At 58.8% G+C, this 44,909-nt stretch carries 44 protein-coding genes (1 of these 44 running past the window's edge); 30 read left to right on the top strand and 14 right to left on the bottom strand.

Annotated features, from left to right (window positions below; translation table 11 throughout):
* Positions 1–85 precede the first annotated feature (85 nt).
* The 4 genes from edd to ABFT80_RS21785 all read right to left on the bottom strand — a co-directional run bounded on the left by edd (position 86) and on the right by ABFT80_RS21785 (position 4,851).
* Entirely contained in the window at positions 86–1,912 is a 1,827-nt protein-coding gene (gene edd / locus ABFT80_RS21800) for a phosphogluconate dehydratase (protein ID WP_347974058.1), read from the bottom strand.
* 69 nt (positions 1,913–1,981) lie between these two features.
* Entirely contained in the window at positions 1,982–2,683 is a 702-nt protein-coding gene (gene pgl / locus ABFT80_RS21795; RefSeq protein ID WP_347974057.1) for a 6-phosphogluconolactonase, read from the bottom strand.
* A gap of 4 nt (positions 2,684–2,687) precedes the next feature.
* Positions 2,688–4,157 (bottom strand): glucose-6-phosphate dehydrogenase, encoded by a 1,470-nt coding sequence (gene zwf / locus ABFT80_RS21790; RefSeq protein ID WP_347974056.1) that lies wholly within the window; start codon positions 4,155–4,157, stop codon positions 2,688–2,690.
* Between the two features lie 190 nt (positions 4,158–4,347).
* Positions 4,348–4,851, bottom strand: a complete 504-nt coding sequence (locus ABFT80_RS21785; RefSeq protein ID WP_347974055.1) for a winged helix-turn-helix transcriptional regulator — start codon at positions 4,849–4,851, stop codon at positions 4,348–4,350.
* 93 nt (positions 4,852–4,944) lie between these two features.
* Between ABFT80_RS21785 and ABFT80_RS21780 the strand changes: the two genes are divergently transcribed.
* Both ABFT80_RS21780 and ABFT80_RS21775 read left to right on the top strand, forming a co-directional pair.
* Entirely contained in the window at positions 4,945–5,307 is a 363-nt protein-coding gene (locus ABFT80_RS21780; protein WP_347974054.1) for a nuclear transport factor 2 family protein, read from the top strand.
* Between the two features lie 2 nt (positions 5,308–5,309).
* Positions 5,310–5,954, top strand: a complete 645-nt coding sequence (locus ABFT80_RS21775; RefSeq protein ID WP_347974053.1) for a glutathione S-transferase family protein — start codon at positions 5,310–5,312, stop codon at positions 5,952–5,954.
* A gap of 46 nt (positions 5,955–6,000) precedes the next feature.
* Here the strand turns inward: ABFT80_RS21775 and ABFT80_RS21770 are convergent, their stop codons facing one another.
* The 5 genes from ABFT80_RS21770 to aceA form a co-directional block, all read right to left on the bottom strand.
* Entirely contained in the window at positions 6,001–7,287 is a 1,287-nt protein-coding gene (locus ABFT80_RS21770; RefSeq protein ID WP_347974052.1) for an NAD(P)/FAD-dependent oxidoreductase, read from the bottom strand.
* 106 nt (positions 7,288–7,393) lie between these two features.
* Positions 7,394–8,827: a glutamine synthetase family protein gene (locus ABFT80_RS21765; RefSeq protein WP_347974051.1), complete on the bottom strand. Its 1,434-nt coding sequence runs from the start codon at positions 8,825–8,827 to the stop codon at positions 7,394–7,396.
* A 72-nt stretch (positions 8,828–8,899) separates the two neighbouring features.
* Positions 8,900–9,271 (bottom strand): response regulator, encoded by a 372-nt coding sequence (locus ABFT80_RS21760; protein ID WP_347974050.1) that lies wholly within the window; start codon positions 9,269–9,271, stop codon positions 8,900–8,902.
* Positions 9,272–9,584: 313 nt separating this feature from the next.
* Positions 9,585–9,827: an SMc00767 family acetate metabolism repressor gene (locus ABFT80_RS21755; protein WP_347974069.1), complete on the bottom strand. Its 243-nt coding sequence runs from the start codon at positions 9,825–9,827 to the stop codon at positions 9,585–9,587.
* A gap of 47 nt (positions 9,828–9,874) precedes the next feature.
* A complete protein-coding gene (gene aceA / locus ABFT80_RS21750) occupies positions 9,875–11,164 on the bottom strand; it encodes an isocitrate lyase (RefSeq protein ID WP_347974049.1) in 1,290 nt (429 codons plus the stop codon).
* A 248-nt stretch (positions 11,165–11,412) separates the two neighbouring features.
* Between aceA and ABFT80_RS21745 the strand changes: the two genes are divergently transcribed.
* The 9 genes from ABFT80_RS21745 to guaA all read left to right on the top strand — a co-directional run bounded on the left by ABFT80_RS21745 (position 11,413) and on the right by guaA (position 20,981).
* Complete coding sequence (locus ABFT80_RS21745; RefSeq protein ID WP_347974048.1) at positions 11,413–12,837, top strand: helix-turn-helix domain-containing protein; 1,425 nt, start codon at positions 11,413–11,415, stop codon at positions 12,835–12,837.
* A gap of 113 nt (positions 12,838–12,950) precedes the next feature.
* Positions 12,951–13,910, top strand: coding sequence for a DMT family transporter (locus ABFT80_RS21740; RefSeq protein ID WP_347974047.1), 960 nt, complete (start codon positions 12,951–12,953; stop codon positions 13,908–13,910).
* 138 nt (positions 13,911–14,048) lie between these two features.
* Complete coding sequence (locus tag ABFT80_RS21735; RefSeq protein ID WP_347974046.1) at positions 14,049–15,149, top strand: polyamine ABC transporter substrate-binding protein; 1,101 nt, start codon at positions 14,049–14,051, stop codon at positions 15,147–15,149.
* Positions 15,150–15,218: 69 nt separating this feature from the next.
* A complete protein-coding gene (locus ABFT80_RS21730; RefSeq protein ID WP_347974045.1) occupies positions 15,219–16,361 on the top strand; it encodes an ABC transporter ATP-binding protein in 1,143 nt (380 codons plus the stop codon).
* Positions 16,362–16,373: 12 nt separating this feature from the next.
* Entirely contained in the window at positions 16,374–17,333 is a 960-nt protein-coding gene (locus tag ABFT80_RS21725) for an ABC transporter permease subunit (protein WP_347974044.1), read from the top strand.
* A 7-nt stretch (positions 17,334–17,340) separates the two neighbouring features.
* Positions 17,341–18,159 (top strand): ABC transporter permease, encoded by an 819-nt coding sequence (locus tag ABFT80_RS21720; protein WP_347974043.1) that lies wholly within the window; start codon positions 17,341–17,343, stop codon positions 18,157–18,159.
* Positions 18,160–18,267: 108 nt separating this feature from the next.
* Entirely contained in the window at positions 18,268–18,726 is a 459-nt protein-coding gene (locus ABFT80_RS21715) for a PaaI family thioesterase (protein ID WP_347974042.1), read from the top strand.
* Between the two features lies 1 nt (position 18,727).
* Positions 18,728–19,363, top strand: coding sequence for a 5'-methylthioadenosine/S-adenosylhomocysteine nucleosidase (locus ABFT80_RS21710; protein WP_347974041.1), 636 nt, complete (start codon positions 18,728–18,730; stop codon positions 19,361–19,363).
* Between the two features lie 55 nt (positions 19,364–19,418).
* On the top strand, positions 19,419–20,981 hold the full coding sequence (gene guaA, locus ABFT80_RS21705) for a glutamine-hydrolyzing GMP synthase (protein ID WP_347974040.1): 1,563 nt from the start codon (positions 19,419–19,421) through the stop codon (positions 20,979–20,981).
* A gap of 20 nt (positions 20,982–21,001) precedes the next feature.
* On the opposite strand, the gene ABFT80_RS21700 is transcribed toward guaA, so the two are convergent.
* Together ABFT80_RS21700 and ABFT80_RS21695 are read right to left on the bottom strand one after the other, a co-directional pair.
* The gene (locus tag ABFT80_RS21700) at positions 21,002–21,880 is read right to left on the bottom strand and encodes an SDR family oxidoreductase (RefSeq protein WP_347974039.1); all 879 of its coding nucleotides are present in this window, start codon (positions 21,878–21,880) and stop codon (positions 21,002–21,004) included.
* Between the two features lie 29 nt (positions 21,881–21,909).
* Entirely contained in the window at positions 21,910–22,257 is a 348-nt protein-coding gene (locus ABFT80_RS21695) for a hypothetical protein (protein WP_347974038.1), read from the bottom strand.
* A gap of 89 nt (positions 22,258–22,346) precedes the next feature.
* Between ABFT80_RS21695 and ABFT80_RS21690 the strand changes: the two genes are divergently transcribed.
* The 8 genes from ABFT80_RS21690 (at position 22,347) to ABFT80_RS21655 (ending at position 32,424) form a co-directional block, all read left to right on the top strand.
* Entirely contained in the window at positions 22,347–23,252 is a 906-nt protein-coding gene (locus ABFT80_RS21690) for a LysR family transcriptional regulator (RefSeq protein ID WP_347974037.1), read from the top strand.
* Between the two features lie 531 nt (positions 23,253–23,783).
* Positions 23,784–24,251 (top strand): hypothetical protein, encoded by a 468-nt coding sequence (locus ABFT80_RS21685; protein ID WP_347974036.1) that lies wholly within the window; start codon positions 23,784–23,786, stop codon positions 24,249–24,251.
* Complete coding sequence (locus ABFT80_RS21680) at positions 24,236–29,038, top strand: YadA-like family protein (protein ID WP_347974035.1); 4,803 nt, start codon at positions 24,236–24,238, stop codon at positions 29,036–29,038. The genes ABFT80_RS21685 and ABFT80_RS21680 overlap by 16 nt, the downstream gene beginning before the upstream one ends.
* Before the next feature lie 7 nt (positions 29,039–29,045).
* Entirely contained in the window at positions 29,046–29,630 is a 585-nt protein-coding gene (locus tag ABFT80_RS21675; RefSeq protein ID WP_347974034.1) for an invasion associated locus B family protein, read from the top strand.
* A 16-nt stretch (positions 29,631–29,646) separates the two neighbouring features.
* A complete protein-coding gene (locus tag ABFT80_RS21670; RefSeq protein ID WP_347974033.1) occupies positions 29,647–30,324 on the top strand; it encodes a hypothetical protein in 678 nt (225 codons plus the stop codon).
* 83 nt (positions 30,325–30,407) lie between these two features.
* Positions 30,408–31,364 (top strand): bifunctional helix-turn-helix transcriptional regulator/GNAT family N-acetyltransferase, encoded by a 957-nt coding sequence (locus ABFT80_RS21665; RefSeq protein WP_347974032.1) that lies wholly within the window; start codon positions 30,408–30,410, stop codon positions 31,362–31,364.
* A 106-nt stretch (positions 31,365–31,470) separates the two neighbouring features.
* On the top strand, positions 31,471–32,043 hold the full coding sequence (locus ABFT80_RS21660; RefSeq protein WP_347974031.1) for a 2'-5' RNA ligase family protein: 573 nt from the start codon (positions 31,471–31,473) through the stop codon (positions 32,041–32,043).
* A gap of 30 nt (positions 32,044–32,073) precedes the next feature.
* Positions 32,074–32,424 (top strand): ArsC family reductase, encoded by a 351-nt coding sequence (locus tag ABFT80_RS21655; RefSeq protein ID WP_347974030.1) that lies wholly within the window; start codon positions 32,074–32,076, stop codon positions 32,422–32,424.
* Between the two features lie 11 nt (positions 32,425–32,435).
* Here the strand turns inward: ABFT80_RS21655 and ABFT80_RS21650 are convergent, their stop codons facing one another.
* Both ABFT80_RS21650 and ABFT80_RS21645 read right to left on the bottom strand, forming a co-directional pair.
* A complete protein-coding gene (locus ABFT80_RS21650; RefSeq protein WP_347974029.1) occupies positions 32,436–33,692 on the bottom strand; it encodes an aminopeptidase in 1,257 nt (418 codons plus the stop codon).
* 67 nt (positions 33,693–33,759) lie between these two features.
* Complete coding sequence (locus ABFT80_RS21645; protein WP_347974028.1) at positions 33,760–34,665, bottom strand: LysR substrate-binding domain-containing protein; 906 nt, start codon at positions 34,663–34,665, stop codon at positions 33,760–33,762.
* Between ABFT80_RS21645 and ABFT80_RS21640 the strand changes: the two genes are divergently transcribed.
* The 3 genes from ABFT80_RS21640 (at position 34,642) to sbmA (ending at position 37,546) form a co-directional block, all read left to right on the top strand.
* Positions 34,642–34,950, top strand: a complete 309-nt coding sequence (locus ABFT80_RS21640) for a hypothetical protein (RefSeq protein WP_347974027.1) — start codon at positions 34,642–34,644, stop codon at positions 34,948–34,950. The two genes, ABFT80_RS21645 and ABFT80_RS21640, sit on opposite strands and share 24 nt — an antisense overlap.
* Before the next feature lie 58 nt (positions 34,951–35,008).
* On the top strand, positions 35,009–36,184 hold the full coding sequence (locus tag ABFT80_RS21635; protein WP_455189983.1) for a YbfB/YjiJ family MFS transporter: 1,176 nt from the start codon (positions 35,009–35,011) through the stop codon (positions 36,182–36,184).
* A gap of 99 nt (positions 36,185–36,283) precedes the next feature.
* Positions 36,284–37,546, top strand: coding sequence for a peptide antibiotic transporter SbmA (sbmA, locus tag ABFT80_RS21630; protein WP_347974026.1), 1,263 nt, complete (start codon positions 36,284–36,286; stop codon positions 37,544–37,546).
* Here the strand turns inward: sbmA and ABFT80_RS21625 are convergent.
* On the bottom strand, positions 37,537–38,499 hold the full coding sequence (locus ABFT80_RS21625; protein ID WP_347974025.1) for a polysaccharide deacetylase family protein: 963 nt from the start codon (positions 38,497–38,499) through the stop codon (positions 37,537–37,539). The two genes, sbmA and ABFT80_RS21625, sit on opposite strands and share 10 nt — an antisense overlap.
* A 205-nt stretch (positions 38,500–38,704) precedes the next feature.
* Between ABFT80_RS21625 and ABFT80_RS21620 the strand changes: the two genes are divergently transcribed.
* The 8 genes from ABFT80_RS21620 to ABFT80_RS21585 all read left to right on the top strand — a co-directional run.
* Positions 38,705–39,370: a tetratricopeptide repeat protein gene (locus ABFT80_RS21620; RefSeq protein WP_347974024.1), complete on the top strand. Its 666-nt coding sequence runs from the start codon at positions 38,705–38,707 to the stop codon at positions 39,368–39,370.
* A 10-nt stretch (positions 39,371–39,380) separates the two neighbouring features.
* Positions 39,381–40,820, top strand: coding sequence for a ribosome biogenesis GTPase Der (der, locus tag ABFT80_RS21615; protein WP_347974023.1), 1,440 nt, complete (start codon positions 39,381–39,383; stop codon positions 40,818–40,820).
* An 86-nt stretch (positions 40,821–40,906) separates the two neighbouring features.
* Positions 40,907–42,109, top strand: a complete 1,203-nt coding sequence (locus ABFT80_RS21610) for a cell wall hydrolase (protein ID WP_347974022.1) — start codon at positions 40,907–40,909, stop codon at positions 42,107–42,109.
* A 229-nt stretch (positions 42,110–42,338) separates the two neighbouring features.
* Positions 42,339–42,749, top strand: coding sequence for an AtpZ/AtpI family protein (locus tag ABFT80_RS21605; RefSeq protein WP_347974021.1), 411 nt, complete (start codon positions 42,339–42,341; stop codon positions 42,747–42,749).
* Positions 42,750–42,790: 41 nt separating this feature from the next.
* A complete protein-coding gene (locus ABFT80_RS21600; RefSeq protein WP_347974020.1) occupies positions 42,791–43,540 on the top strand; it encodes a F0F1 ATP synthase subunit A in 750 nt (249 codons plus the stop codon).
* Positions 43,541–43,608: 68 nt separating this feature from the next.
* Entirely contained in the window at positions 43,609–43,836 is a 228-nt protein-coding gene (locus ABFT80_RS21595; protein ID WP_347974019.1) for a F0F1 ATP synthase subunit C, read from the top strand.
* 64 nt (positions 43,837–43,900) lie between these two features.
* On the top strand, positions 43,901–44,482 hold the full coding sequence (locus ABFT80_RS21590; RefSeq protein WP_347974018.1) for a F0F1 ATP synthase subunit B: 582 nt from the start codon (positions 43,901–43,903) through the stop codon (positions 44,480–44,482).
* Between the two features lie 7 nt (positions 44,483–44,489).
* On the top strand, positions 44,490–44,909 hold the 5' portion of the coding sequence (locus ABFT80_RS21585) for a F0F1 ATP synthase subunit B (RefSeq protein WP_347974017.1). 60 nt of this gene lie beyond the right edge of the window; the window shows 420 of its 480 coding nt (coding positions 1–420); the start codon lies at positions 44,490–44,492; its stop codon lies beyond the right edge, outside the window.

The raw sequence follows: 44,909 nt of genomic DNA, 5'->3' as shown, positions 1-44,909 counted from the left end.
GCCAGCGTAATGAAGGGTGCGGCACGGCATGCATCCCGGATCTTCGCCGGGATGACGCAGAGGTGTAATGTCGTGGTCGGTGGTACTAAGCCGCAGTCCCAAACGCACTCGCGCCTTGGTCAGCGCGTGCCGCGAGCTGGCGGAAGCCTTCGAAAAGCTCGCGTCCGAAGCCGTGGCTGTTTTCCGACAGATCCATCACCGGCACGGTGCGCGAAGCGAAATCGCCAGCCGGAACCAGCACTTCCAGCGTGCCTGCATCGGCATCGAGCCGCACGATGTCGCCATCGCGAACCTTGCCGATAGGGCCGCCTTCGAGAGCCTCTGGCGTGACATGGATTGCGGCGGGAACCTTACCCGACGCGCCGGACATGCGGCCATCCGTGACCAGCGCCACCTTGCGCCCGCGATCCTGCAGAATGCCGAGGATCGTCGTCAGCTTGTGCAGTTCGGGCATGCCGTTTGCCTTCGGCCCCTGAAAACGGATGACGGCGACGAAATCGCGGTCGAGCGTGCCTGCCTTGAAGGCGTCGTTCAGCGCCTGCTGGCTGTCGAGTACCAGCGCCGGAGCCTCGACGACGCGGCGTTCCGGCTTGACGGCGGATGTCTTGATAATCGCGTGACCCATATTGCCGGACAGGACCTTCAATCCGCCCGTCGCCTGGAAGGGCTCTGCTGCGGTGGAAATCACTTTCGGATCGCCGCTCTGCGCAGGTGCGGGCGTGCGCACCACGCTGCCGTCAGGCGCGAGCTTTGCCTCTATCGCATAGGGCCGCAGACCTTCGCCCCAGATGGTCTGCACATCTTCATGCAGATAGCCGTGATCCAGCAATTCACGGATCAGGAAGCCGAGCCCGCCCGCCGCATGGAAATGGTTCACATCTGCCAATCCGTTCGGATAGACGCGGGCCAGCAGCGGCACGGCGTCGGAAATGTCGGAAATATCCTGCCAAGTAATCTTGATGCCGGCTGCCGCAGCCATCGCGATCAGATGGATCGTGTGGTTGGTAGAGCCACCGGTGGCATGAAGCCCGACAATGCCGTTGACGATGGAGCGCTCGTCGATCATGCGCCCGACCGGCGTGTAGGCATTGCCCATCGCGGTAATCGCCAGCGCGCGCTTCGTCGCCTCGCGCGTCAGCGCGTCGCGCAAGGGCGTACCCGGATTGACGAAGGATGCGCCCGGCGTATGCAGGCCCATGATTTCCATCAGCATCTGGTTGGAATTGGCTGTACCGTAGAAGGTGCAGGTGCCGGGGCCGTGATAGGATTTCGATTCCGCCTCCAGCAATTCGGGACGACCGACCTTGCCTTCCGCATAAAGCTGGCGAACCCGTGCCTTTTCGTCATTCGGCAGGCCGGTCGTCATCGGCCCGGCTGGAATGAAGACCGCAGGCAGATGGCCGAAGGTGAGGGCGGCAATCGCCAGACCCGGCACGATCTTGTCGCAGACGCCGAGGAACACCGCCGCATCGAACATATTGTGACTGAGGCCGACTGCGGCTGCCATGGCGATGACATCGCGCGAGAACAGCGAAAGCTCCATGCCCGGCTGGCCCTGGGTAACGCCGTCGCACATGGCTGGAACGCCTCCCGCGACCTGCGCGATGCCGCCTGCTTCACGCGCCGCTTCCTTGATCAGTTGCGGATACGTCTCGAAGGGCTGATGTGCCGAAAGCATGTCATTGTAGGAGGTGATGATGCCGATATTCGGCACGCGATCTTCGCCGAGTGCGATCTTTTCCGAAGGGCTGCATACGGCAAAACCGTGGGCAAGGTTGCCGCAGGAAAGCACTGCGCGGTTTGCCCCGCGGGTCGAGGCTGCCGCGATGCGCTCGAGATAGATGCCGCGCGAAAGCTTCGATCTTTCGCGAATACGATCCGTGATGGCTTGAATGTCACTTCTGGCGGTCATGACGATCGGTCCTTTCGGGACATGTCCGAAAACCGCGACTGTCAGTTTCCTTGGGCGACATGTCTGTTTTTACTCTGCCCAGAACACCTGAACGGGCAGTTTGGCATGGTCGAAAACGGAGCGGACGGGCAGATGCTTGTCCGGCCCCAATGCTGCTTCCAGAACGCGCCTTTTCGCGGCACCTTCGATGTGAAGCGCGATAAATCCTGCCTCGACGATACGCGGCAATGTCAGCGTCAATCTTGGCTCACCGCCGCTTGGTGCATGAACCGGCAGGACGTTTGATGCCGCATTCGGATCAAGCAAGGCGTCGAGATTGTCGGCGTCGGGGAAGAACGATGCGGTGTGCCCGTCCGTTCCCATGCCGAGGATCGCCGCATCGAGCGGCAATGCTCTGTCCGCGAAAACCGTATCGGCCAGCCGCGCCGCAGTCTCGACATCGGTCTGAGGCGAATAGAGCGCCACGAACCGGGCGTTCGCCGCTTCGTTCTGCAACAGATTGGATGCGACCAGACCGGCATTCGAACGCGGCGAATCTTCTGGCACGAAACGCTCGTCGATCAGTGTCACGACGACCTTTTCCCAATCCAGCTTCTGCCGCGAAAGAGTGCGGAAGAAGAGGCCGGGCGTAGAGCCGCCCGACAGGGCGATCCGCGCGGTGCCGCGCGCTTCGATCGCTTGGGAAAGCACGTCTGCGACGCGCTCCGCAAAGCCAATGGCGAGCGCTTCGGACGATGAATATTCGTGCCAGTTGGCGGCGGGTGCACTCATCGGATCAGGTCTCGTGCCACGTTCTGCCATCGCGCTCGATCAGCGCGATGGATGAGGACGGACCCCAGGTTCCGGCCGTGTAACCCTGCGCTTCCTGACGGCTGTCGCGCCACGCATTCTGGATCGGATCGATCCATTTCCACGCAGCCTCGACCTCGTCGCGGCGCATGAACAGCGTCTGGTTGCCGCGCACCACATCCATGATCAGGCGCTCATAGGCGTCCGGATTGCGTTCATGGAAGCTTTCGGCAAAGCTCATATCGAGAGGCACGTTGCGCAGGCGCATGCCGCCCGGGCCCGGATCCTTGATCATGATCCACTGCTTGACGCCCTCGTCGGGCTGCAAGCGGATGACGAGCTGGTTCGCGGTGATGTTGCCCGCACCTTCCTCGAAGATCGAATGCGGGATCGGCTTGAACTCGATGACGATTTCCGAAACGCGCGAAGCCAGCCGCTTGCCGGTGCGCAAATAGAAAGGCACGCCCGTCCAGCGCCAGTTCGCGATTTCGGCCTTGATCGCCACGAAAGTCTCGGTGTCGCTCTGCGCATTGCCGAGTTCTTCGATGTAGCCCTTGACCGGACCGTTGCCCGAAGCGCCTGCGCGATATTGTCCGCGCACGGTCGATTTCGGCGCTTCCTGTCCGTTGATGCGCTTGAGTGAACGCAGCACCTTCAGCTTTTCGTCGCGCACGGCATCGGCTTCCATCGAAGCAGGTGCTTCCATCGCGACGAGGCAGAGAAGTTGCAGCATGTGGTTCTGCACCATGTCGCGCAGCGCACCGGCCTTGTCGTAATAGGTCACGCGGTCTTCGAGGCCGACCGTTTCGGCAACGGTGATCTGCACATGATCGATATGGGCGGAGTTCCAGAGCGGCTCATAGAGCGCATTGGCAAACCGAAGCGCCATCAGATTCTGCACCGTCTCCTTGCCGAGATAATGGTCGATGCGGAAGATCTGCTGCTCGGAAAAGACCGTGCCGATCTGGTCGTTCAATTCGCGTGCGGAAGCCAGATCGCGGCCGATCGGCTTTTCCATGACGATGCGCGACGTCGGGGTAACCAGATCGCTTTTTTTGAGATTGGCCGAGATATTGCCGAACAGGGAGGGCGAAACTGCGAGGTAGAAAACCCTGATCTGGTCGCTGTTGCCGAGGGCCTTCTTCAAATCATCGAAACCGTCGCCGGACATCGCGTCGATAGCGATGTAGGACAGCCGCTTGAGGAAGCGCTCGACCTCCTTCTTGTCGATTTCGTCGGCCTTCACATGCTCGGAAATCGCCTTGCGCGCGAAGGACTGATACTCGGCGTCGCTCATTTTGGAGCGCGATGCGCCGATGATGTTCGTATCGTCTGAAAACTGGCCCGCCTTCATGCGCTGATAGAGCGCCGGCAGGAGTTTGCGTTCGGCAAGATCGCCGGTTCCGCCGAAAATGATGAAGTCGAATGGGTCGACGGGAATTATCTGACTGGTCATGTTTCGTCCATTTAGCCCGAAAGTCTGTGTGGGCCTGTATGAGTCGCGATATAATCTAATCGATTTAAAATTCCAAGTGTCACACTGTCACATATTCGAGATCGACACCGGTCCAGTCCGCTTTTCTGGCTGGTGCAGTGTTGACCGCAAATCTGTTCGCAATGCAGCATAGAGCTGTGAAGGCCCGATGTCAGGGTAGGGATTTTTGCCGGGCGACAGTTTCTTCATAAGCCGCCTGAAGCTGCGCGCGTACGGAGTGGCCTGAATCCGTCCGGGGTTCGGCCAGATGTTCGGCGCGCAATTCGCGCATGAATGCGTCCCACATGTCCGGTCCGCCCTTTTCGAGAAGCTCGGCTCGGATGCTTAATTCGGGGCTGACATTGAGCCAGCGACGCCCCCACGATCCAAGATGCGCCATGATGGGAACCAACGAAATCGCCATTTCGGTCAGGCTGTAGATCGCCTTCTGCTTATGGCTCGGATCGTCCGTCTTGGTCAGCATTCCCTGCTCGACAAGCATCTTCATGCGGTCGGCCAAGATGTTGCTCGAAATGCCTTCTTCGGAGCGCAGAAGCTCGCGAAAATGCCGTTTTCCGCCGAAAATCATGTCGCGGATTATGAGCAGGCTCCATTTGTCGCCGAACACTTCGAGTGACAGATTGATCGGGCAGCCGGAGCGCTTTTCTTCTTTCATTTTTGCCTTCCATTGAGACCGGTTGCAATATCGCATCAATGGTCATACAGTGCAACTGGTTGTTAAAAGCAATCAGTATGGGAGGAAATCGAAATGCGCGCGAAAGCCGACATTGTTCGAGACTGCTTCAAAGCCTACAACACAAAGAACCGGACCATGATCGAAAGCCTGCTTGCCGACGATTTGCGCTTCACGAGCCCTTACGACGACGCGATCGACCGTGTGGTATATTTCGAACGTTGCTGGCCGAATGCGGGACGCATCCGCGAGCATGTGGTGGAAGAAATTATGGAGGAGGGAGACCGCGCATTCGTGACGTACAAATGCGTGACCAATGAAGGCAAGACATTCCGCAACACGGAGTTTTTCACCTTCGAAGGCGACAAGGTCAAAACCATTCACGTATTTTTCGGCGAGACTTATATCGACGGAAAATTCGTCGCGCAGGAGAGTTGAGCATGTCTCTTACACTCTATTTTCACCCGCTTTCGTCCTTTTGTCACAAGGTTCTGATCGCGTTTTACGAAAACGATGTGCCGTTCGAGACGAAGCTGCTTGAACTGGGCGCGGAAGCCGAAGCCGAATTCCTGGCGTTGTGGCCGATCGGAAAAATGCCGGTTCTTCGCGACGAGAAAGCGGATCGAACGATACCGGAATCGACGATCATCATCGAATATCTGGCGCAGCATTATCCGGGGCCGGTCGAACTCGTGCCATCCGATCCCGATCTGGCATTAAAGGCGCGGCTGGCCGACCGGATATTTGACAATTATCTGCAATTGCCGATGCAGAAGATCGTGACCGACAGACTTCGCCCTGAGGGCGAGTGCGATCCGCATGGCGTGGCCGATGCGAAAGAATGCCTCAAGACGAGATATGGCGTTGTCGACAAGAGCCTTGAAGGCAATATCTGGGCAACCGGCGACCACTTCACCATGGCCGATTGCGCGGCGGCACCTGCATTGTTCTATGCGCAGAAGGTGGTGCCTTTCGACCCGCAGCACCAAAACCTTCAACCCTATCTGGACCGGCTGATGAAACGGGATTCATTTGCGAGGGTTTTGAGGGAGGCACAGCCTTATTTTGATATGTTTCCGGGGTGAATTCCTTCCCTCATGCTGAGCTTGTCGAAGCACGCACAAAGCGACCCTAAATTCGGTCCCTCAACGCGAACCAGTTGAGTGCCAGGAACAGCAGCGGGGCGCGGAAGGTGCGCCCGCCTGGGAAGGCTGGAACCTTCAAATCCTCGAAAAGCTTGAGCCGGTCGCGGTTGCCGCTGACTGTTTCGGCGTAAAGCTTGCCGACGTAATTGGCCAGCATGACGCCGTGGCCGGAATAGCCGCCTGCCGAAATGACGTTCGGCATGACCTCGCGAACGAAGGGTTTTCGCGGCATCGTGATGCCCACATAACCGCCCCAGCCATGGGTGATTTCGACATCCTTCAAGGACGGATAGAGCTCCGCGATCTGCGCGCGAATGGAAGATGCGATGTCGCTGGGGTCCGCGGTCGTATAGGCTTCGCGACCGCCGAACAGCAGCCGTCCATCCTTCGATTTACGGAAATAGCGCACCACGAAACGTGAATCCGCAACCGCCTCGCCGCCCGGAATAACCGGACTGTCTGCGCCGAGAGGTACGGTCGCGCCGATGAAGGAGCCGATCGGCATGATATGGGAAGCGCTGACCGGTTCGAGGTTCCCGCCATAGGCATTGACGGCGATCAGGCATTTGTCCGCGGTGATCGTGCCGGAAGGCGTTGTGACGATGACCTTGCCGTTTTGCGCCACAACGCTGCTGGCTTTCGTATTTTCGAAAAGATGCGCACCGGCTTCCGCCGCAACGCGGGCGGTGCCGATAACGAGTTTCAACGGATGTATATGGCCGGTTCCCGTATCGCGTACGCCACCGAAATAACGCGATGAACCCAGCCTTTCGGCTGTTTCGGCCTCGTCCATGAAGGAAATATGCGAATAGCCGAAACGCGTCGCCATATTTTCGGCATGGGCTTTGTAATCGTCCACATAGCGCTTTTTGTGCGCGACCGAGAGTTGGCCGGGCATGTAGTCGATTTCGATGCCGTTAGCGGTCGTAAATTCGAACAGATGGGCCTTCGCCTCTTCCGCTAAATCGAACAGCGCTTTTGCGCGGGTCAGCCCGAATTCGGCTTCGAGTTCTTCGGCCCATGAACGCTGGCCGGTGCCGAGCTGGCCGCCATTGCGCCCGGACGCTGCATCGCCAAAACGCGCGCCATCGACAAGCACGACATTAGTGCCGGATTTCGCAAGATGCGCGGCCGCCGAAAGACCCGTAAACCCGCCGCCGATAATGGCGACATCGGCTTTCCGGTCGCCGTCGAGCGCCGGGTAGGCGGGCCGCTCGCCCGCCGTGTCTTCATACCAGGAGCGACCGGGGGATATGGGGGAGGTGTAGGTCATGGAAATGAGCGAATAGCGAATAGCGAATAGCGAATAGGGAAAAGTGACAAAATCGTCGGCTCCACTGGCGGCATTTTCTATTCGCTACTCACTATTCGCTACTCACTCAAACATTGAGCAGCAGAAACTCGCGCTCCCACGGGCTGATCACTTCCATGAACGTCTCGAATTCGGCACGTTTGATTGCCGCATAGGTCGCGACGAACGAACCGCCCAGCGCGTCGCGCAGTGCTTCATCGCCCTCGAAAAGATCGACGGCCTCGAGCAGCCCGCGCGGCAGATCGATCTCGTCCGCATTCGCAGTCTTGACCATTGGCGCGTCAGGCACGATGCGCTTTTCCATGCCGATCAGCCCGCAAGCCAGCGAGGCAGCGAGAGCGAGATATGGGTTCGCATCTGATGACGGAATGCGGTTTTCGACGCGGCGTGCGGCCGGGTCCGAACGCGGAACGCGGAACGCGACGGTGCGATTGTCGTAACCCCATTTGTTGTTGACCGGCGCGGACGCCGACTGTGTCAAGCGACGATACGAGTTCACGTAAGGCGCCAGCATGACCAGCGCGTTCGGCACATGGCGCTGCATGCCGCCGATGAAATGCGCGAACGCTTCGGTTTCGCCACCATCTTCGGAAGAGAAGATGTTCTTGCCGGTCTTTTTGTTGATGATCGACTGGTGAACATGCATCGCCGACCCCGGCTGACCCTGAATGGGCTTGGCCATGAAGGTCGCATACGTGTCGTGCTTCAGGGCAGCTTCGCGGATCGTGCGCTTGAACAGGAACACCTGATCGGCAAGCTCGATCGGGTCGCCATGGCGCAGATTGATTTCTAGCTGACCGGCACCTTCTTCGTGGATCAGCGTGTCGATCTCGAGACCCTGGCTTTCCGAGAAATGATAGATGTCGTCGATGAGTTCGTCGAATTCATTGACGCCCGCGATGGAGTAACCTGCACCGCCGCCGATGGGGCGGCCGGAGCGGCCGACCGGCGGGGTCAGCGGATAATCCGGGTCCGGGTTTTTGCGGACGAGGTAGAATTCGATTTCGGGTGCGACGACCGGGCGAAGGCCGAGCTTGTCGTAAGCGGCCACAACGCGCTTCAGCACGTTGCGCGGCGTGAACTCGACGGAGCGCCCGTCCTGATGCACCAGATCGCAGATGACCTGCGCAGTTGCATCGGATTCCCACGGCACGACGGAAAGCGTCGAAAGGTCGGGAACGAGCTTCAGATCGCCATCGTCTTCCGGGTAGGCGAAGCCATTGCCGTCTTCGGGGTAGCCGCCGGTAATCGTCGTCATGAAGACTGCGGAAGGCAGCGCCAGAGAGGTGTTTGACGTGAATTTTTTCGACGGCATCATTTTGCCGCGGGCAACACCGGCCTGGTCGGGCGTGATGCATTCAATGTCTTCGATGCCGCGCCATTCGAGCCAGGCGCTGACCTCTTTCCAGTTCTTGACGCCTCGAAGATTTTTGACGAACTCAGGAGTACGAACGCGCGTCCCTGCTTTGGACGTACGGGCTTCCTTCTTTGCGACGGGCATCAATCACCAGAGTATGTTTCAGATGATCGAGTATAGCCGGGGCAAATTCGGAAAGGAAAGGGGGCTCGGTTTTTATTGGCCTGAATCAGATGCTTGACGTTTCGAAAGCCGGTCCAGGATAGGCAGCAGGCCTTCGGTCGTGATCGGCTTTGCAATCACTTCGTCGATGATACCGGCGATCGGTGCGTTTTCATCCAGCCGCGTTTCGGTGGACAGCAGGATGACCATGGGCTGCTGCCCCTCCGATGCGGTTCGCAACGATGTCAGGTGCGTGAGTATTTCGTCAAAGCCCTTGGCCTTATGTGCATCGTCGAGAATGATCGTGCCGGGGCATTGCGGCCACATCGAGCCGATTGCGACATCCGGCAGATTTTTCGTTGCCTTCAGACCGCACAAGGTGACGATCCGCGATACAACTACCGAATTGATCGGCGATGCGCTCACTATGAGCACTCTCTGCAGATCGAATGTTACAGCTTCTTTTCGACTATCCACGCATCATCCAGACCGGGTTAATCGATTGAAATGGCCAACCGATTGATTGAGACTACAAAACGATTGTATCTCAATTTGAGGTTGAGGGGCGATAGATTTGATGAGTGATTTTGTCAACACTACGAAAGTTCAATGCGGGGAATAATCGTCAAGATTCCGCAATAATGAAGTTTTGATTGGCAAGTTTCCAAACGCAGATAATCCGCGATGGCAAGCATCGCGGATTATCTGTTGTTGGAGCGGGATTGTCGGCGCCGAAAAGTCAGCTTGCCGAAGATTGCGTGACGACCACCGGAATGAGCAGATCGCCCCAGTTTCCTGCGCCGCCGTGATGGCGGGCCGAGCGGACGAGCTCAACCGAGACACCGGCCTCCACCGCTTTCATCACGGACTGGTTGAGGCGATGCAGGTCGTTGGCGAGCATACGGATCGCCGTCTGCTGGTCCGCACTCATGCTCGAAGACTGTTCCTCGGCGCGTTCCTTGACCCTGGTCTTGGGGGCTATGGTGGTTTCCGTGTGCATCTGTTCCTCCTTCGGGTTTGATGCTGGGATTATTCGGCTGCCGGCCTGAACTGTTCGTGTTCGGTCGAGCCGTGCATTGCAGTGGTTGAAGATTTGCCGCCGGTGATCACAACCGAAACGGCATCGAAATAGCCGGTGCCGACTTCGCGCTGGTGCTTGGTGGCGGTGTAGCCGTTTACCTCGGCTGCGAACTCGGCTTCCTGAAGCTCCGAATAGGCCGCCATCTGGCGATCCTTGTAGCCGCGCGCCAGTTCGAACATGCCGAAATTGAGCTGATGGAAACCGGCCAGCGTGATGAACTGGAACTTGTAACCCATCGCGCCCAGCTCACGCTGGAATTTGGCGATCGTCGCGTCGTCGAGGTTCTTCTTCCAGTTGAACGATGGCGAGCAATTGTATGCGAGCAGCTTGCCCGGATGTGCCTTGTGCACGCCCTCGGCAAATTTGCGTGCCTGCTCCAGATCGGGCTTCGACGTCTCGCACCAGATCAGGTCGCAATGCGGGGCATAGGCGACTGCGCGCGCAATGCAGGGCTCGATGCCGTTCTTCACATTGTAGAAGCCCTCGACAGTGCGGCCCGCGTCGTAATCGACGAAGGGCTGGTCGCGCTCATCGATGTCGGATGTCAAAAGCTTTGCGGCCTCGGCATCGGTGCGGGCAATGACCAGCGTCGGCGTGCCCATGACGTCGGCGGCGAGACGCGCCGCGGTCAGATTGCGGATGTGTGCCGCAGTCGGGATCAACACCTTGCCGCCCAGATGGCCGCACTTCTTTTCTGACGCGAGCTGGTCTTCATAGTGGACGCCAGCAGCACCCGCCTCGATGAAGGCCTTCATGATTTCGAACGCGTTCAGCGGGCCGCCGAAGCCTGCTTCGGCATCGGCAACGATGGGTGCGAACCAGGTATCGACCGACAGGCCATTGCCTTCCGACGTCTCGATCTGATCGGCGCGCTGCAGCGTCTTGTTGATGCGCTTTGCGAGTTCGGGGGCGGCATTGGCCGGATAGAGCGACTGGTCCGGGTACATGGAAGACGCGGTGTTGGCGTCTGCTGCAACCTGCCAGCCCGAAAGGTAGATCGCCTTCAATCCGGCACGCACCATCTGCATCGCCTGATTGCCCGACAGCGCGCCGAGCGCGTTGACGAAATCTTCCTGGTGAATGAGCTTCCAGAGACGGTTCGCACCCATTTCGGCCAGGCTATGCTTGATCTGAACCGAGCCGCGCAGTCGCTTTACATCCTCGGCGGTATAGGAGCGTTCGATGCCGTCGAAGCGGCCCTTCGGTGCGGATGGGACAAGGTTGTAAAAATCAGTCATTATAATCTCCGAGCAATCTGCGATGTGACATGATCCGGCGGCCTGTTGACCGAAAGCTTGTGACGAGATTTACATTTCAGTGTGATGAAGGCTATAAAAACTGCAGAATACCGGGATATAATCGGGAAAATCTGTGTTGGGATTTACAAGAGTGATTTGTAAATTTGTCAAAATTGTAAATCGAAACATCGTGTAAAATATTTGTAAATCAAAGCGTCGCTCGGAATAAGGAGGGGAGGTGGTGTCTGATGGCTGAACAGAAAATCTTTGCCGGGCCGCGCATACGGCGCATCCGCAATGCCAAGGGGCTGACCCAGACTGCGATGGCGGAAGGGCTGGGCATCTCGCCGTCCTATCTCAATCTGATCGAGCGCAACCAGAGGCCGCTGACCGTACAGCTCATTCTACGGCTGGCTTCCGTCTACAAGATCGAGCCGGAGGAGTTGCAGGGCGAGGCGGGCGGCTCGATTGCGGCGTTGCGCGAGGTGTTCGCTGATCCACTGCTTTCAGGCGAGCTGCCCGGCGATCAGGAGCTTGTCGAGATCGCCGAGGGTGCGCCAAATGCGGCAGCGGCAGTGATCAAGCTTTTCCGCGCCTATAAGGAGCAGGCCGGACGCCTTTCCGATCTGTCGGAGCTTCTGGCGCATGAAGGCCATTCGACCGCCCTTTCCTCCGCGCGGTTGCCGATCGACGAGGTGCACGAGGTTTTCGAGCGGCGTCAGAACTATTTTCAGTCAATAGAGGAAGAGGCGGACGCGTTCACGCAGCTTCTGAAGCCCGGTGACGATTTGATCGGTGCTTTGAAGGAGTGGCTGCGGCGCGAATACGGCATCGTCGTCAAAATCCTGCCGGTCGCGACCATGCCGAACTGGCGTCGCCGCTATGACAAGCATTCGCAGCGGCTGTTCATATCGGAGCGGCTTTCGCCTTTCGACCAGTTGCGCGAAGTGGCGATGGAAGCCTGTCTCATCCGCATGCAGGTGGCGATTGCCGCGGAAGTACAGGCGCTGAAATTGTCGTCAGACGAAGCGCGGCGTCTCGCCCGGTTCGAACTGGCGCGGTATGCGGCACATGCGCTGATGATGCCTTATCAGGCGTTTCAGTCTGCCGCCGGGCGCGGGCGTTACGATGTCGATCTGCTGCGGTCGCGTTTCGGCGTTTCATTCGAACAGGCGGCAAACCGGCTGACGACATTGCAGCGGGCTGGCGCTTCCGGCGTGCCTTTCTTCATGATGGAAATCGACAATGCCGGGCATCGTTTCAGGCGGGCAGGTGCGCAAGGCTATCCGCACAGCCGTTTTGGTGGCGCATGCCCGAAACTGCCGGTGCACGCCGCGTTCAGCCAACCGGGGCAGATTCTGGTCGAAGCGGTGGAAATGCCGGACGGCGCGGAATTTTTGACGATTGCGCGCACGCTGGAAGGGCCGCAGGGCACATTTACCGAACGTCCGCGCCGCACCGCAATCCTGCTTGGTTGCGACATCGCGTATCGCGACGAGATCGTTTATGCGACGGCACTTCCCGCTATGCTGAACGGCGGCGTCACGGCGGTTGGCCCAGCATGCAGACTTTGCGAAAGGCCGGGCTGCCTGTCGCGTGCCGAACCGCCGATCACGCGACCGCTTGGGTTGGACGAAATGGTGACGGGATTGAGCGCTTTCGATTTTCAATAGAGCGCTACACCGGGTGCCATAATGGTTGAGCTTTCCTTGGGCCACGCGGCCAGGTCTTGGCTGCGATAAGCGGAATAACCGCTTTTGCTGCGGGTTATCGAGATGGTTGTGCGATGAGTGATTCCGCTGTTGTTCCGGCCGCTCGCGGCCAACTCGCACCTGTCTCGCCGCAGGAAGAGAAGATCGGGCTTTTGCTTGTCTTCCTGTCCGCGCTTTGCTGGAGTTTCGGTGGCGCAATCGCCCGCTTCATCGATACTGGCGATAGCTGGACTGTCGTGTTCTGGCGCTCCGTCTGGGCCGCGGTATTTCTTCTCGGTTTCATGATCTGGCGCGATGGCGGACGCGGCACGCTAAAACTTTTCCGCGATATGGGCCTGCCGGGATTTGCTGTCGCGCTTTGCTTTGCAATAGCCTCATCGAGTTTCGTCGTGGCACTCTCCTATACGACGGTCGCCAATGTCCTTTTGATGCAGGCCGGCGTGCCGCTGCTGGCGGCGCTGTTCGCATGGGTGCTTTTCCGCGAGCGGGTGGCGACCGCGACATGGATCGCCATTGCCGCCGTGATTTGCGGTGTCGCGATCATGGTGTCGGAATCTTTCAACGGTCAGGTTTCGCCCATCGGCGATGGTCTGGCTGTGCTGATCGCGACCGTTTTTGCAATCGCAACCGTCATCACCAGACGGTTTTCGCATGTGCGGATGACGCCCGCGACGTGCCTCGGCACGATCTTTGCCGCAGGCTTTTCCGCCATTCATGCAGAAACGCTGCTGGTCTCGTCGCGCGACATGGCGTTTCTGTTTGCCTTCGGCGCGCTCAATCTTGGGCTTGGGCTTGCCTTCTTCGCAACCGGCGCTCGGCTGGTGCCTGCGGCCTTTGCCGCGCTGCTTGGAACATTCGAAACTTTGCTTGGCCCGGTCTGGGTGTGGCTGATCCACGCCGAAGTGCCATCCACGCGCACCATAATTGGCGGTGCGGTCGTGTTTACGGCGCTTCTGGTGCATATTTCGCTGGAATTCCGGCGCCAATCGCGTCCGCAACGACCCGGCACGACCGGAATGCCTGCGCCGAATTGACCTTGCGTCGTTCAAGTCTTGCCGCAATCTGCCATTTCGCGCTTGTCGCCTTGCAAAAAGGCCAATAGGCTGACTGCAAAATCCGGTCACGCTGCACTGCGAAGGCCGGGAAGGGGCTTGAATCAATAGGAGATTTTAATGATCCGTAATGCGCTTTGGCTGTCGGCGGCCTCGGCTTTGCTGGCTATGTCCAGCTTTGCCGCACAGGCTCAGGAACGTGTTGTCAACGTTTACAACTGGTCCGACTATATCGACGATTCCGTCATCTCCGAATTCACCAAGGAAACCGGCATCAAAGTCGTCTACGACGTCTTCGATTCCAACGAAATCCTTGAAACGAAGCTGCTGGCTGGCGGCAGTGGCTATGACGTAGTCGTGCCGACCGCAAGCCCGTTCCTCGTTCGCCAGATTCAGGCGGGCGTCTACCAGAAGCTTGATAAGTCGAAGCTGCCGAACCTTTCCAATATGTGGGATGTCGTGACCACGCGCATGGCGAAATACGACCCCGGCAACGAATATTCGATCAACTATATGTGGGGCACTGTCGGCCTCGGCTACAATGAAACCAAGGTGAAGGAAGCGCTCGGTATCGATGAAGTCGATACGTGGGACATTTTCTACAACCCGGAAAAGCTGGCCAAGCTTGCCGATTGCGGCGTCTATGTTCTGGATTCGCCGACCGACATCATCCCGACCACCTTGCATTATCTTGGCCTGAACCCTGAGAGCAAGGAGCCGGAAGATCTGGCCAAGGCTGAAGAAGCGCTGCTCAAGATCCGCCCTTACATCCGCAAATTCCACTCTTCCGAATACATCAACGCGCTGGCAAATGGCGACATCTGCCTGGCTGTCGGCTGGTCGGGCGACGTGTTCCAGGCGCGCGACCGCGCTGCGGAAGCCGATCAGGGTGTCGTTGTCGGCTATTCGATCCCGAAGGAAGGCGCGGAAATGTGGTTCGATCAGATGGCGATCCCGGCCGATGCCAAGAATGTCGAGGAAGCGCATGAATTCCTGAACTACATCATGAAGCCGGAAGTCGCGGCGAAAGCCACGAACTACGTCTATTTCCCGAACGGCAACAAGGCCGCGCAGGAATTCGTCGATAAGGAAATCCTCGACGATCCGGCAATCTATCCGGACGACGAAACGCTGAACAAACTCTGGACCGTCGCGCCTTACGATTCAAAGACGCAGCGTCTGGTGACGCGTAGCTGGACCAAGATCGTCACAGGTCAATAAGAAGCGTAGAGAGCCCCGGTCGAACCGGGGCTCTTGAACGTCCGGCCAGAAAAGAGCGGAGAGGATTGAATGACATCGCTTGGCAGCATCCGGAGGAGTTTTTCGCCGTGGACCGATCCACAAGCCAAGCCCTACATCGTCTTTGAAAATATCACGAAGCGCTTCGGCGACTTCACGGCAGTCAACAATCTGTCGCTTTCGATCTTCGAGCGCGAGTTCTTCGCGCTTCTGGGCGCTTCGGGTTGCGGCAAGTCCACGCTGCTGCGAATGCTCGCCGGTTTCGACGAGCCGTCATCCGGGCGCATCCTGCTGGACGGGCAGGATTTGCGCGGCATTCCGCCGTATAAACGGCCCGTCAACATGATGTTCCAGTCCTATGCGCTGTTTCCGCATATGAGCGTCGAGGCGAATATCGCCTTCGGTCTCAAGCAGGAAGGCATGCCGAAAGCCGAGATCGAAGCGCGCGTTGCCGAAATGCTGCGGCTGGTAAAGCTCACGCAATTTGCCAAGCGCAAGCCGCACCAGCTTTCCGGCGGACAACGCCAGCGCGTGGCGCTCGCGCGTTCGGTCGCGAAAAGGCCGAAGGTGCTGCTTCTGGATGAGCCGCTGGGCGCGCTCGACAAGAAGCTGCGCGAGGAAACGCAGTTCGAACTGATGGATCTTCAGCAGAATCTCGGCCTGACCTTCCTCGTCGTGACGCACGATCAGGAAGAAGCGATGACGATGGCCGACCGCATCGCCATTCTGGACAAGGGCGAGGTGATGCAGGTCGCCACGCCTGCCGAAATCTACGAAGCACCGGGTTCGCGTTTCGTCGCCGGTTTCGTCGGCAATGTGAATTTGTTCGAGGGCAAGCTCGATACGCTGGACGAGACAGGCGCGAAGATCACCGCAGGCAGTGGTTTCGCAATCCGCAGCCAGAATTTCGGCTCGGCAGAGCAGGGCGAGCCAGTCGCCTTTGCGATCAGGCCCGAAAAGATCAAGGTTTCCTCAAAAAAGCCGCAGGACGTTTCGAGCAACGCTGTCGAGGGTGAGATTTACGACATCGCCTATCTCGGCGACATGACCGTTTATCACGTCAAGCTGGATGACGGTCAGGTGGTCAAGGCGAGCACGCTCAACGCATCGCGCGTCGTGGAAGACCCGTTGACATGGCAGGACCGGGCGTGGATTTCCTTCGCGCCCGACGCCGGCGTCGTGTTGACGCGGTAGAGGGGCGCAGACATGGCCGTTCAAGCCCAAACATCTGCTGCCGTGCACAGGCCGAATTTTGCCGGAAGACTGTTGTCGGGCTTCATGGAACGGCTCGTCATCCTCGTTCCCTATATCTGGCTGTTCGTATTCTTCCTTGTCCCGTTCATCATCGTTTTCAAGATTTCGCTGTCGCAGACCGAAATCGCGATGCCGCCCTACACACCGGCTTTCAGCCTGGAAAACGGCATCGGCGTTTTTTTTCAACAGCTCAGGGAGCTGAGCTTCGACAATTATGTCTGGCTGACTGAAGATGCGCTTTACTTCAACGCATACGTTTCCAGCGTAACGATCGCGGGCATTTCAACGTTCATTGCCCTGCTTGTGGGCTATCCGATTGCCTATGGCATGGCGCGTGCACCGGCGACGTGGCGGCCCACACTTCTGATGCTGGTGATCCTGCCTTTCTGGACGAGCTTCCTGATCCGCGTCTACGCTTGGATAGGCATTTTGAAGCCGGAAGGCCTGCTCAACCAGTTCCTGTTCTGGATCGGCGCCATCGACCAGCCGCTGATCATCCTCAACACCCATACGGCGATCTATATCGGTATCGTCTATTCCTACCTGCCATTCATGATCCTGCCGCTCTATTCGGCACTCGAAAAAATGGATTATTCGCTGATCGAGGCGGCGAACGACCTCGGCTGTCCGCCGATAAGCGCCTTCTGGAAGATCACCTTCCGGCTTTCGCTGCCCGGTGTCGTCGCGGGTTGCCTGCTCGTCTTCATCCCGGCTGTCGGCGAATTCGTCATCCCCGATCTTCTCGGCGGGTCGCAGACGCTGATGATCGGCAAGACGCTGTGGAACGAGTTCTTCGCCAATCGCGACTGGCCGGTTTCGTCGGCAGTGGCGGTGATATTGCTGCTGCTGCTGGTCATTCCGATCATGATTTTCCAGCAGGCGCAGGCCCGCGCACAAGAACTGGACCGGTGAGGGCGCGATGAACAGCACTTGGAGCCGCTTCAATATCTGCTCGATCGTCCTGGGGTTCGCATTCCTCTATCTGCCGATCGTGCTTCTGGTGATCTTCTCGTTCAACGAGTCACGTCTTGTGACCGTCTGGGCGGGTTTCTCGACCAAATGGTATGTCTCGCTTTTCAACAATCGCGGCCTGATGGACGCGGCATGGGTGACGATCCGCGTCGGCCTCGCATCGGCAACCGTCGCGACCATTCTGGGCACGATGGCAGCACTCGCGCTGACACGCTACACGCGCTTCAAGGGGCGCGTATTGTTCTCCGGCATGGTGTTTGCACCGCTGGTCATGCCCGAAGTCATCACCGGCCTATCGCTTCTTCTGCTCTTCGTGGCCATCGGTCTGGATCGCGGGTTCCTGACGGTAACGCTGGCCCACATCACCTTCTCGATGTGTTTCGTGGCGGTCGTCGTGCAGTCGCGCCTGCTCACCTTCGACAGGTCGCTGGAGGAAGCCGCGATGGATCTCGGCGCGCCGCCCTTCAAGACGTTTTTTCAGGTGACGCTGCCGGTCATTCTGCCTGCCGTCGTTTCCGGCTGGATGCTGGCTTTCACCCTTTCGCTGGACGATCTGGTGATTGCGAGCTTCACCTCCGGTCCGGGCGCAACGACCCTGCCGATGAAGATTTACAGCCAGGTGCGTCTTGGCGTGACACCTGAAATCAACGCCGCCTGTACGCTGCTGATCGCGGTCGTCGCGCTGGGGGTCATTGCCGCTTCATTGGTCAACAAACGCCGCGAAGTCCAGCGTTTGCGGGACGAGCAGACCGCTCAGCGCAACTGATCCGGCAAATATTTCGGCGATTGTTGGATCGTTATGTTGCAATGCAGCATTTGCATTTGCCTGTAACGCCGCTTTCGCTTATTTCGTAGGGCAGGAAAGGGCAATCTCATGGCCTCAAACATCATTCCGTCGCCGAATTATGAGGAACGCGTCCGCAGTTCCTTCGCACGTCAGAACGTAATGAAAGCAATCGGCGCGGAGTTGACGCTCGTTACACCCGGCATCATCGAAATCGAGATGCCCTATTCGCAAAATCTCACCCAGCAGCACGGCTTTCTCCATGCGGGCGTCATTTCCACCGCGCTGGATTCTGCCTGTGGCTACGCCGCCTATTCGCTGATGCCGGAAAACGCGGCAGTGCTGACGATCGAATTCAAGGTCAATCTTCTGGCACCCGGCAAGGGCGAACGCTTCCTGTTTCGCGGGTCTGTGACCAAGCCCGGCCGCACGATTATTGTGGCGGATGGACAGGCCTATGCGATTGCAGCGGATGGCGAGGCGAAGCTGGTCGCGACCATGACCGGCACGATGATGACCGTCGTCGGCCGCGACGGCATGGAAGGCTGACTTGTCACTCGTCACGCGGTTTGGCGGCAAGAACATCCTTTTCGTCATGGCTGCAGATGCCGAATATGGCCCGCATCTGAAAGCGCTTTTCACGCCCTTCATAACCGGCGTCGGCCCGGTCGAGGCAGGCGTGACGCTCGGCGCGGAACTGGCCAAACTGAACGCCAAAAATACACTGCCTGATCTTGTCGTCTCGCTCGGATCGGCCGGAAGCCGCACACTCGAACAGGCGGAAATCTATCAGGCGGTTTCGGTCAGCTACCGCGACATGGACGCGTCCGCGCTCGGTTTCGAAAAAGGACGAACGCCTTTCCTCGATCTGCCTGCGGTTCTTGAATTGCCGTTGCGCATTCCCGGCATCAAGCAAGCCAGCCTGTCGACCGGCGCCAACATCGTTTCCGGTTCTGCCTACGATCTGATCGCCGCCGACATGGTCGATATGGAGACATTCGCAGTGTTGCGCGCATGCCAGCTTTTCGGCCTGCCGCTGATCGGACTGCGCGGCATTTCCGACGGTGTGGCCGAACTGACCCACATCAACGATTGGACGGAATATCTGCATGTCATCGATGAAAAACTCGGCCATGCGGTCGGCCTGCTTGGCAACGCACTGGAAGATGGCGCGATCAAGCTGTGAGGTCTGGATAACGCAACCCATTGCGCCGACTCGTTTCTTTCTTTAAATGCCCGCCATGACAACCGAAAATCATCCCGACACAGTTCTCATCATCGACTTCGGCAGCCAGGTGACGCAGCTCATCGCCCGGCGCATCCGCGAAGCCGGCGTCTATTCCGAAGTCGTGCCGTTCCAGTCGGCAGGCGAAGCTTTCGCGGCGATCAAGCCGAAAGCGGTGATCCTTTCGGGCAGCCCGCACTCCACGGTCGATATTGGCAGCCCGCGCGCGCCGCAGGCCGTTTTCGAGGCAGGCATTCCCGTTCTCGGCATCTGCTACGGCGAACAGACCATGTGCGCGCAGCTTGGCGGCAAGGTCGAGAGCGGCCATCACCGCGAATTCGGCCGCGCCTTCCTCGAGATCGAGAATGATTGCGCACTATTCGACGGCGTATGGGCAAAAGGCACACGCCATCAGGTGTGGATGAGCCATGGCGACCGCGTAACCGCGCTGCCGGAGGGCTTCCGCGTTGTCGGCACGTCGAATGGCGCGCCATATGCTGCGATTGCTGATGAGAAGCGCAAATTCTACGCCGTCCAGTTCCACCCGGAAGTCGTTCACACGCCGGACGGCGCGAAGCTGCTCTCAAATTTCGTGCATCGCATTGCCGGTCTGAAATCTGACTGGACGATGGCCGCTTACCGCGAGCAGGCCATCGAGGCGATCCGTCAACAGGTTGGCAAGGGCAAGGTCATCTGTGCGCTTTCGGGCGGCGTGGATTCCTCCGTTGCGGCCCTTCTGATCCACGAGGCGGTCGGCGAACAGCTCACCTGCATTCTGGTCGATCACGGCCTGATGCGGAAGAACGAGGCGGCGGAAGTCGTCGCCATGTTCCGCGAGCATTACAATCTACCGCTCATCATGGTCGATGCGTCGGATCGTTTCATTTCCGCGCTCGAAGGCGAGAGCGACCCTGAAACGAAACGCAAGACGATTGGCCGTCTCTTCATCGAGGTTTTCGAGGAAGAGGCAGAAAAGCTCGGCGGCGCGGATTTCCTCGCACAGGGCACGCTCTACCCGGACGTTATCGAGAGCGTGTCATTCACCGGCGCGACTTCCTCGACCATCAAGTCGCACCACAATGTCGGCGGCTTGCCTGACCGCATGAACATGAAGCTGGTCGAGCCGCTGCGCGAACTCTTCAAGGACGAAGTGCGCGTGCTCGGCAAGGAACTCGGCCTGCCCGATCATTTCATCGGCCGCCACCCGTTTCCGGGACCGGGCCTCGCAATCCGCTGCCCCGGCGGCATTTCGCGCGAAAAGCTCGAAATCCTGCGCGAAGCCGATGCGATTTACCTCGATGAAATCCGCAAGGCGGGTCTCTACGACGCGATCTGGCAGGCTTTCGCCGTGCTCTTGCCGGTCCAGACGGTCGGCGTCATGGGCGATGGCCGCACCTACGAATTCGTCTGCGCGCTCCGCGCCGTGACCTCCGTCGACGGCATGACCGCCGATTTCTACCACTACGACATGAACTTCCTCGGCCGCGCCGCCACCCGCATCATCAACGAAGTCCGCGGCATCAACCGCGTCGTCTACGACGTGACAAGCAAGCCGCCCGGCACGATCGAATGGGAATGATTTAGGCCATCTTCTTCGGCTTAACGCTCATGCTGCATCTCCTCTTGGGCGACGAGAGAGGAGCGGTATTCGTTGAGGAATGTGTCGAGCGTCGTTGGGTTTTTGCCGAGGACTGAGGCTATATCACCGCTGATTTCGGCCGCTTCATTGCGGGCGTAGTGGGCATAATCCTCGATGACGCCATCCGCTTGCCATTGCGGAATGCCAAATTCAGCCAAGGCTTGCCGCATCGCATCGGGGTCGATCGGCACGAACTTTACCGGCCACCCGACCACCGCCGCAATTTTTTCCGCAATCTCGTCATGGCTGAGGGCTTCGGGGCCGGTCAGGTCGTAGGTCTTGTTCTGTCCGGGCCGGGTCATTGCCACGACGGCCACGGCCGCCAGATCGCGGATATCGACCAGGCTGATCCTGGCGTCGCCAATCGGGGCGAACAGCTTGCCGCCCTTTATGCTGTCGCGAAATGACAGCAATTCCTGCATGAACAGATTGGACCGCAAGATCGTATAGGCCATTCTGGAGGCCATGATCGCCTGTTCGACAATCGCATGGTAACGCAGAAACCGGACGGGTGAATCCGAGGCGGCGTGCACTTGCGAGAACTTGACCAGATGGCGGACACCCGCCCGCTTGGCCGCCGCGACAAATGCCAATTGCTGCGTTTCGGCCCGCTCGGATGAATTGGTCAGCAGAAATGCGGTTTCGATGCCCGTGAGTGCGCGTTCCAGTGAGCTTGGATCGTCGAAGTCGGCAATGACCGGCTCGATGCCGGAAAAACCTGCGAGTTTATCGGCCGACGCAGTCGAGCGAACCATGGCTTTGGCGGGCACACCTTGCTTCACAAGATGTTTGAGAATTTCAGTGCCGACATTGCCGGTCGCACCAGTGATCAAGATCATTTTCTTCTCCTGTGATTGATTAAAACGGGTCAGCGTGTCCGGCGCCGATAGATTTTGGCGAGCAGGATGATCGCGGCGGCGACGATCAAGCCGGCGAGGAGCGGATGGATGTCCTTGGACAGGCTTTCGGCACCATTTGGATTGAGCTGCCAGATCGCCAGGGCAGCCGCGTAGAGCAGGGCTGCAAGCCCGGCCCACCAGCGCAGTGCGCGGCCCCTGAGATCGCGCCAGGTTCCAAATAAAAGCAAGGCAATCGGCAGAACGGCCAGCAGGGCAAATTGGCCGATGATGAGGATGGGAACGGCCAGAGCCGAATAAACGACATAACCGGGTGTTCGGCGGGGCGGTACGCCCGCCGCAGAATGTGAAATAGCCATGATGGGCTCCTGTGTTGACCCGCCCAATATGGCCGCGTTGGTATTCGTATAAAATTGACAATCTTTGTCAGTCAGCTAGTACAAAATATATGAGCAAGCATATCAGGCCGGAAATAACAGATTGGGAACGGCAGCGCGCTTTTCTCGCGGTCATGCGGGAGGGAAGTCTTTCTGCCGCGGCCCGTGCTCTGGGGATCGCGCAACCAACCGTGCGGCGGCGTATCGAAGATCTGGAGCAGGATCATGGGGTTGCTCTGTTCACCCGCTCGCCCAGCGGCTTGCTGCCAACCCCGATCGCCATCGACCTCGCCGCGCATGCTGAAGCGATGGCCCACGCGGCGGACTCGTTCACACGAGCGGCGTCGGCGGAAGCCGCCTCTGCATCGGGAACGGTGCGCATCACTGCAAGCGAGGTGGTGGGGGTGGAGGTTCTGCCGGCCATCCTGGCCGATTTGCGGAACCGGCATCCGGAACTCGAAATCGAACTTGGTCTCAACAACAGGAGCGAGGATTTGCTGGGCCGCGAAGCCGATATCGCGGTGCGCATGGTCAGGCCGGTACAGGCGGCCCTCGTTGCCCGTCATGTCGGCGCGATCCGGCTGGGGCTGCACGCAACGCAGGGCTATCTCGATGCCCAAGGCACGCCTGCAGCACTTGCTGATTTGCCCCGCTTTGCGCTGATCGGCTTTGAAACAGAAACCATCGGCGTTCGGACGGTGCGCGATTTGGGTCTGTCATTCCGGCGCGATGACTTTGCTTTCCGGACAGACAGCGATCTTGGCCAGCTTGCCGCGATCCGCGCTGGAATTGGCATTGGCGTCTGCCATGCCGGTTTGGCCAAGCGCGATGCCAATCTTGTCCGCGTCCTGCCCGGCGTCGTGGACATTCCGCTGGATACCTGGGTGGTGATGCACGAAGACCTGAGAAATGTGCAGCGGGTGCGACTGGTATTCGATGCGCTTCATGAGGGCCTGTCGGCGTACTCGCGGTCGTAGCGACGAACGCGCATGCCCCATAAATCAGCATCTGAAAACGGTATTTTCAAATCTATAACGCCCGGAAAAACAAACATCAGGCGTCAAATATATATTTCAACGATTTCCATATAATGGTGAAATTCATAAATATAGAACTCAAATATAAAATATGATTTTGGATTATTTGTATTATATGTATAAGTAAATTAGCATAAACTAATATTGATTGCCAAATTTTTAACTTAATGTTGCCGCGCGAGCGCTGCATTATTGACATGCAATGTTTGGTTGCATTAGTCCTCCATAAGAGGTGGGTTTTTGTCCTTATGCGATTCCGATGTGGGGGTGTCGCGCGTTTGGTACGAAAAGTCTTTCGCCGATAAACGGTAGGAGGATTTTTGTGACGTTTTGGGACCGAAATTGTGCGTGCGAAAGCTGCTGGCAGAGGGCTGGCATTGGGCGAAGAGCCGGCTTGTCCGCACTCCAGAAACGACAGTCATATGCTTGCGGCATAGCAGGGGGAACTCTCGACAACGTCGAGGGCCGGAAATGAATGCCGTCTCCTTCAATGACTTTTTGCCCGACACGAAACTCTTTGAACCGAAAGCTCGGGCTGCAGCTCGAGCGCTCGAGGGGCGCTATGCGTCTCTGATCTCGTCGGATGAGATTGACCATCTTTTCGCGCGGTTCGTGCTGGGCCTGACGATGCCGGCTTATGGCGCTGGAGACCCTGGAGCGCATCTTGCGGCATGCCGCTCGCTTCTCTCCCTCAAGCTGACGCCAGAACGGGTCGAGCACGTTTTATTCAGTGTTCCCGTCGCGACGAAGCCTTGGGTCGAAGAAGCCTGCAACGCGATCGAACAATTCGGAACGCGTGACGGTCAGGCTCTGCTCAAAGAGATACGGAATTCCACCCAGGACGACAGTGACGCGACCTGCGAACTTCATCCGCAGGCATTAGCCGAGCAAGAAATATCCCTAAGCCAGCAAGAGGAAGCAGCATGCGCAAAGCGGTGAACCACATCAATTCGTTCCGGTCGGCAAATCGTGATTTGGCCGATGGTTCGATTTCCGATGCGCGCAACAGCCGCTCGCTGCGCCGTCGCCTGATGGCAGTTCTTCGTATGGCGCATCGCGTGCTCGGTATGAGCCGAAAACGTCTTGGTCTGGGTGAATTGGGAAGCGGGCGTGCGCCAGTCATGGCGCTTTCCAGCTCTGCCGCGAATGGCGGCTCGAATTCGGAGAGACAATTCAGCTTGCTGAGCGTGCCGACCTGCGGCCATTGCGGAAAGCCTATTGCCGGTTTCATTGTCAGTGCCATTCGATCATTGTCAGGTAACAGGCTGCGGCTTCGAAACGCAGCCTTGGCCAGTGCGTTCGGACTTTCACTTTTCGGCGCAGTTTCAGTGGATTCGATCGTTTCGCCAGCCTTCGCAGGCACATGTGTTCAGATCGATGCCATCCACGGCAGCTCTGCCATGGGCAGCGGCGCCGCGGCGCCAGCAACATGCGGCTCGTTTTCCATCGCGATTGGTGCAGGCAGCGGCGCGACTGCGGATAATTTTGGTATTGCCATCGGCGATGCTGCCAACTCGACAGGCTCTAATTCTGTTGCGATTGGGCGGCAATCGTCAGCCACCGCCACTCAAAGCTCTGCATTTGGTCAGGCTTCGTTTGCAAATCAGAACCAAGCGACGGCTCTAGGTAACTCAGCGCGTGCGTCACAAATAGGCGCGACGCCCGTTGGTTATAATGCTCAGGCACAAGGCCAAGGCTCGATTGCTATGGGCAACGGTGCCACTGCTGCCGCATTGAGCGGAAGCGCCATAGCGATCGGCTCGGGCGCCATCGCCAATCGAACCACCGGCGATGCAACGGGAACCGCTGGCGATTCGCTGGCTTTGGGTGCTGCCGCGCATGCCACAGGTCAGGACTCGACAGCGTTAGGCAGCCAGACGACCGCGAGCGGCACGAATTCCGTCGTGGTCGGCGGTAATTTCAGCACGGCATCCGGCACGGACTCGACAGTTGTCGGCGTGGCCTCCAACGCGACGGGCGCTAGATCATCAACCTTCGGCGCCAATGCGAATGCCACAGCGGCTGACGCCACGGCGCTAGGCACCGGGTCGGCGGCGTCCGGCGTGCAGTCAACCGCTGTGGGCTCAACCGCGCAAGCAACCTTGGCCGGAAGCTCTGCGCTCGGTTACAACGCGCGCGCCACGCAAACAAACGCTACAGCCATTGGCCTGAATGCGCAGGGCAGTGGCACTGGCAGTGTCGCCCTGGGTGCGAACAGTGTTGCCGCGGCTGCCGGCAATGTTGCCATTGGTTTGGGCGCAAATGCCAATTCCAGCACCACCAACAGTAGTGGCATCGCGATCGGTCAAACGGCGACCAGCTTGGGCGGGACGGCTCTTGGCGCGGGTGCCAATGCTGGTGGTATCGCCACAGCCATTGGTGCAGGTGCTCAAGCCACTGCGGACAATTCCATTGCAATCGGAACGCGGGGTGATTTTCAAGCCCTGGCATCGGGTAATGCTGCCTTCGCAGTGGGTAACGCGTCTACTGCGTCCGGCGTTTCATCAATCGCGATTGGCCGACAGTCGGCGGCGTCCCAGGCTGGCGCAATTGCCATGGGGCAGGGCGCGGTTGCCTCTGGCGCCAATTCTCTTGCCCTGGGTGGCGCGTCGGACTTCGGAGTTGCCGGTGGTGCGCAAGCGACCGGAGCTTCTGCAGTCGCGCTGGGCATTCGTTCCGTCGCGGGCGGTGCCGGATCGGTTGCCATTGGCGACGGAGCATCGGCGAGTGCCGCAGCAACCAACGGTGTCGCCATGGGTAACGGCGCCACAGTAACTTCGGCCGGCGGCGTGACGCTCGGCGCAAGCTCGGCTGGCGGCGCAAACAACAATACGAACGGCGTCATCATCGATCCCGCAAGCGCTCCGGTTGGCCTCGTCTTCAACAATGCCGGCAATGCCGGTGCCGGTGCCGTCTCGGTAGGTTCCGCAGGCAATGCCCGCCAGATCCAGCATGTCGCGGATGGCTCGGCGGATTTCGATGCCGTTAACATTCGGCAATTGTCCGGCGTCGTGAACGAGGCCAACACCGCAATCAATGCCACCAATGCCTCAGTTGAAAACCTTGGCGGCGATATCGCCATCAGCCTCGGCGGCGGTTCGACTTATGACCCCGCAACAGGCAGTCTGACGACACCGGTTTACATTATCGGCGACGGTGCGGGCGGCACCACCCCAGTCACCGGTGTCGGCGGCGCCATCACCAATCTCGATGGTCGTGTCACGAACAATGAGGGCGACATTGCCAATCTGAGCGACGCCATCGCATCCGGCACCGTCGGCCTCGTCCAGCAATCTGCTCCGGGCGTCAATGCACCGATCACAGTCGGCGCAGGCACGGATGGTGATACGGTGGCCTTCAATGCCCAGGGTGGGGCCACCCGTACCCTCACCGGTCTGACCGCTGGGGAAGTATCCGCAACCAGCACCGATGCGATCAACGGAAGCCAGCTTTTCGGCACGAGCCAAAGCATCGCTATCGCGCTCGGCGGCGGCTCGGTCGTCAATCCTGATGGCACGCTGTCGGTGCCGACCTACACGATTCAGGGCGGCGATTATAACAATGCCGGAGACGCGTTTGCCGCCGTGGACGGCAATCTCACGGATTTGAACGAGGCGATCTCGTCCGGCACGATCGGCCTCGTCCAGCAATCGGCACCCGGCATCAACGCACCGATCACAGTCGGTGCAGGGACGGATGGCGACACGGTGGCCTTCAACGGGTTGGGCGGAATCACCCGCACTCTCACCGGCTTGACCGCTGGCGAGGTGTCGGCGACCAGCACGGATGCTATCAATGGCAGCCAGCTTTTCGGCACGAGCCAAAGCATCGCTATCGCGCTTGGCGGCGGCTCGGTCGTCAATCCTGATGGCACGCTGTCGGTGCCGACCTACACGATTCAGGGCGGCGATTATAACAATGCAGGAGACGCGTTTGCCGCCGTGGACGGCAATCTCACAGATTTGAACGATGCCATTTCCTCCGGCACTGTCGGTCTCGTCCAGCAATCGGCACCCGGCGTCAATGCACCGATCACCGTCGGCGCAGGCACGGACGGTGATACGGTGGCCTTCAATGCCCAGGGCGGAGCCACCCGTACGCTTACAGGCCTGACCGATGGCGAAGTGTCGGCAACCAGCACCGATGCGATCAATGGCAGCCAGCTCAACACGACCAACACGGGACTGGCCGACACAGCCGCAGCTCTCGGTGGCGGTGCGGGTTACGACCCGGCCACCGGCATCTTCACTGGCCCGACCTACAACATACAAGGTGGCAGTCAAACCACCGTCGGCGGCGCGCTGACTGCGCTCGACGATCAGGTGAAGACCAATACCGGCGACATCGCCAACCTTCAGGACGACATCACCAGCGGCAATATCGGCCTCGTCCGTCAGGATGCAACGACCCGCGACATTACCGTTGCGGCGCAGACCGATGGCGATATCGTACGTTTCAACAATTCAACGGGTGGAACGCGTGTCCTTACCGGCGTCACCGACGGTGAGGTGTCCGTAGCCAGCCTGGACGCCATCAACGGCAGCCAGCTCTACGGTCTCTCGAGCAGCATCGCCAACAGTTTGGGCGGCGGTTCGATCGTCAATCCCAACGGTTCGATCACCGGGCCGACCTACAATATTCAGGGGTCGACCTATACCTCGGTGTTCGACAGCTTCGCGGCCGTCAATCAGAGCCTTACCGATCTTAGCAATGCTGGCGGCGGTGGAAACAAATACTTCCACGCCAATTCAACGGGCGCGGACAGTCAGGCCGTCGGTCAGGAAAGCGTCGCTGTCGGCCCGACCGCCGTGGCTAATGGAGACAGCAGCGTCGCCATGGGCAATGGCGCGACCACGGCCACGGGAGCCAATGGCGCGGTGGCGATCGGTCAAGGTGCGACCGCCAACAACGCCAACGATGTAGCGCTGGGTGCAGGCTCGCAGACACAGACCGCGACCGGCACGGCAGGAACCACCATCCGAGGTCAAAACTATGATTTCGCCGGCACGGCGCCGGTGGGAACCGTCAGCGTGGGTGATGCCGGAGCTGAGCGAACAGTCACCAATGTCGCGGCCGGACGGATCTCGGCAGACAGTACCGATGCCATCAATGGCAGCCAGCTTCATGCCACCAACTCCGCGATCGAAAACCTGGAAGGCGGCTTGGGTGAGCTCGATCAGAATGCCGTCAAATATGATACCAATCCCGACGGCACCAAGAAAAACAGCATGACGCTCGTCGGTGGTGATCCGAATGCTCCGGTTCTGATATCCAATGTCGCAACCGGTGTTGCCAATAATGATGCAGTCAATGTCGGTCAGCTCAAGGACGGGCTCGATACGGCCAAGTCCTACACGGACACCCGCGTCAGCTACGCGATCGACACTGCCAACAGCTATACTGACAAGGTGGCGACGACCACGCTTAGCGAGGCGAACAACTACACCGACCAGAAGTTCGGCCAGCTCAATCGGGACATGGGTTCGGTTCGCAGTGAAGCCAGACAGGCTGCAGCGATCGGCTTGGCCGCTGCATCGCTCCGCTACGACGACAATCCCGGAAAGGTCAGTGTCGCCTTGGGCGGCGGTGTCTGGCGCGGCGAAGGGGCGGCGGCATTTGGTGCCGGCTACACCAGTGACAATGGCAAGGTCCGAGCCAATTTGTCTGCCACGACTGCAGGCGGGCACTGGGGAGCTGGCGCAGGTCTGAGCTTCACGTTGAATTGAGGCCCGGATGATCAGGCAAGTCATCGCTGTTAGCTATCGATTGGCGATCATGGCTTGCCTTGTCCTGTCCGCTAGTCCCGCTTCTGTCGGACAGGAGCTTTCGCAACCAGGTTTCAGGATCAAGCCATCCGATGTCGTTTTGCCTGCCGGCGTGCCGTTGGGCAAATACCGCAGGAGCATCCAGCCATTCGAAAACTGGACCCTCATCTGCGACGAGAACCTCGAGGCGCAGCAAAGGATTTGCAATGTCAGTCAGGTGATTGAGGACCAGTCCGGCCAAACCGTTTTTAGCTGGTCTCTGGCAGCCAGCGAAGATGGAAAGCCGTTCATGATCCTGCGCACTCCGCCTTCCGCGAAAGCAGATGGATCGGTGTCGTTGCAGTTTCCGGGGCGGCAAAGCCCCGTCAATGTTGTCATGGACGGATGCAATGAGGTCGTTTGCGTCGGCAAAGTGCCCGTCGGGCCGATATTGCGCGAACAGATCGCAAAAGATGCGGCCCCAGACATCTCCTACCTAACGACCGCTGGCGAAACCATCACCGTAACCGCGTCGCTCAAAGGGCTGGCTACGGCGCTGTCGGCAATCGAGTAAATGAAAAAGAGACCATATGAACCAGCAATCCATTCATGATCGCATCATGTCCAGAAAAGACGGCGGTGCTGCCGTGGAGGAAACGCCCGAAGTTCCTCGTGAGCCGAAGAAGCGCTGGGTGCGCACCGCACTGATTTCGGTAGCAGGCATTGCGGTTGGGATAGCGGCGGGCATTGCCGCGATGCAATTTTCGGCCGTCAAGGATGTCTTCGCGCAAGACGCATCGGTCGCGGCTGGAGGGCCGAACGCGGCATTGCCGGATACGCCTTTCCTCGCTCACGCCAAACAGGCGGGCCTGACCACATGCGGTACGGTCTTTCCGGTTCTGGGGCAGATACTTGGAGACGGCGCGCAGTACGATGTGCATTCGGAATGGAACCAGACCGAGCCCAACAAGCATGCCGTACAGGCGCTTGTCGGCATGAACTACGCTACTGAATCCTACAGCGGAGCGGCAGCAGGAGTTGTCTTCGCATCGCCAAACGGGTCTGCCTGTGAAGGCGCAATGGTCAGGATCGCGCCATTCTCCATGAAATGCCAGGATGTACTGGCGGGCTTCCCCGAAGGCGCCGCGCTCGTATCAAACCTTGGCCAGGTGCCACTCTATAAGCTGCCCAGAGATGGCGGGCAGGTGCTGCTGATCCCATCGGGCGAAAGCTGCACTGTGGTTTCCGTCGTTCAGGCGGCGGGGTAAGGGCAACAAAGCCGAAAGGCCCTTGCGGATTGTGAAGGTTTGATCCCATATAGTTGCATAATACAACAAAATGGGTAATCAAAGTGACCACGGTACCGGCCTCTCAGATCGAACTTATCCGTGACGCATCGCGCCGCCTTGTCCGGGAACTTGGCTTCATGCGCGATGCCCTCGCCGGAACCGGGCTGCCACCATCCTCGGTCCATGCTCTGCTGGAGATCGATGCGAAAGGCGCGATGACGGCCAACGAGTTGGCCGATCTTCTGGCTCTGGAGAAGTCGAGCGTGAGCCGCTTGCTTCGCAAGCTCGTGGACACGGGAGAGGTGGTGGAGACGCCCGGAAAGGCGGATGGCCGGACGAAACTCCTCTCGCTCACGATCAAGGGACAGACGACGGTGTCCGGCATCCACAATTTTGCCAAGCGGCAGGTGAGGGAGGCCTTGGCGCGCTTGAGCCCAAGCCAGCACGGAACTGTCGCCGATGGCCTCCGGCTCTACGCGGACGCGCTCGCCGCTGGTCGCAAGATTGAGGATACGCCGTCCGCCATCACCATCGAAACGGGCTACCGCCCCGGTGCTCTGGCGCGATGCACGGAGATGCACGCCCATTATTACGCACGGACCGCCGGTTTCGGCCGCCCGTTCGAAGCCAAGGTCGCCGCTGGACTGGCTGAGTTTTCCGAAAGAATAGACCGGCCCTGCAACGGGCTCTGGCTTGCCGTTCGAGAGGGTGAGGTCGTCGGCACGGTGGCTATCGACGGTGAGGATTTGGGTTCCGGCATCGCTCATCTGCGCTGGTTTATCATCGGGGATGATGTGCGAGGTCAGGGGGTAGGCAGGGAACTGCTGTCTGCGGCACTCGAATTCTGTGACCGGCAGGGTTTCCGCGAGACGCATCTCTGGACATTCCACGGTCTGGACGCCGCCCGGCACCTCTATGAGACGCATGGCTTTTCATTGGCCGAAGAATATTCCGGAGGGCAATGGGGCAAAGAGGTTCTGGAGCAGCGCTTCGTCAGGCCGATCGGGCGCGCGGAGTGACCTCTCCCTGGCGATGATACAATTCATCGAAATTCGCTTGCGTATGTTCTTGTTTTGTTCTTAGTTAAAGAAAAATGGAGGGCGAGGCATTTCCTGGGAGGAGTGCATGAGTCAGTTCAGCTTTGATTTTGGTGATCCTGAGCCAAAGCGGCGTAATCGTCTTTTCTTCACGTTGTTTCCAGACAAGGAAACTGCGTTGAAAAGCCAAAAGATAGGTCGAGAGATCAAATCCTTGGCTGGCATAAAATCCCGCATGCTGCCGATTGAACGCAGGCATATGTCACTCAATCATGTGGGCGATTTTACGCGGCTCAAGTCGAAGACAATCTTTGCGGCAACGCAGGCGGCAAAGTCGGTTACGGCAGCACCGGTCACAGTTACGTTGGATCGGCTGATGACATTCAACGGCAGACCAGCCAATCATCCGTGCGTTCTATATGGCGAGGCGTCCAACGCATTGGCGGCATTCCACCAGAGCCTTGCACTCGCAATGTTGAGGTGCGGTCTGAGGGCGGGGTTGGATTTTACCCCGCATATGACATTGCTTTATTGCCCCGAAAACATCCCTTCGCGCGAGATCGAGCCCATCAGCTTTGTCGCGAAGGAGTTCTTTCTCGTCCACAGCTTATTGAGACGAACGCAGTACAATGTGGTCGGCAGTTGGAGGCTGTGCGGCTAAAACAGCCTCTCATTGCGCAAGGAGATCGAATTGAGCGTCACCATCTACGGCATCAAGAACTGCGACACGATGAAAAAGGCCCGCAACTGGCTGGAAAGCCATGATGTGACCTATCGGTTTCACGACTACAAGGCCGAAGGGGTCGAGCGCGGCAAGCTGGTCGAGTGGTGCGACCGGGCCGGTTGGGAAACGGTGCTGAACCGTGCCGGCACGACCTTTCGCAAGCTTCCCGATGCCGACAGGCAGGACCTCGATGCGCAGAAAGCTATAGCGCTCATGCTGGCGCAGCCCTCCATGATCAAGCGGCCCGTGCTTGAAACGGACGGAAAATTGCTCGTCGGATTCAAGCCGGAACGCTATGAGGAAGCGTTCGCGGCCTGACTATTTGAGCTTTACGCCCATTCGCCCTTGCGCATGACCGGCGAGCGCGAGCCGTCCTGGGCGATGCCATCGACGTCGATTTGGTCGGAACCGATCATCCAGTCGATATGGATGAAGCTCTTGTTGCCGCCCTGCGCCGCAATCTGCTCCGGCGTCAGCGATGCGCCATCGATGAAGCATTTCGAATAGCACTGGCCGAGCGCGATGTGGCTGGCGGCGTTTTCGTCGAACAGCGTGTTGAAGAACAGCAGACCGCTTTTCGAAATCGGCGACGAATGCGGCACCAGGGCCACTTCGCCAAGCCTACGCGCGCCTTCGTCCGTATCGAGCACCTTGTTCAGCACTTCCTCGCCACGCGTGGCTTTCGCTTCGACGATCCGCCCGCCTTCGAAGCGCACGGAAATGCCGTCGATCAGCGTGCCCTGATGCGACAGCGGCTTGGTGCTGGATACGTGGCCTTCGACGCGATGCGCATGCGGCGTCGTGAACACTTCCTCGGTCGGGATATTCGGGTTGCAGGTGATGCCGTTTTTCGCGGTCGATGCACCGCCATGCCATTCATGACCATCCGCCAGGCCGACCGTGAGGTCGGTGCCGGGGCCGGTGAAATGCAATGCCTGAAATGACTTTCCGTTCAGCCATTCGGTGCGCTTGCGCAATTCCGCATTGTGATGCTTCCACGCTGCGACCGGATCGGCGACATCGACGCGCGATGCGGCGAAAATGGCATCGGCAAGCTTGGCCACCGCCACGTCTTCGGCGTCATTAGGAAACACCTGCTTCGCCCAGGAAAGGTTCGGGTAGGCGACGATATTCCAGTTGATGTCGAAGCCTGCGATCTTTTCCAGTGCTGGCTGGTAGGCGATGGAATTCGCCTTGTTGGCGCGCGAAACCTTGGTTGGGTCTTCCTTGGCCAGAAGCATCGGATTGTCGCCTGCGATTGCAAGGCGTGCCGCGCCGTTTTCGAACGCTTTGGCCATTCCCTCATAAAGCCAGCCGGAAGCCCGGTCGAAGCTTGCGTCGGGGCCATGACGATAGCGTGCGAGCGTCGTTTCCTCGTCCGAATAGAAGGTCGTCACCAGACCGGCGCCCGCGCGATAGGCATGCTCGGTGATGCGGCGCACCAGCGGCAGTGCCGCTACCGGCGCGGTCATGACCAGATCCTGCCCGGCCTGAAGCTGCAGGCCGATTTTCACCGCGACCTCTCCCAATTTATCCAGTTTTTCGGGATCGATGGAGGCGGAAACGTCGCGAATATGTGAGGTCATGTCTGCTTTCCAAATCTTGCTGTCTTGGTTTTACATAAAGTCTGATGGCGCTTGTCGCCATATTATTTCAGCGTGGCGGGCACATGCGGTCGATCGTGCTCTGGATTTCCGCAAAAATCCATCGCTTGAATCCATTGACGTTTTCACTCGGACGGCGGTTCTTGGGCGTCGCCAGATAATAGCCCAGCCCGCTTTTGGCGGACGATCCGAATGGATCGACCAGACGCCCATCCGCCAGCGCATCCGCCGCCAGCAATTGCCAGGCAAGCATGATGCCCTGTCCGGCAATCGCGGCCTCGATGCAAAGCACCGGATCGGTAAAAACAGGCCCGGATTTCATCGAAATATTCTCGATGCCCGCATTTATCAGCCAGCTTTCGGATGAAAACATCGTGTTCTGATCGGAAATCATCGGGAATTTCGCGAGATCGGCGGGCGTTTTTATCTGTGCCGCCACGCCCGGCGCGCACACCGGGAATATTTCCTGCGCAAGCAGAAGCTCGACATTGGTATTCGGCCAGTCGCCCTTGCCCATGCGTATCGCCACATCGATGTCCGACCGGTCGAGATCGGCAATCTGCACGGACGCGTCGATGCGCAGGCTGACTTCGGGATAAAGCGCCTGATAGCGGCTGAGGCGCGGAACAAGCCATCGCGAGGCGAAGGCCGGAGCGACGGAGATGACGAGTATGTTCGCGGCATTGTCGTCGGCAAGTGCCACAGCCGCTGAAAGTTCGCGAAACCCGGCGGAAAGGCGTGCGCCCATCACCTGCCCGAACGCGTTGGCGACGAGCCCGCCCGAAGTGCGCTCGAAGATCGCCCGGCCAAGCTGGCTTTCCGTGCGGTTTATCTGCTGGCTGACGGCACTTGGCGAAACGCCGAGTTCGTCAGCAGCGCGTTGAAGTGATCCGCATCGGTAGACGGCTTCGACGGCGCGAAGGCCGTTGAGATGGACGCGGTTGAGAGCCTGCATGAAGTTTTTCTAAACTCGTTCACTGTGAATCTGGATTGTGATAAGCTCTGTATAAGAACACTATACGGAAAACCTAAAGAAGGCGATCTTGTGATGTTCAGCTTCTTTTCATTGTCCGATCGTTCAAACGAGCGTGAAAGCCGCGAGGCACAATGGCTGGCCTGGAAGCGTGATCCGCTCTCGCATCCCGACCTTGCCCGCATGTCCTTGCGTGAATTGGGCGATCTGCCGCTATTCCCCGTAAAATTCAGACAAAGTGAAAAACACTGCGCCGACCAGAGATAGGCTCTGGACCAGTGTTCGGAGGTTGATCGGCGCGACTATGGCAATATGGTCCGTCGCCATGCGCTCTGAGTCGTCTTCTCCCTTTCGTTATGCAATTGCCGGAATGATCGCCATGGCCGTCGCCATGGGCTTCGGGCGGTTCGTCTATACGCCAATCCTGCCCGGCATGATGGATGAACTGGGTCTGTCGGCTGCCAATGCTGGCCTGATCGCCTCTGCGAATTTTCTTGGCTACCTGGTCGGCGCCCTTCTGGCTGCGGGCGGATGGGCGCATGGGCGAGAGCGTCCGATATTCCTGGTGTCACTTGGCGCAAGTGCTTTGCTTTCCGGCATGATGGGGCTGACCGACAGCATCGCGATTTTCCTGATCGTTCGGTTTCTGGCGGGACTGGTCAGCGCCTTTGCAATGGTTTTCGTTTCCGCCACCGTGTTCAGCCATCTGGCGCTGGCCAGGCGCGAGGATCTTCAGGCGATGCATTTCGGCGGCGTCGGGCTGGGTATCGCCGTTTCGTCGGCGATGATGGCGGTTTTGATCGTGCAAGGTGCCGCGTGGCCCGCCGGTTGGCTGGGCTCGGCGGCTCTGTCGGCGTGCGGCTTCGTCATTGTCTGGTTGATGCTGGATCAGGGGCCGGTCGTCACCGGAGAGGCGCGCCGCGAGCCGAAACTGCCGAAAAGCACGGCACTCGCCAAGATGATCGCCGCTTATGGCATTTTCGGCTTCGGCTACGTCATCACGGCCACATTCCTTGTCGCGATTATCCGTCAGGGCGATTCAGGCCCGGTGTTCGAAGCGATCGTGTGGCTGGCCACCGGGCTGGCGGGCATTCCATCGATATGGCTCTGGAACAAGGTCGTGGCCCGCATCGGTCTTGCGTCGGCTTTCGCATTTAGTTGCGTTGTCGAGGCGGTAGGCGTCGCGGCCAGCGTCACGATTGGCGGCTACACGGGGCCGCTTATCGCCGGTGTTCTACTTGGCGGGACGTTCATTGCCGTCACGGCGATGGGCTTGCAGGCAGGTAGACGCCTTGCGCCTCTGTCTCCGCGCAGGATCCTTGCACTGATGACGGCCTCGTTTGGCCTTGGCCAGATCATCGGTCCCATATTTTCGGGAATAGTGGCCGAGTGGACCGGCGGTTTCGTTGTGCCGTCACTGGTTGCAGCGGCTTCATTGCTGGTTTGCGCAGGCATCGCATGGTCGGCGCGGGCGTCAACAGATTCGCCACAATTCAGGTAGTGAATATATCTGCTTGTGTAAGGCATTTTCTTTCATCGGAAGGAAACATGACTGCAAGACAGGCAGTTTTGTATCGCGTCCTGAAAGGAATTTTCCGACGTGTTCGTTTCCTTCTTTCCGCAGCCGAAGCTGTTCTTCACTTCGGCCGTCATGTGGAGCCTCGCGCTGATTCTGGCCTGGTTTTTCGGCGGTGCGCAATTGGGGGCCGTCTTCGGTCTGCCGCCGGTTGCTGCAGGTGCTCCGCCGGTCGTCGGCGTGGCGGTTTTCTGGTCTGCGCCCTTCCTGTGGTTCTACCTGTACTTTCTGTACGGCGTCCTTGCCTTTTATGCGTTCTGGAACTGGTACGCGCCGCATCCATGGCAGCGCTGGTCGATCCTCGGCTCGGCACTGGTTTTGTTCGTCACCTATTTTCAGGTGCAGATCAGCGTCGAGGTCAACAATTGGTACGGACCGTTTTTTGATCTGATTCAGGGCATCCTTTCCAAGACGGTTACGTCAACCGAAGGACAGCTATACGTCCAGATCGGAACCTTCACCTGGCTGGCGCTGCTGGGCATGAACATTGCCGTCATAAACGCCTTCTTCGTCAGCCATTGGGTGTTCCGCTGGCGTCACGCGATGAACGATTTCTACATGGAGCATTGGCCGACGCTGCGCCATATCGAGGGTGCGGCACAGCGCGTTCAGGAAGACACGATGCGCTTTTCCCAGATCATGGAAGGGTTGGGCACGAGTTTCATCGAGTCCATAATGACGCTGATCGCCTTCATGCCCGTTCTCATCAATCTTTCCACGCATATCGGTGCCTTGCCGATTTTGGGTCCGATACCGCATCCGCTGGTCGTTGCGGCTTTGCTGTGGTCCGTATTCGGAACCGTCAGTCTGGCTTTGGCAGGCTACAAGCTTCCCGGCCTGCAATTCAGGAATCAGCGCGCCGAAGCGGCCTACAGAAAAGAACTCGTTTACGGGGAAGACGATGGTGCGAGGGCTCAACCACCGACTGTGGAGGTGTTGTTCTCAAATGTGCGCAAGAACTATTTCCGGCTCTATTTCCACTATGTCTACTTCAACGTCGTTCGCTACACCTACCTTCAGGCGAACAACATTTTCTCGCTCGTCATCATGGTGCCGTCCTTCATCGCCGGAACGCTGACGCTGGGCCTGATGAACCAGATCAGCTTCGCCTTCAGCCAGGTAACGGCGTCATTCCAGTTTCTCGTCAATTCATGGTCGACGATCGTGGAACTGCTTTCGGTCCATAAGCGCCTGCGCGCTTTCGAAGCGATCATCTATGGAGAGAAATTGCCCGACATCGATCAGCGTTATGTCGAGGGCCGGGACGAGGCGACGGATCACTTCTGACGGGCGAGATAGTCGGCGTAGCTGATGCAGGCTACGTCTTCCATCACGCATACGTCCTTCGCGAAACGCTCCAGCGCGCGCCAGTAAGCGCCGTCATTCATCAGCGTGAAGTGAAAGCCGATCTGCAGCGGCACGCGCTTGCCGTCATGCTCGGCATCGAAAGCCTTGCGAAACGCATCATAGGCGCGCTGCTCGTAGATGGCGGAGTTGGCTGCGTCTTCCTCGCCGCCCGAATGGCGCACATAGAGATTGTAGTCCATTGCGATGACGGGCCTGCTGCGCGGGCCTTCTGGAATGAGCGGCAGCGAAAATTCGCTCAGCCCGCCTTTTGATACCGGCTCGGCAGGACCGCGCGAAACGCCGCTGGCATCATAGGTGAAGCCGGCATCCGAAAGGGCCGCATTCAGGGCTTTGCCCGTCGCGAGATAGGGCGCGCGGAAGCCTTTTATCTCGCTTTCTGCGAAATCCTTCCAGCCTTCGGGCTCACCCTTGATGCCGTTGATCGTGTAGGCATCGCGCAAAATGGTGGTGAATTCGGTGAATTCCTTCGTCCAGTCCGCCTTTGTCCAATCCTTGCCGTCGAAATGCCCGCAGCCATGGCTGGCAATGTCGTGGCCTTCGGATTTCGCCAGCCAGATTTCGGAAAGCCGGTCTTTCACTTCCTGTTTGGACTGCGCGAAGCCGACATTGGAGCGCCCGGCGCGTTTGCCCGGCGCATGGTAGGTGCTCTTGGTTTCCGGCGAGAGCAGGAATACGCAGGACAGAAAATAGGTGAAGCGCGCGCCGGTGAGGGCCGCAAGCGTGCGGCTTCGCTGCCATTGGCGCAGATCGTGCGCGCCGTCGAATGAGACGATCACATATTGCGGCTCGCGCGACGGCTGCGCTGTTGCAAAGCTTGAGGATGTTGCAAGCAGCGCGGCGGCTGTTATGCATGTCAGTATAATGCGGGTCATAAGCGGCTTAAAAACTTGATCGGAAAAGTTGCGGCTATCGATGAAATGTGGCGTAGGTAGGAATTGTTCCGTGCGCCCTATTAGCGCGTGGGCAAGGCTTTTTCGGGCGAGCCTCTTCCATGCAGAAGATTTTCCGGTAAAACGCACGCAACAATGACCCTGCAGCAGAATTGCTCAGGCAAAAACATAACATGGTTCAGAGCGAATGTCGGACGATAGCTTCTTTCGTGAAGTAAACGAGGAAATCCGCCAGGAAAAGGCGCGCGCCATCTGGTCACGCTATGGCACGGCCATCATTGCGCTGGCCGTTCTGATCGTTATCGGCACAGCCGTCTTCGTTGCCTATGAGTACTGGAGAGAAAATCAGGCCAGCAAATCGGGCGACGAGTTCCTTGCAGCTTTGACGCTTTCGCAGGAAGGCAAGAATGACGAGGCCCTCGAAGCCTTGAAGGCGATGGAAGGCTACAGTTATGGCGCTTATCCGATTCTAGCAAAGATGCGTTCGGGCACGATCCTCGCGCAGAAGGGCGAGTTCGACAGTGCAGTTGCAGCTTTCGATGCCGTTTCCGCCGACACTTCGATCCCTGTCGAGATCCGCGACATTGCCAAGCTGCGCGCCGGCCTCATTCTGGTCGATCATGGCTCGTATGCCGATGTTTCGGCGCGGGTCGAGACGCTGACGGCAGAGGGCAACGCGCTGCGCAATTCCGCCAAGGAAGCGCTGGGCCTGTCCGCCTGGAAGGAAGGCAAGGCGACCGACGCGCTGAAGCTTTTCGATGAAATTACATCCGATGACGGCGCGCCGCGAAACATTCGCGAACGTGCAACGATGCTTTCCGAACTGATACGCGGTTCGGGCGCAGCATCCTGAAACGAGTGAGATGAGCTTTAAAGTTGCGATAATCGGCCGACCGAATGTCGGTAAATCGACGCTGTTCAACAGGCTCGTCGGCAAGAAACTCGCGCTCGTCGATGATACGCCGGGCGTGACGCGCGACAGGCGCGTCCATGCGGCGAAGCTCTACGATATTTATTTCGACGTGATCGATACGGCCGGTTTCGAAACCGCTGCCGCCGCGACCCTTCAGGGCCGCATGCGCGCGCAGACCGAAATCGCCATCGAGGAAGCGGACCTGATCTTCTTCGTCGTTGACGCCAAGGTCGGCCTGATGCCCGACGACAAGAGCTTTGCCGACATCGTTCGCCGCGCCGGAAAGCCGGTCGTGCTGGTCGCCAACAAGGCAGAGGCGCGCGGATCGCAGGGCGGTTTCCTCGAAGCCTGGGAACTGGGTCTTGGAGAGCCGGTGCCGGTTTCGGCCGAACACGGACAGGGCATGCCCGATCTGCGCGATGCCGTGATCGAGGCGCTTGGCGAAGAACGCGCCTTCGGTGAAGAAGAGGAAGACGAACTCGACGTCGCCGAGAGCGAAGTGCTCATCGGTGAGGACATCGATCCCGACGCGGAAGATCATCCAGCCTATGATGAAAGCAAGCCGCTGCGCATTGCCGTCGTCGGCAGGCCGAATGCGGGCAAGTCAACGCTCATCAACACACTGATCGGCCAGGAACGTCTTTTGACCGGGCCGGAAGCCGGCATCACCCGCGATTCGATTTCCGTCGAGTGGGATTGGCGCGGCAGGCAGATCAAGCTGTTCGATACGGCCGGAATGCGCCGCAAGTCGCGTATCCACGAGAAGCTCGAAAAGCTTTCGGTTACCGATGGCCTGCGCGCGATTCGCTTCGCCGAGATCGTCATCATCGTGTTCGATGCGACCATCCCGTTCGAAAAGCAGGATCTTCAGATCGTCGATCTGATCACGCGCGAAGGCAGGGCACCGCTCATCGCCTTTAACAAATGGGACTTGATCGAGAACCGGCAGGAAACGCTTGCCGAGCTTCGCGAAAAGACTGATCGGCTTCTGCCCCAGATACGCGGGCTTCAGGCAGTCACCGTTTCTGCTGAAACGGGGCGCGGTCTGGACAAGATGATGGATGCCGTTCTCAAAACGCATCAGGTCTGGAACCGCCGCGTCTCTACGGGCAAGCTCAACCGTTGGCTGGAAGGCATTCTTGCCCATCATCCACCGCCCGCCGTTGCCGGTCGCCGTCTCAAGATCAAGTATATTACGCAGGCAAAGACCCGCCCGCCGGGCTTCGTCGTGTCGTGCTCGAGGCCCGATGCGGTGCCGCAATCTTATGTGCGCTATCTCGTCAACAATCTGCGCGAGGCATTCGACATGCCCGGCGTGCCGATCCGCGTTGCGTTGCGCGCATCCGAAAACCCGTTCGCTAACAAAGCAAAAAAGCGCAAATTGGGTTAAGGCAATTCCCCCTCGATTAACCCTTCATCAAGGTTAATAGATCATTTTCCTGAGCACTGGGGTCTGTAGCGTTCAGGAGAGTGCCCGTGCATCGTCGTCTAGTGACGCGGCAGTTATCTGTCGCGTGCAGGAATCTATTTGCCGCCGCCAAGGCAAAGCGTTCTTTTCTTTCACCTCTCGTGGTTGGTCTGGGCATATGGACAGCCTTTCCCACGGCTGTCGCCTATCAGGATATGACCAGCCTGATGTCGGGGCTGGAAGCGCCGGGCGCCCGCTGGAACTCCTTTGTCGAGAAGGCGGTCGCGGGTTCGACCCATGCCGCCGAAATGCCCTTCGCGAATGTCGATGCGAACGCCATGTCCGGGTCGGGCGTCAGCCTGCCGGGCGTCGGAACGGTCGCGTTTCGCGGAAAATCGGCCGCCGCCAGCGAAACGCCGGATGAAGACCGCATCCACCGCGCCGACAAGCAGGGCCGCGTCGTAAACGTCACGCCTGTTGCGCCGCCGAAATCCTTCAATGCAGGTTCGGTCTTCGATCGCACGAGTTCGCTGCTTCGCCCGACGATGGACGGCGAACTGCGCATGACCTTCCTGCAGTCAGAAATTGTCGGGCAGGAAATCGCCATCGCCGCCGCCTTCCACGCGTCTGAAGACCCGGAAGAAGCGAAAGGCGTGCCGACCATGCTGGCCGATCTCGTCAACAATGATCGCCCGGACATCCTCGCCACCGCATACGCACCCGCCGCACCCGATTATGCACGGGCATCGCCGTTCGAAAGCCTGCTGCGCGAAGAAGATCCGAACAATGGCCGCTTCATCCCGCCAATGTCGAAGGGCGATCATGCCTGGATGAGCAAGCCGCTTCCGGCTGAAGTGTTCTCCTCGGAAGAGCAGAAATGCCTTGCCACCGGCATCTATTTCGAAGCACGCGGCGAGAACCTTCGCGGTCAGGCAGCGGTGGCTCAGGTGATTCTCAACCGCGTCCGCAATCCGGCCTATCCGAACACGATTTGCGGCGTCGTCTATCAAAATGACGGTTGGCGCAACCGTTGCCAGTTTTCTTTTGCATGCGACGGAATCCCCGACCGCGTGAACAGCCCGCAAAATTACAAGGTCGCCGAACAGATTGCCATGGCCACCACCGCCGGCAAGATTTTCATCGATGAAGTCGGCTCCGCCACGCACTACCACGCGACCTACGTCAATCCGCGTTGGGCGCACACCATGCAGAAGATGAAGAAGATCGGCCTTCATATCTTCTATCGCACCTATGGCGGCGGCTGGAGCTGAGTCTTCAGCGGAGGCGATAATGCCCGCCACTTGCCCGGATTCGCCGTCCTGAACGGCACGGCGCGGGCGGGCAACATGTCGCACTTCACCAACGCTTTGATTTTATTTGCAAAAATACATGTAGAGACAGGGGCTGCCGTGACTTGACGGCCAAAGCCCCTCTAACTATGTTGCGCGCGACTTTAAAAGCGGACAGTAAGCAAGAAGCTGGCCGGGTATGGAGGTTGCGATGGCCGAAAAAAGCAGGCCAGACGAAACCGGAAAAACCGGACCCGGAAATCCAGCGGCACCTGAAGTTCGTGACGACGACCTTGATCGCCGTCGGCGCAGTCTTGAAGCGACACTCGCAGCAAGAAGGCCCAATGTGCGGAATGAGGGTCCGGACGCCAGATCCAGCGGCGTGACGGGTTACGGTCAGGCAATGAAGCTTTCCAGCGAGTTTATCGCGGGTATCGTTGTCGGGGTCGGAATCGGTTGGGTTCTGGACAGTTTCGCGGGAACGTCTCCTTGGGGGCTTATCGTGTTTCTGTTCTTAGGATTCGGTGCCGGTGTGCTCAATGTCCTGCGCTCTGCGGGAATGGTAGCTGATGTGGGTTTGAAGGCGCCTTCCAAGGATGCCGGCAAGCCAGACGAGAAGTAAACTGCGCCCAAGGGTGCGATTTTTGTTCGAGGGGGGCCTGAATGGCCAACGATCCGGTCCATCAATTTCATATCGCGAAATGGATTCCGATTGAAATCGGCGGGATAGATTTTTCCTTCACCAATTCCGCAGCCTTCATGGTTGCGACCGTCGTGGTGACCAGCGCGTTCCTTTTCCTCTCGACGTCGAGCCGCGGCATCGTGCCGAGCCGGATGCAGTCGCTGTCGGAAATCTCCTACGAATTCATAGCGAACATGCTTAGAGACGCGGCGGGAACGCAGGGAATGCGCTTCTTCCCGCTGGTTTTCTCTCTCTTTATGTTCGTTCTGGTCGGCAATTTCCTCGGCCTGTTCCCTTACTTCTTCACGATCACCAGCCATATCATCGTCACCTTCGCGCTGGCTCTGCTGGTCATCGGTACGGTCGTCATCTACGGTTTCATGAAGCACGGCCTCGGCTTCTTTAAGTTGTTCGTGCCGCACGGCGTTCCTGGACTTCTCGTTCCGCTCGTCGTCATCATTGAAATGATCTCCTTCCTTTCGCGTCCGATCAGCCTTTCGGTTCGTCTTTTCGCGAACATGCTGGCAGGCCACATCACGCTCAAGGTTTTCGCCGGTTTCGTGACGTCGCTCAGCGCGTTCGGTGCAGTTGGCGTTGCCGGTGCGATCCTGCCGCTGTTCATGACGGTGGCGATCACGGCGCTCGAGTTTCTGGTGGCTTTCCTCCAGGCCTATGTGTTCGCGGTTCTGACCTGCATGTATCTCAACGATGCGGTTCATCCGGGGCATTGATAAATCGGCCGGTACGGAACAAGCCGGCTTCAACCTGAAATCTACAGTTCCAATCAAGGAGTTTTAAAATGGAAGCAGAAGCAGCAAAGTACATCGGAGCAGGTCTCGCTTGTTTCGGCATGGCCGGCACGGCCCTCGGCCTCGGAAACATCTTCGGCAGCTACCTCTCGGGCGCGCTGCGCAATCCGTCGGCTGCTGATGGCCAGTTCGGCCGTCTGGTTTTCGGCTTTGCCGTGACCGAAGCTCTGGGCATCTTCTCGCTCCTCGTCGCTCTTCTCCTGCTCTTCGCAGTCTAAGAACAGCGCAATATGCGATGCACCGGCCGCACACGCGGCCGGTCTGCCGTGACAGGGGATTGAGATGTTTGTGACACCCGGATACGCGCAGGAAACTGCTCCGGTCGAAGGCGAAACCCATACGGCAGTCGATGCCGGGCACGGTCCTGCCGTGAAAGAGCCGTTTCCGCCGTTTGATCCTGCGACATTTCCGTCGCAGATCTTGTGGCTCGCGATTTCGTTCGGCCTCTTCTATCTCTTTCTGAAAAAGGTCGTGCTGCCTCGTCTTGGCGGCATTATCGAGGTGCGGCGTGACCGTATCGCGCAGGATCTGGATCAGGCCGCAAGCCTGAAATCCGAGGCCGACGCTGCCGTTGCTGCCTATGAGCAGGAATTGGCCGAAGCACGCACCAAGGCACACTCTATCGGCCAGGACGCACGCGATGCTGCCAAGGCCGATGCTGAAGTCGAACGCAAGAAGGTCGAAGCAGAACTCGACCGGAAGCTCGACGAGGCCGGAGCACGTATCGCTTCGATCAAGTCATCCGCGATGAACGAAGTCGGCATTATCGCAGAAGAAACGGCAACCGAAATCGTCCAGCAGCTAATCGGCGGCAAGACGGACAAGGCTGCGGTTGCTGCTGCGGTCAAGGCTGCCAGGGAGTAGGATCGTCATGGACGCCACATTCTGGGCCACAGTCGCCCTATTCTTGTTCCTCGCTTTGATCGTCTACCTCAAAGTTCCTGGAATGATCACCAAGTCGCTCGACGCGCGTGCAGACCGCATTCGCAACGAGCTCGAGGAAGCCCGCCGTCTCCGTGAGGAAGCACAGCAGATCCTCGCCGAGTACCAGCGCAAGCGCAAGGAAGCCGAGCAGGACGCAGCCGACATCGTCGCGTCTGCAAAGCGCGAGGCAGAACATCTTGTGGCGGAAGCCCGCCAGAGCACGGAAGAGTATGTTGCACGTCGCACCGTGCTTGCCGAGCAGAAGATCGCTCAGGCCGAGCGTGACGCCGTCAACGAAGTCCGTGCAAGCGCCGTCGATCTGGCCGTTGCGGCAGCCAGCAAGCTCCTCGCTGGCAAGATCGACGCC

Origin of the sequence: Foliimonas ilicis (assembly GCF_039939195.1) — a bacterium.
GTDB classification, from domain to species: domain Bacteria; phylum Pseudomonadota; class Alphaproteobacteria; order Rhizobiales; family Rhizobiaceae; genus Foliimonas; species Foliimonas ilicis.
This window is presented reverse-complemented; position numbering and strand designations above follow the sequence as displayed.

Excerpts from the sequence above, each read along its gene's own strand:
- ABFT80_RS21620 (WP_347974024.1), top strand. The coding sequence starts at position 38,705 with ATGTCGGACGATAGCTTCTTTCGTGAAGTAAACGAGGAAATCCGCCAG.
- ABFT80_RS21625 (WP_347974025.1), bottom strand. The coding sequence starts at position 38,499 with ATGACCCGCATTATACTGACATGCATAACAGCCGCCGCGCTGCTTGCA.
- ABFT80_RS21680 (WP_347974035.1), top strand. The coding sequence starts at position 24,236 with ATGCGCAAAGCGGTGAACCACATCAATTCGTTCCGGTCGGCAAATCGT.
- ABFT80_RS21695 (WP_347974038.1), bottom strand. The coding sequence starts at position 22,257 with ATGGCTATTTCACATTCTGCGGCGGGCGTACCGCCCCGCCGAACACCC.
- pgl (WP_347974057.1), bottom strand. The coding sequence starts at position 2,683 with ATGAGTGCACCCGCCGCCAACTGGCACGAATATTCATCGTCCGAAGCG.
- ABFT80_RS21745 (WP_347974048.1), top strand. The coding sequence starts at position 11,413 with ATGGCTGAACAGAAAATCTTTGCCGGGCCGCGCATACGGCGCATCCGC.
- ABFT80_RS21730 (WP_347974045.1), top strand. The coding sequence starts at position 15,219 with ATGACATCGCTTGGCAGCATCCGGAGGAGTTTTTCGCCGTGGACCGAT.
- ABFT80_RS21780 (WP_347974054.1), top strand. The coding sequence starts at position 4,945 with ATGCGCGCGAAAGCCGACATTGTTCGAGACTGCTTCAAAGCCTACAAC.
- ABFT80_RS21635 (WP_455189983.1), top strand. The coding sequence starts at position 35,009 with ATGCGCTCTGAGTCGTCTTCTCCCTTTCGTTATGCAATTGCCGGAATG.
- ABFT80_RS21690 (WP_347974037.1), top strand. The coding sequence starts at position 22,347 with ATGAGCAAGCATATCAGGCCGGAAATAACAGATTGGGAACGGCAGCGC.
- ABFT80_RS21650 (WP_347974029.1), bottom strand. The coding sequence starts at position 33,692 with ATGACCTCACATATTCGCGACGTTTCCGCCTCCATCGATCCCGAAAAA.
- aceA (WP_347974049.1), bottom strand. The coding sequence starts at position 11,164 with ATGACTGATTTTTACAACCTTGTCCCATCCGCACCGAAGGGCCGCTTC.
- ABFT80_RS21660 (WP_347974031.1), top strand. The coding sequence starts at position 31,471 with ATGAGTCAGTTCAGCTTTGATTTTGGTGATCCTGAGCCAAAGCGGCGT.
- ABFT80_RS21740 (WP_347974047.1), top strand. The coding sequence starts at position 12,951 with ATGAGTGATTCCGCTGTTGTTCCGGCCGCTCGCGGCCAACTCGCACCT.
- ABFT80_RS21770 (WP_347974052.1), bottom strand. The coding sequence starts at position 7,287 with ATGACCTACACCTCCCCCATATCCCCCGGTCGCTCCTGGTATGAAGAC.
- ABFT80_RS21765 (WP_347974051.1), bottom strand. The coding sequence starts at position 8,827 with ATGCCCGTCGCAAAGAAGGAAGCCCGTACGTCCAAAGCAGGGACGCGC.
- der (WP_347974023.1), top strand. The coding sequence starts at position 39,381 with ATGAGCTTTAAAGTTGCGATAATCGGCCGACCGAATGTCGGTAAATCG.
- ABFT80_RS21605 (WP_347974021.1), top strand. The coding sequence starts at position 42,339 with ATGGCCGAAAAAAGCAGGCCAGACGAAACCGGAAAAACCGGACCCGGA.
- ABFT80_RS21725 (WP_347974044.1), top strand. The coding sequence starts at position 16,374 with ATGGCCGTTCAAGCCCAAACATCTGCTGCCGTGCACAGGCCGAATTTT.
- ABFT80_RS21590 (WP_347974018.1), top strand. The coding sequence starts at position 43,901 with ATGTTTGTGACACCCGGATACGCGCAGGAAACTGCTCCGGTCGAAGGC.
- ABFT80_RS21675 (WP_347974034.1), top strand. The coding sequence starts at position 29,046 with ATGATCAGGCAAGTCATCGCTGTTAGCTATCGATTGGCGATCATGGCT.
- ABFT80_RS21645 (WP_347974028.1), bottom strand. The coding sequence starts at position 34,665 with ATGCAGGCTCTCAACCGCGTCCATCTCAACGGCCTTCGCGCCGTCGAA.
- ABFT80_RS21775 (WP_347974053.1), top strand. The coding sequence starts at position 5,310 with ATGTCTCTTACACTCTATTTTCACCCGCTTTCGTCCTTTTGTCACAAG.
- ABFT80_RS21720 (WP_347974043.1), top strand. The coding sequence starts at position 17,341 with ATGAACAGCACTTGGAGCCGCTTCAATATCTGCTCGATCGTCCTGGGG.
- ABFT80_RS21670 (WP_347974033.1), top strand. The coding sequence starts at position 29,647 with ATGAACCAGCAATCCATTCATGATCGCATCATGTCCAGAAAAGACGGC.
- ABFT80_RS21700 (WP_347974039.1), bottom strand. The coding sequence starts at position 21,880 with ATGATCTTGATCACTGGTGCGACCGGCAATGTCGGCACTGAAATTCTC.
- ABFT80_RS21640 (WP_347974027.1), top strand. The coding sequence starts at position 34,642 with ATGGACGCGGTTGAGAGCCTGCATGAAGTTTTTCTAAACTCGTTCACT.
- ABFT80_RS21785 (WP_347974055.1), bottom strand. The coding sequence starts at position 4,851 with ATGAAAGAAGAAAAGCGCTCCGGCTGCCCGATCAATCTGTCACTCGAA.
- edd (WP_347974058.1), bottom strand. The coding sequence starts at position 1,912 with ATGACCGCCAGAAGTGACATTCAAGCCATCACGGATCGTATTCGCGAA.
- ABFT80_RS21735 (WP_347974046.1), top strand. The coding sequence starts at position 14,049 with ATGATCCGTAATGCGCTTTGGCTGTCGGCGGCCTCGGCTTTGCTGGCT.
- zwf (WP_347974056.1), bottom strand. The coding sequence starts at position 4,157 with ATGACCAGTCAGATAATTCCCGTCGACCCATTCGACTTCATCATTTTC.
- ABFT80_RS21600 (WP_347974020.1), top strand. The coding sequence starts at position 42,791 with ATGGCCAACGATCCGGTCCATCAATTTCATATCGCGAAATGGATTCCG.
- ABFT80_RS21685 (WP_347974036.1), top strand. The coding sequence starts at position 23,784 with ATGAATGCCGTCTCCTTCAATGACTTTTTGCCCGACACGAAACTCTTT.
- guaA (WP_347974040.1), top strand. The coding sequence starts at position 19,419 with ATGACAACCGAAAATCATCCCGACACAGTTCTCATCATCGACTTCGGC.
- ABFT80_RS21715 (WP_347974042.1), top strand. The coding sequence starts at position 18,268 with ATGGCCTCAAACATCATTCCGTCGCCGAATTATGAGGAACGCGTCCGC.
- ABFT80_RS21595 (WP_347974019.1), top strand. The coding sequence starts at position 43,609 with ATGGAAGCAGAAGCAGCAAAGTACATCGGAGCAGGTCTCGCTTGTTTC.